Origin of the sequence: Salegentibacter sp. UBA1130 (assembly GCF_002311535.1) — a bacterium.
GTDB lineage: Bacteria > Bacteroidota > Bacteroidia > Flavobacteriales > Flavobacteriaceae > Salegentibacter > Salegentibacter agarivorans.
This window is the reverse complement of sequence record NZ_DCAP01000007.1, coordinates 1-57,671: the sequence shown is the minus strand read 5'-3', so window position 1 is coordinate 57,671 and position 57,671 is coordinate 1. Positions and strand designations below refer to the sequence as shown.

Here is a 57,671-nt window from a genome sequence, read left to right as displayed (position 1 = left end):
ATCTATAAACCTTAGGAAAAATATTGCCAAATTAAAACCCGCAATGGCCATTACCGAAGGGGTTTTTAACGATTTGGGGACCATAAATATTAAAGTAGACGATAAAAGCGGCGATAACGGCCAGTATCTAACCGATGTTATTATCCATAAAAAAACTGCCCGCAGCGGAAACTTTACCGTAATGAAGGCCAAAGAAGGCGAATTAATGGGCAGTACAGATTCCGAGGTACTTTCTCTCATTTTAAAAGACGGTAATTATTACGATGAAATTCAACCTTCAGATTATTCTAAAAGAAGGAATAAACCTTTTGCAAAGAGTTATTTTGAAGAATATACCATAAACCTGGATCTTTCAGATTTTAATAATGTAGACCTGGAAGATGAGAGTTACAGTAACACCCAGGGAATGCTTAATATTTCTGAACTTAAGCAAAGTATAGATTCATTTTCTACCGCTCATAACGAAAAGAAAAGAAATCTTAGCGAAAATATGTACCGGCGAACAGATTTTGATAAAATTGAAGTAAATCTTAATCCTTCAGATTCTATAAAAGAAATAGAAAATACCATTCTGGAAGAGTACGATACCTACCAGGCTATTCAAATTGTTAATCTTTCCCTTGGGTCTATCAATGGCGCACTTTCTCATTTAAATATTAAAAAATCTGAGTTAAAAAATTCTACTAAACAAATCAACAAATTTGAAATAGCCCTACACGAAAAATACGTGCTGGCCGCTGCCTGTATTATCTTATTTTTTGTGGGTGCACCTTTAGGCGCTATAATTAGAAAAGGCGGGATGGGATTACCTATGGTGGTTGCTGTTCTACTTTTTCTTACCTACCACTTTATTGGCATATTTGCTAAAAACAGCGCCGAAGATGGTAGTGTTAGTCCGTTTTTGGCCACCTGGCTTTCTACTTTAATTATGTTACCATTAGGAATTTATCTCACCTACAGGGCGACTACAGATCAGGGCCTTTTTGCTTTTGATAATATTACCGAACCTATACGTAAAGCTCTTAAAAAAGCTGGTATTATTAAGCCGAAAAGAAAAATAGATTAAATATCTTTGCAGCCCAAAATAACACATAACATGGCTCAGGAAACCACTACCCAAACTCCGCTTAAACTTCACAGCATTCAGGAAGCAATAGACGATATTCGTGAAGGCAAGGTTGTTATTGTGGTAGATGATGAAGACAGGGAAAATGAAGGAGATTTTGTTGCCGCCGCAGAAAAAGTGACTCCGGAAATGATCAATTTTATGGCTACTCACGGCCGCGGACTCATTTGTGCACCAATTACCGAAGAACGTTGTAAAAACCTGAAACTGGAAATGATGGTAAGCAACAATACCGATCCTATGGAAACCGGTTTTACCATCTCGGTAGATTTACGCGGTAAGGGTGTTACCACAGGAATTTCAGCTTCAGACAGGGCTAAAACCATTCAGTCTTTAATAGATCCTGAAACCAAACCTATAGACCTTAACCGTCCCGGGCATATTTTTCCGCTTAAAGCTAAAGAAGGTGGCGTATTACGAAGAACCGGACATACCGAAGCTGCTATAGATTTTGCCAGGCTAGCCGGTTTTGAACCTGCAGGAGTTATTGTAGAAATAATGAATGAAGATGGTTCTATGGCCAGGCTCCCTCAATTAATGGAAGTTGCCCAGAAATTCGATCTTAAAATTGTTTCTATTGAAGCCCTTGTTGCTTACAGAATGCAACACGATTCTTTAATTGAAAAGAAAGAAGATTTTGATCTCGATACCCGTTTTGGGAAATTTAGATTACGGGCTTATCGCCAAACTACAAATAATCAGGTTCATTTAGCACTTACCAAAGGTAGCTGGAAAAACGATGAAGAAATTCTGGTTAGGGTAAACTCTACGCTAATTAATAACGATATTCTTGGAACATTAACCAATGATGCCGACAAGAAATTGGATAATATGTTTAGGGCAATAAACGAGGAAGGCCGCGGTGCAATTGTTTTTATAAATCCTGCCCTACAATCTTTAAATTTATTACCACGACTTGCAGAGCTAAAAGAACGCCAGAAAAAAGGCGAAGTTAAAGCTCCGCCTATTAATATGGATAATAAAGATTTTGGAATTGGTGCACAGATTCTACACGATCTGGAAATTCATAAAATCAAGTTGCTTTCTAACTCTCAACAAACCAAACGTGTTGGGATGATTGGCTACGGACTTGAAATTACCCGGTACGTAAATTATTAATTTACTTCAATAATCACATCATCTAAAGGTCTTCGCACCTTTTTAAATTCAGAAAACATATCGTCTTCTGCACGGTAACCTACCGGTAAAACCAGAACCGATCTTAAATTGCGTTCGCCTAAATTTAAGAGCTCATCATATTTATCGGGTTCAAAACCTTCCATTGGGCAAGCATCAATTTCTTCGGTAGCACAAACGGTTAACAGTGTCCCCAAAGTTAAGTAAGCCTGATTTAGTGCCCAGGCGTGCACTTCTTCTTCGGCTTTAGACTCAAAACTATTTACCAAAGATTTTTTAAAAGGATCTAAAATATCATCTGGAGTTTCGCGTATGTGTTTTACCCTTTTAAAGTATTTTTCAATAAAATTCTTATCAACTTTCTTTTCAATACAAATCACTAAAACGTGAGACGCAGTGTTTAACTGTTGTTGCTCCCAGGAAGCAGTTTTTAATTGCTCCTGCAATTCTTTATTGCGCACCACAACCATTTTTAAAGGTTGTAAGCCATAAGAGGTAGCAGTTAAATTAAAGGCTTCTTTAAGAATGTTTATTTTCTCTATAGAGAGAATTTTTTGCGGATCGAACTTTTTAGTGGCATAACGCCATTGTAAAGCTTTTATATTGCTCATGTTTCAAGTATTCTTTTAAGACTTTCAAAGGTAATCAATCACTTTTTTATGCATAAAGTTTCCTCAATAAATTAAACAAATAAGTAAACTATAATTCTTTATCTTCGTTTTATAATTGGCGCCGCCTTATGAAGCTGTTTAGAAAACTAATTCTCGCTTTTGCACTGTTTGTTATTATAAGCATCCTTATAATATTTGGATTAGAAGCTTATGTACAAAAAGAAACTTCTGGCCTAATCTATTCTGAAATCACCCAGATTCCTTCAGCAAAAACAGGAATAATTCTTGGCGCTAGTGTACATGCTGATGGAAAATTATCTCCAATTCTTGAAGATCGGGTAGAAACTGCTTACCAACTTTATAAGTTAAATAAGATTGAAAATTTTCTGGTGAGTGGCGATCATAGAACCGATGATTATGATGAAGTAAATGCCATTAAAAATTATTTATTGAAAAAAGGAGTTTCTTCTGAAGATATTATCTTAGATCATTCTGGCTTTGATACTTACGATAGTATGTTCAGGGCAAAATCTGTTTTTGAAATCGAAGACGCCATAGTAATCACGCAAAAATTTCACTTACCCAGAAGTCTTTATATTGCTAAAAACCTGGATGCCGACTATAAAGGTTTTGAAGCCGCTCCCGTTGCATATACCTCTTCTGAAACTATTAAACGCCGCGAACAACTAGCTAATTTTAAAGCTATTTGGGAGATTCTTACCAATCAACAACCTACTACTTTAGAAAAACACCCTAAATAAACTACCGCGCAGCTCCTGATATTTAGCAGGGAAATATCTATTATCGAGTAAAATTGCTTTAAAGTTTTTGGCTAATTTTTTCTATCTTTAAATAACCTAACCAAAAAATATAGAAAGCCATGCTTCAATGGATAGTGCATATTGTTATAGACGCCCTGGTTTTACTCGCCGCGGCTAATATAATGCCCAAAGTAAAATTAGACGGCTTTAAAACAGCTATTATTGTAGCTTTAATTATTGGTGTGCTGAGTTTTTTATTAAGTTGGGTCCTTACTTTATTGCTAAACGTAGCCACTTTCGGGATTTTTTATTTCCTGGGATTAGGATTTATCACCCGTGTTATTGCTTACGCGATTATTATAGAAATTGCCGACCAGTTTAGTAGCGATTTTAAGACCGAAGGTTTTCTCCCTTCACTATGGCTCGCTGTTTTTATAGCAATTGTAGGCGGAATTGTTGATTGGATACTTTTTTAAGCTTTTGGCTTACTTTTTTTATTCCTTCGGCCAAACCAAATCATAAATCCGCTAACGGGAAGAGCGGCTACAAATAAGCTTAGAAAAAATGCGATTATTTTTCCGGGTAGATCAAAATACTGGCCCGTGTGTAAACCAAAAGTCATTTCCTGCAATTTCATCCCGGTACTTTTAGCCGAATATTCATGGTTTTTCACTAATTCACCGGTTTCCGGATGAAAATAAAAGTTAGATTGATGATCATAATCCAGGGCTTCAGGATAAGATCCTGTAGTTATTGGTGCGCTTCCTCCCTGTTCCCACACAAAAAACATTTCATCCTCAGGCCGTTGTTTTAAGGTTTCAACTATTGCAATATCCAGGGCGTTTTCAGAATATTCAGCATCTTCAATTTGAATATTTAACCGGTCTTCCGGTTTTTCCTGCCATAGATTTGCCAGGTCGTATAGGCCGTGATTCATCCAATCATAAGAAAAACTAAGTCCCATAATGGCTATAAACAAAGCCAGAAGCGAAATATATAATCCGGTTATACTATGCCAGTCGTAATTTACACGGCGCCATTTGGCATCCCATCTTATTTGAAGACGTTTCTTGAAGTTTTTTCGCTTTTTCGGCCACCAAAGCACAATTCCAGAGATAAGCATGAAAACGAAAATTAATGTAGAAATTCCTACTACCTGTTTTCCTATTTTCTCCGGAAGCCAGAGATGCATATGTAAATCTTCTACAATTAGAAAAAAATCGTCTTCCAGGTTTTCTTTTTGAAGAAATTCGGCAGAATAAGGATTGAAATAAATATGATGCGGCACCTCATCTATAACAGAATAAACAAAAGCCGAGCGATCCCTGCCCTGGTAAACAACCATTCCCGGTTGGGCTTCAGGAAAAAGCGATTTTGTTTTATTCTGAAGTTTTGAAGGCGCTACAAATGTTGAAGTTTGAGAAGTGACCTTGCGATAATCGCGGGTTAGATCCTTAATCTCGTCGTGAAAAACAAAAATGCATCCGGTAACTGCTACTATAAAAACAATAAGACCGGAACCCAGTCCCAGCCACAAATGAAGTTTAGCAATCCACTTCTTTAAACCTTTATTTTTTGTTTTTTTCTGCATATAAATAGGCCACCACCAAAACTCAAAACAATTTTGATGGTGACCATATTAATTTATTTAATTAGAAATTATAAGTTAAACTCGCCGCAAAGTTTCTTGGTCTTTGTGGGTTTATTGTAGACCAACCGGTATAATATTCTTCGTTGGTAAGATTATTCAACTTCAAATTAATTCCAAATTTATCTACATTATAGAATAATGAAGCATTTAAAATCGTGTAAGAAGGAAGGGTAAAAACACCTGCAGTTTGACGGTTAAAGATCATATTTTCACTGGCATAATTTCCACCAAAACCAAGTCCAAAACCTTTAAGATTTCCCTGTACAAAACGATAGCTTGCCCAGAAGTTAGCTAAAGTTTCCGGCCCCGCAGATTCTGGTCTTCTTCCAAGAAAATCAGTTTGATCAGATTTGGTTAATTCGCTATCGTTATGGCTAAATCCTGCAATTAAATTTAAACCTTCAAAAGGGCTGGCGGTAAGACTGGCTTCAAATCCGCGGCTATATTGCTCTCCATCCTGAACAAGATTAAAAGGGTTTTCAGCATCTTGCATTACCATATTTGAAACCTGGATATCATAATAACTTAAGGTAGCAGAAAGGTGATTTTTAAGCAGGTTTAATTTGGTCCCAACTTCAAATTGTTTTGCTCTTTCAGGATCAAAAACTATAGTTCTTGTTTCTCCGGTTTCCAGGTTATCTACCTGTCTTGGACCCACGTTGCTAAAACCATCCATATAATTTGCGAAAAGCGCTACTTTATCTAAAACCGGTTGATAAACCACTCCAAATTTTGGAGATAGTGCGGTCTGGCTATTGGTTTCAGTTTCAAACTGGTCTAGTCTTAAACTGGTCATTACAGCCAGTTGCGGAGTGAAATTGAGAACGTTAGAAATATAGGCGCTATAAATATCTTCTTCAGCGATATTATTATTCCTATTAACGTTTTCTAATAACCCGGCTACACCTTCTTTACTTAGAATTCCGCTATCGTAATTGGTGATATAATTTTCAGGCTCGTAGATATCGTAAACACTTTCGTTTACATTCTGAAGGCTGGCATTACCAATATAAACCTCGCCATTTCCTATATATCCGCTATTGTTATCAATTACTTTTCTATTGAAATAATCTAAACCAACTACGGTGCGGTTACGCATTCCTGCAATTTCGAAATCTCCGATAAAATTCTGCTGAATATCATTACTTATGGTCGTAGAATTTTGATTACTAATGTAGCGGGAAAACACAAGTCCTTCATCTAAATTAGTTGCTTCACCAGGCACCTCTTCTCTACCCTGATTAAACTGAGTAGTTTCATATAAATATGAATAATTCCCCAATGCTTTAGCCGATCCTGTTGAAACCGCGGTTTGTGAAGTCCAGCTATCTGAAAGTTCATAATTCATTTGCGCCTGCAGGCTAAAAGTGGGGTTCTCTACAGTAAGATCGTTACTGGTGTAAGAAAGTTCGTTGTTATAACCTAATTCTTCTATATTGGTAGCTCTAAGCGGTGCACCTCTATCTACGAACAACATTAAAGGATTTGTACTTTCAGAATCGTAAAATTCAGTATTTATAAAAAATGAAAGTTTATCATTTACTTTATAGCTTAACGAAGGCGCAACAAATAAAGATTTATTAAACCCGGCATCCTGAAAGCTGTTTTCGGTATGGTAGGCAGTGTTTACTCTTAAAGCAACATCACCGGTTTCATCAAGCGGAGTATTAACATCGGCAGTTACACGGTTAAGTCCGAAGCTTCCTAAAGTATAAGAAACATTTCCGCCAAAATAATTATAAGGTTTCTTTGTCGTGATATTAATCAATCCGCCGTAAGAGACAAGGCTACTTCCGTAAAGCGTTCCAGACGGGCCTTTTATTACTTCAATATTTTCCATATTGGCAGGATCTGGGCTCCCGTTAGTTAGTGCCGGCAAACCGTTTACTAAAGTTGGTTGCACAGGAAAACCTCTAAGCGAAAAATACCCTGCTCCGTCGTTTCCGCGACCGGTAGATTCCCAAAGTTTTGTAAGACCTGAAGCATTTTTAATCGCATCGTCAAAATTTGTAATTACCTGTTCCTGTAAAAGCTCAGCGGTAATATTATTATAAACCTGCGGATTTTCGATCTTTTTAAGTGGCATCTTTGCTACACTCACGCTGGTATTTCGGGTAAACTTATTGCCGTTTCCATTTCCCCTTAAAACCACGGTTCCCAACTGCTCTTCCTTTCCTAACAAAACAATAGAAGGAATATTGGTAGTTGCGCCAGGCTGTACGCTAACTTTTAAATTCTGGGTTTCATACCCTACATAAGAAATTTGTAATGTATAGTTTCCTTCCGGAATATTTCTCAACGTAAATTCTCCCCTATTATTGGTTTCATCACCAATTTGAAGGCCTTTAACTTCAACATTAACATTAGACAGAGAGTTTGCTGCATTATTTACTACATTTCCTTTAATTGCACCGTTATTTTGTGCAAAGCTAATTTGAATAGCTAAAAAAAAGAACATAACCAGGCTATTTGAAAGCTTCATTAGTCAGTGTTTTTATTTAGATTGGATTTAAATACGCGGCAAATGTAAAAACGAAATCCCTTTTTCAAAAGCTTATTTATAATTATTTTAAATAAAAATAACAAATAACACTTCAGCCTTTTGGGAATCAAAGACATACATCAAGAAATTCTATTTAGATAGTAGGACATTTGATGTTTTCTTAACTTATACCCAATTCTAATCTTTTATATTTGCAGCTTAATTTTGCGCTATGATAAAACTGATTGTGACCGATATGGATGGGACTTTGTTGAACGACGAGCACGAGATACATCCAGATTTTTGGGAGATAGAAGAATTACTTAATAATAAAGGAATAATGTTCGCTGTGGCAAGTGGCCGGCAGTTTTACAATCTGGAGAGCAAATTTGAAAGAATTAAAGACCGAATGATGTTTTTTGCCGAAAATGGTACTCACGTAGTGCATAAAGGAAGAGATCTGTATGTAAACCCTTTAGACAAAACAGCCGCGATGGATTTTGTAAAAAAAGGCAGGGAACTTTCTAATACACACTTAGTACTTTGCGGGAAAAATTCGGCGTATATAGAAAGTAAAGACGATAGCTTTTTTAACGAAATCAATAAATTTTATAAAAAGATTAAAAAAGTTGACGATCTCACTCAGGTAGACGATACATTTTTAAAAGTAACTTTTTGTAATTTTAATGGGGTTGAAGAAAATACCTACCCGCATTTAGAAGAATATGCAAATTATTATAAAGTAGCAATTGCCGCCCATGTATTTATAGATATCACTTCTATTACTGCAAATAAAGGAAATGCAATTAGCGGTATTCAGGAAGAATTAAATATTTCTTCTGAAGAAACCCTGGTTTTTGGAGATTACCTCAATGACCTGGAAATGATGCAAAACGCGAAATACAGCTACGCAATGAAAAACGCGCATCCCGAAATTATTAAAGCAAGTAAGTATTTAACCAATTTTGATAACAACGAAAACGGTGTTCTAAAAACTATTGAAGAACTTGGCTTGCTTAAAAAGGAATATGCGGTAAAAAGTTAAACCTTACTGTCGTTCACCTCTATCCAGTACCCATCGGGATCCTGAAAATAAATTTGTTTAACCCCGTCAGGACGGTTGGTAATTGTATTTTTTTCACCTTTCCCGTTTTCAAAAGGAATATTCTTATCCTTAAGAAATTTCATAAATTCCGATAGGTTTTCGGTATTAAAAGCAGAGTGAAAACCTTTATTTTTCTCTATTTCCGTATCGCTTTCCACCAAATGCAGCTGTACATTATTACCCAGCTTAAACCATTTAATATGGTCTCCAAGGCCGCCATTATCTATTTGTTCTAACCCAAAAATATCTTTGTAAAATTTTACGGAAGTCTTTAGATCTTTTACCCTAATTGTATCGTGATCTTTTCTAAAGTTAAACTCTTTTGAAGCTGTAGTAGCTGCAAATAATATAATTGAAGTTAGATTCTTATTTTTCATACTTAGATTTTTTTTCTTTAAAATAATGATATACCCCACTTTTTGCAAAAAATAGGTTATCTAAACCAGTTCAGCGAAAATTACGTAAATTTAGTTTATTTAATTTACTGATTATCAAACCACATAACCAACCAAAACTTCTAATTATGAAATATTTTGTTTACTTAATGGCTTTTCTTAGCCTTCCCGTATTTGCGCAACAAAACCATGAACCCGAAGATTATACCATTGAACAGTTTTATGAAAATACCAGAATAGGCGGAGGTTATTTTTCTCCTGACGAAGATAAACTACTGGTAAGTTCTGACAAAAGTGGAATTTTTAATTTGTTTGAAATTGATATTTCTTCCGAAGAAATGCAACAAATAACTTCTTCAGAAGAAGATTCCTATTTTGCTATAGATTATGTTCCAAATTCTGAGAGTATCCTTTACTCGGCAGATAAAGGAGGAAATGAAATTAACCATATTTACCTGCTTGAGCCAAATGAAAACCCTACAGATCTAACTCCCGGAGAAAATGAAAAAGCACAATTTGCCGGATGGAACAATGAGAAAACCGGTTTCTATTATCTTTCAAATAAAAGGAATCCGCAGTTTTTTGATTTATATGAAATGGAGATGCAGAGCAGGGAAAGTGAGTTAATTTATAAAAATGAAGAAAATCTCTCTTTTGAAGATATTTCTCACAACGGGAAATTAATTGCCCTTACCAAATCTATTACCACCAGTGAAAATAAGCTGTATCTATACAATTTAGAAACCGAAGAAATGACAGAACTTTCGGAAGAATCAGCTCAATATTCAGCTTCCGGTTTTGATAAAAATGATGAACATTTCTATTACATTACCAATGCCGGTAGGGAATTTAAAAGTTTAATAGCATATAATCTTGAAACTAACCAAAGCAGCAATTTGTTTGAGACCAACTGGGACGTAATGTATAGTTATCTTAGTGAAAATGATAAATACAGGGTGACAGGTATTAATGAAGACGGGAAAAACAGCTTAATTATTGAAAACACCAAAACCGGTGAGGAAGTTGATCTTCCCGATATGGAAAATGAAGATATTGTAGCAGTAAATATTTCTGATAGTGAAGAACTAATGCGGCTTACCATTGGCACAGCAAAAGCTCCTAATAATCTATATGTTTATAATTTTTCATCGGGAGAATTAAAGAAATTAACCAATACTTTAAACCCTGAAATAAACCCCGAAGATCTGGTTTCAGCGGAAGTTGTACGGTACGAATCTTTTGACGGACTGGAAATTCCCGCTATTTATTACAAACCTCATCAAGCTACAAAAGATAATAAAGTTCCCGCCCTGGTATGGGTTCACGGCGGACCCGGAGGGCAATCCCGGATAGGTTATTCAGCTTTAATCCAGTATTTGGTGAATCAGGGTTATGCAATTTTAGCTGTAAATAATCGCGGTAGTAGCGGTTATGGAAAGACTTTCTTTAAAATGGACGATAAAAAACACGGAGAGGAAGATCTAAAAGACTGTATTTGGGGTAAAAAATGGCTGCAGGAACAGGAATACATAGATTCAGAAAAAATAGGAATTCTTGGAGGCAGCTATGGTGGTTATATGACGATGGCGGCCATGACCTTTACTCCAGATGAGTTTGAAGCAGGTGTAAATATATTTGGGGTAACTAACTGGTTGCGTACCTTAAAATCTATCCCGCCTTACTGGGAAGCATTCCGCGAAGCGCTTTACGAAGAAATGGGAGATCCTGTAAAAGATTCGGTAGCGCTTTATAATAAATCACCGCTTTTTCACGCTGAACAGGTTAAAAATCCCGTTATGGTTTTACAGGGCGCTAACGACCCTCGAGTGCTTCAGGTTGAATCAGATGAAATTGTTGCAGCTCTAAAAGAAAATAATGTACCAGTAGAATATGTGGTTTTTGAAGATGAAGGTCATGGATTTATAAAAAAGGAAAATGAAATTGAAGGTTACAGGCAAATAAGACAATTTTTAGATAAATATTTAAAAGAGGAAGAGTAAGCTTATATTATTCTTAGGGGAGAACTCAAAAACTCAGGTTAAACTTTTAGTGCCGATTTCAAAAAGCCTTATCTTGGCGCTTGCAATCGCAATAGAAAACTATGCTGTATATTTTACATCATCCTGATGATAGGGAAACTGTGGAAAATGATATTTTTCCGTTATTAGAAAATACCGAAAAACAAACCATAGATTACCCTGAAACCGAATTTGAAGCAGGAAAAGACGATATAATAGTTACTTATTTAAGCGATGAATTTCTAAGGGAATTTTTACCAAAAGCCGCGAAGCAAAATCAAAAAGTTGGAATTCTCCCTCACCCAGAAAATACATATACCACCAAAGGTTTAGGCATTGCCAACGACCCTAAGGAAGTTATAAAAGAAATTCTGGAAAATGAAGAAGCGCATAACCTGGATATGCTCTACTGTAACGATATTCCCATCTTCCAGTCGGTGAATATTGGAAATGTTTTTATTTTCACTGAAGATCATCAAAACAACAATTTTGTAAGGGAAGTTTATACATTTTTCAAAAACATAAGACATCTATCTTCCCTTTCGCATAACTCGTATGTAATAAGTTCAGAAGATGAAAAAATAATTCATACTTCGGCGCTGGGAATAATTGTAGTAGAACATGCTTTAAGCTCGGTGGTAGCCAGAAGACTGGTTTCCGAAAGTTCTTTAAACGATGGAATGTTTACTACACTTATTATTTCGCCAACTAATTTACTGCAATTAATCTGGTTTTTATTGCGCAGTTTACTTCCTGGCGGTAAGCAACTAGACAGAACGCCTTCTTTTATTGGAAGAATAAAAATTGCCAAACTGCACATTAAAAATTCTTCTGAAATAGAATTTACTATAGATGGAGAAAAAGAAAAAGCCAAAGAAATATTACTTAGGGTAGAACCCGAATCTTTGTGCCTGGCACAAGCCAGTAAATATTGTACAGAAAAAGATGAAGCAAACCTCAAAAAGAGCAATAAGACCGATACGCTGCCTACGGGTGAAAAAAGGGAAGAGTTAACCAAACGTACCCTACCAATTTTTCCTCGCGCCACCACCGAGGAATTCCAGGAATTGTTTAAAGTATTGCGGGAAAACTCCAAAACCACCTCTATTTATGTGGTAATGATGATCCTTTCTACACTCATCGCCACTTTTGGGCTTTTCGCTAATTCTTCTCCCGTTATTATTGGAGCAATGATTTTGGCCCCTATTATTTCACCTATCGTTTCTTTTGCGATGGGGATGGTTCGTTATGATACCAACATGCTGAAGAGAGGAATTATCACCATTCTCATTGGAACAGGGGTTTCGCTTTTATTCTCTTCGGGTGTTACACTCATAATTCCAATAAAATTAATTACTTCTGAAATTGATGCGCGTCTATCACCTACGCTTTTAGATATGGGAATTGCAGTAGCTTCTGGGGTTGCGGCAGCATATGCACATGCCAAAGAAGGAATTGCAAAAAGTCTCGCGGGAGTAGCTATTGCAGTTGCACTGGTCCCGCCATTGGCCGTGTCGGGAATTGGAATTGGCTGGTGGGATTGGCAGGTATTTTCAGGTGCCTTTTTATTATATCTAACTAACCTTGCGGGTATTATTATGTTTGCCGGAATCACTTTTCTTATACTTGGTTTTGCACCTTTTAAACGAGCAAAACTCGGTTTGGTTTATACCCTAATTTTAATTGGAATGGTAATGGTTCCTCTTTCCCTATCTTTTAACCGAATTAAAAAAGAAGCGAGTATTACACGGGAACTAGAAGGCTCTACCGTAAACGAATTAGTAATTAGAGACGTGAAAGTTAGGTTTGGAGATCCCTTGCGGGTTTCTCTTACCCTGGTAGGACCAGAAAACCTAAGTGGAAATGAAATGAGAGACATCAAAAAACAATTGGAAGAAGATATTGGAGAACCTATTCATCTGGAAGTAATTTCTGCCCGGAGATTTTAGAGCAGAAATTTAACAAGGCTCTCAATTTGAGTTAAGTTTCTCTAAAAAACCGAAATTAATTATCAATATCTTTTGTGTAGCAATATGATCTTTTTAGATTGTGCCTCATTAAAAACTTTAAACAACGATTATGATTAAATCAAAAAAGATTGCAGGTTTATTATTTGCTTTTGCATTATTAGGATCAGCAAGTGTATTTGCCCAAACTCAACTACCACAGCAACAACAGCAAACTGTAGAAGTAGATGTTAGTGACGAGGAGCTTTCTAAATTTGCTGATGCTTACCAGAAAATTAGAATGGTAAACCAACAGGCGCAACAGGAGATGGCGAAGAAAGTAGAAGATAGCGGATTTGACATTCAGCGTTTTAATGAAATTCACCAGGCTTCTTTAGACCCAAATACCGAGGTTGATGCTACTGAAGATGAACTGACAAAGCACAAAGAAGTTGTTTCAGAAATTGAAGGAATGCAAGGCGAGTTTCAAAAAGAAATGGAAAATGCTATTTCAGAAGAAGGACTTGATGTTGCACGTTACGAGAAAATCGCAATGGCACTTCAAACCGATACCGAACTACAACAGAGATTACAACAGCTAATGCAGGGATAATTTCTAAATTAGTTTTAGAAATCGATATAAAATTAGGTCATCTGTATAGATGGCCTTTTTTTATGTTTATTTTATAAGAACTTTCTTGGCGAAACCAGCAGGTTTACTATATTTTTAGCTCTATACAGAAACAGTCCAAATTGAATTCTATACTTAAAACATATTTTTTATTAATCACAGCAATTCTATTTTGCCAATGGAATTGGAGTGCGATTTATGCCCAGGAACAAATGAAACAAAAAGATACTTTAAAGTTTGAAAATAAAATTGTACCCGATGAAATTTGGAGGGAAACTTATGTAGCACTTTCTCACTACCCCGAGCTAAGAGATACCCCAATTGAATTCAAATTTAAAAAGAAGATTCAGAAATCTTTTATGCAAGCGCAGCCCAAAGTTTCGGGATTATTAAAGAATAAAAAGAATCGATCTTACTTTGTAATGATAAGCGAACACATTAAAATTGAAGATGAAGTCTTTGATGTAAAAAATGTTCCGTCAGAAGTTCTTATTGGCTGGATTGGCCACGAGCTGGGGCACATTATGGATTATCGTGAACGTAGTGCAGCGAATATGGTATGGTTTGGAATTAAATACCTTACTTCAAAAAGATATATTCAGGAAGCTGAAAGAGCCGCAGATACCTATGCAGTAAACCACGGACTTGGAAAATATATTATAGCCACTAAAGATTTTATTTTAAACCACACCCACCTTGCTGATGCCTATAAGGCAAGAATCAAAAAACTTTACCTCTCACAGGAAGAAATTATGGCTTTAATTGATGAAATTGACGAAGACGACGATTAGGCTTTTTGTTCTTTTACAAACTTTTCCCACTTTGCAAATTTCTCTTCGTCCATAACTTTTTCCATTTTCACCTGCCCGCCTTTTTTCTTATTAGCGGCATTCCATTCAGGGAACATATCGGGATGTACTTTAGTTACTTTCACGCCTTTTAAAGCTTTAGAACGCGCAACTTTATAATTCTTATTAGCATTTTTCAGCGATTCATCTAAAGCCTCTTTAAGTTTTTCTTCTGGAGTATCGCCTTCGGTTCCCAAATACCAGTGGTGATGAAACTCACCATCAATTCTTACCGCAGCCAGGGTGAACTCAGGAATTTTAATATCAAATTTATCTTCGAGTTCCTGTACGGCATCATTCATTTTATTTACTGAAAGTTGAGAACCAACCACATTTAAAAAGAATTTTGTTCTCCCGGTGATGCGAATTTCTTTACGTTTAACATCGGTAAATTTAATAGTATCCCCAATTAAATATCTCCAGGCACCAGAAACGGTACTGATAAGCAGTACGTAATCTTTTTCTTCTTCAACTTCATCTAAAGAAATTACCGGGGCATCTCCAACAATAGAACCATCCTGGTTAATATATTCAGCCTTAAAAGGAACAAATTCAAAATAAATTCCGTTATCCAGAATAAGTTTCATAGCATTGGTATCAGGTCTTGCCTGTACTGCCAAAAATCCTTCGGAAGCCAAATATGTATCAATAACCGTAATTGGGTGGCCCAATAAAGCATTAAAACTCTTTTCGTAAGGCTCAAATGCAACTCCGCCAGAAGCGTAAACTCTTAGGTTTGGCCAGATATCATGAATGTTATCAAGATTATTATATTCAATAACCTTTTTCATCATAAGTTCTAACCAGGAGGGAATTCCACTTAGGGCTCCAATATCCCAGTTCTTAGCGTTTTCGGCAATACGTTGAACTCGCTCATCCCATTCTTCGATTTTTGAAATTTCTTCCCCGGGTTTATAATAACCGCGAAACCAAAAAGGAATATTACTTGCGCTAATTCCGCTAATTTCACCTTCTTTATGGTCTCCTTCTTTCTCCAAATCGGTAGAGCTTCCCAGCATCATAATCTCCTTTTCAAAGAAATCTGGCGGAAGATCAAAATTACTTAGCGCACTAACCTGTTTGATTCCTGCTTTTCTAATAGACTCCAGCATTTCATCGGTAACCGGGATTCGCTTACTGCTTGTTCCGGTAGTACCCGAACTCACTGCAAAATATGGAGGTCTTCCCGGCCAGGTTACGTCTTTTTCACCATCGTGTAATTTATGCCACCATTCCTTCTCCAATTTGTTATAATCAAAATAAGGCACCTTTTCAGCAAAGGTTTTTTGAATATCATCAGATTTTAAAATTGATTCAAAATCGTAATGTTTTCCAAACTGGGTGTCTTTAGCTTTTTTAAGCAGTTTTGTAAGTACCTCTTTTTGGGCTTCTTCTGCTTCCGGTTCAGAAACAATAGTATCACGAAGATCTATAAGACTTTTTATTAAGGAACCTACTATGGGCATAATCTTGATTTTTAATGGTGGTTGTTTTCAAAAAATGAAGATAAAAAAAACCAAAATCAACACTATTAATGTCTTGACAATTATCAATAATTTAACCTTTCAAAATACTAAGAATTCTGTAAACTCTCCACGCATTTTTCGGCACATCTCTCCCCGTCTATTGCTGCAGAAATTATTCCGCCGGCGTAACCGGCGCCTTCCCCGCAGGGGTAAAGCCCCCTTATTTGTACATGCTCAAAACTATAAGGATCTCTCGGGATTCTTACCGGGGAGGAAGTCCTGGATTCTGGCGCGTGAACTACGGCTTCATTGGTTAAAAAACCTCGCATACTTTTGTTGAATTCTTTAAAACCTTCCTGTAAAGTTTTATGAATAAAATCTGGGAAAACTTCACTTAAATCGGTTGAAGTAATGCCGGGTTTATAAGAAGTCACCGGCAAATTTGTAGAAATTTTCCCTTGAGTAAAATCTACTAAGCGTTGAGCCGGCACTTTTTGGGTGCTTCCGCCTTCTAACCAGGCTTTTTGTTCTATTTGCTTCTGGAATTCCATTGCTGCCAGGGGATTCTTTTCGGCATTTTTAAAATCTGATAATCTCAATTCTATAACAATACCTGAATTTGCGGTTGGTTGATCGCGTTTACTGGGAGACCAACCGTTGGTAACTACTTCACCGGGTGCGGTAGCGCAGGGAGCTATAATTCCGCCGGGGCACATACAAAAGGAGTACATTCCTCTACCTCCTATTTGTTTTACGATGCTATATGGTGAAGGTGGAAGAAATTCTCCCCTGGAATCACATTTATACTGAATTTTATCTATTAATTCCTGTGGGTGTTCTACCCTAACGCCAAGCGCAAAGGCTTTGGCTTCAATTTTTATATTTTTTCTATGTAAAAGTTCAAAAATATCCCTGGCCGAATGTCCTGTGGCAAGGATAACTTTTTTAGAATTAATTGTTTCACCTTTTAAGGTTTTAATTCCGGTAACTTTATTATTCGCTACCAGAATATCGGTCACCCGGGTTTCAAAAAGAACTTCTCCGCCACAATTAATAATTAGTTCCCTAATATCTGCTATTATCGCCGGAAGTTTATTCGTGCCAATATGCGGGTGTGCCTCTACCATAATCTCTGGGGTAGCGCCAAAACCTACAAGTAATTTCAAAATTCTATCTACATCACCCCGTTTTTTAGATCGGGTGTATAATTTGCCATCGCTATAAGTACCGGCACCACCTTCACCAAAACAGTAATTAGAATCTTCATTTACAATATGCTCAATATTTAAAGCTTTTAGATCGCGCCTACGGGTTCTAACATCCTTTCCACGTTCAATAATAATAGGTTTAAATCCTAATTCAATACATCGCAAGGCCGCAAACAGGCCTGCGGGACCAGCACCAACAATTATAATTTCCTCTTTGTTTGCTACATTCTGGTAATCTGGGAGATAAATTTTATCTTCTGTAAATGCTTCCTTTACATAAACATCAACTTTTAAATTGATCTTTATGGCCTTTTGCCGGGCATCTATAGATCGCTTTAAGATATTTACAAAAGTAATGTCTTTTAGAGCTATGCCTCCGTGGCGGGAAACCGCTTGCGTAAGTTTATGCTGATTTGCAGCCTCTTCTGGGCTTACTCTTATTTGGTACTGGTACTTCATTTTTTAAAATCTATCACAAAAATATACTTTTCAAATTTGTTGATTTAAAATTATAAAACCAGCCTGTTGTTAAAAGCCCATTACCACTAAATTAATTTAGGACGTTTTAAAATATTGACTTATTTTGGACAACCTTAAAAAACCCTAATCTATTATAAACAATTACCAGAATGAATTCTACAGCACGCTACCCTATGGTTTCCTATGATGAAGCCTCTCCTGAAGTTCAGGAAATTTATGATGATACCAAGAAAACTCTTCAACTTCCCTTTGTTTTAAACTGGTTTAAATGCCAGGGCACCAATGCTACTTTATTAAAAGGTAACTGGAGTAAATTAAAGAATACTTTAATGGAAGGAGAAGTTCCAAATGTGCTTAAACAACTTATTATCTACAATGTATCTAAAGAACGGGGTTGCAATTATTGCTCGCATGCTCACGGGATTTTCGCTGATAGTATGAGCGCTATGATCTCTGAAGATGAAGGTTTTAAAGCTACAGAAAATATAGATTCTCCTTCTATGCCGGCCAGTTTTAAAACTGCCGTTAAAATTGTAACTAATGCGGCGCTAAATCATAGCGAAGTTTCAGATGAAGATTTTGAGGAACTGGAAAAAGCAGGTTTTTCTCAAAAGGAAATCCAGGAATTAATGGCCCAGGCCGATTTAGTAAATATGTTGAATACTATTGCTGATGTATCAGGGATTAAAATAGACAACGAATTGCTGGAAACTCCGGAATAAGTCCGAAGATTATGGAATCCCTACAAGACAGAACTTCCCGGGTTTATAGAATTACCTATGAAACTTTTTCTAAATTCAGCAACAATTTAAATCGTTGTAAGAGTTTGGAGGAAGTTTCGCAGGTTTCAGTGCGTTTTTTAAAATATCTGCTTAATTTTCATCTTTTTAGAATTAGTATAAACCAGGCGAGGTCTTACCTGGTCTATTGCCAGTGTAATTCGCAAGGTGAATTTGAACTTATTTCAAAAGAAAATTTACTTTCGCACGAATTGCAGATTCTAGAAAATAATATTCCGGTTAAAACTGAAGAAATTCCGTCTCAATTGAGTGAAAAAATTGATTCTACTGCTTTAGAGTCTCCATCTTTATGGTGTTGGAGCTTTAAAAAAATGGATGTAGATTTTACTGTTTCATTAATATCAGATAAGAATAAAGCTTTTGATGTTGGCGATATTGAAATGCTGAAATTAATAAGTGATAGTTTCCAGGCTAAGTTTCAGGAAATTTATTTGAAAGAAGAGCTTTATCATAAAAATCAGTCTCTATTACAGGCATTAGACGTCATTAAAAATCAGAATAAAAAGATCAATCAAATTGTAGAAAATCAAAAACAAACTATTGCCGAACGAACTAAAGAAGTGGTTGAAAAAAATGAGAAATTATTGCATATTTCAGCTTTAAATGCTCATAATGTGAGAGAACCTTTATCGAGAATTCAGGGTATAGTACAACTTTTTGAAGTTTTTGATGATAAAACCTGCAGGGAAGAACTCGTACCAAAACTTAAACAATCATCAGAAGAAATGGATAAGGTTTTAAGAGAAGTTATTGAAATGGCATCTTCGGAATTAACCCAGCTAAAAGCAAAAAAGTTATGAGCACCATTATCCTGGTAGACGACCAGCCCATAGCCAATTTTATTACCCGAAAACTCCTGGAAATAGAAGGTTACGATAAAGATGTTGTAGATTTCACCAATCCCGAAGAAGCCCTGGTTTACCTGGAAGAACGGCAAAACACGCTTATATTTTTAGACCTAAATATGCCCGAAATGAATGGTTGGGAGTTTCTTGATTTATTAAAATCTAAAGGCCATGAACATAGAATAATTATTCTTACCTCCAGCACCAGTGCTGTAGACCGTAATAAAGCGAAAGAATACCCTGCGGTTATAGAATTTATAGAAAAGCCTTTAAACAAAAATAAGTTTGCCCGTCTCCAACCGATTTTGAAACAATCGTGAACTGAAGAGGCATTCATTTCCTAAACCATCCCGATTATTGAGTAAATGAGTTTAAAACCAAACCACAAAGCACTTTTAGAACTTGCACACGCTAAAATGCATTTTGGAAAATACAAAGGCTATTATTTAAGCGACATTCCCGAATATTATTTGGTTTGGTATCGCCAAAAAGGTTTCCCAGAAGGCAAACTTGGCCAGCAAATGAGTGAGGTGTTTGAACTTAAACTCAATGGGATGGAACAATTACTTAGAGATATAAGAAGAAAGTTTCCAAAACCCTGAGTATTCTTCAGTCTAAAACAGAGTTTTAACTTTAAAAATATTAGGTTTAAAATTAACGGCTTTTCTATTCTTCTTTGTAATTTAGCGCCCTGAATCAAACAACGCAACAAACACTTCTTAAGATGGCCGAAACCAAGTATATTTTTGTCACCGGCGGCGTTTCTTCTTCCCTGGGAAAAGGAATTATAGCAGCTTCTCTGGCAAAATTACTGCAAGCGCGTGGATTTAGAACCACTATTCAGAAACTCGACCCCTACATTAACGTAGATCCCGGAACCTTAAATCCTTACGAACATGGCGAATGCTATGTAACTGAAGATGGTGCCGAAACCGATCTTGACCTTGGCCATTACGAACGCTTTTTAAACGTTAATACTTCCCAGGCAAATAATGTAACTACCGGCCGTATTTACCAAAGTGTAATTGAAAAAGAACGCCGTGGGGAATTTTTAGGAAAAACCGTACAGGTGGTTCCACATATTACCAACGAAATTAAAGATCGCATCCAGATACTTGGTCAAAATGGCGATTACGATATTGTAATTACTGAAATTGGAGGAACTGTAGGCGATATTGAATCTTTACCTTATATTGAAGCAGTTCGCCAGTTAAAATGGGAATTAGGCGATGAAAACGCTTTAATTATTCATCTTACCCTTGTTCCCTATCTTGCCGCTGCAGGAGAGCTAAAAACCAAACCAACCCAGCACAGTGTAAAAACTTTGATGGAAAGCGGACTTAAAGCCGATATTTTGGTTTGTAGAACCGAGCACGAACTTTCAGACGATATTCGCCGTAAACTGGCTATTTTCTGTAACGTGAGGCAGGAAGCGGTAATCCAGAGTATTGATGCAGCTACTATTTACGATGTTCCAAATTTAATGCTGAAAGAAGGCCTGGACACCGTAACCTTAAAGAAATTACACTTACCCGATGAAACAACGCCAAATTTAGATCGCTGGAACCAGTTTTTAGATCGACATAAAAATCCTAAAGCCGAAATTACTATTGGCCTAATTGGGAAATATGTTGAGCTTCAGGATTCTTATAAATCTATTTTAGAAGCTTTTATTCACGCAGGAGCAGAAAATGAGGTGAAGGTGAATGTAGAAAGCATTCATTCAGAATTTATAAATGAAAATACTATAGACCATAAATTCGCCAATTTAGACGGAATTTTGGTAGCGCCGGGATTTGGCGAACGTGGTGTAGAGGGTAAAATAGACGCAGTAAAATATGCCCGGGAACGAAATTTACCGTTTTTAGGTATTTGTTTAGGAATGCAAATGGCAGTTATTGAATTTGCCAGAAACGTATTAAAGTTAAAAACTGCCAATTCTACCGAAATGGATCCTAAAACCAAACACCCGGTTATAGATCTTATGGAAGAGCAAAAAGAGGTTACTCATAAAGGCGGAACTATGCGACTTGGTGCCTGGGATTGTAAACTCACCGAAGGTTCTAAAATACAAAAAGCTTACGGCAAAACCGAGATTAAAGAAAGACATCGCCACCGTTACGAATACAATAACAAATACAAGGAAGAACTGGAAAAAGCAGGAATGCTAAGTACGGGGATAAATCCTGAAACCGGCCTGGTAGAAGTTATAGAATTAAAAGAGCATCCCTGGTTTGTGGGAGTTCAATATCACCCGGAATATAAAAGTACCGTTGCGACTCCGCATCCGGTTTTTATCGCCTTTATTAAGGCTGCCTACGATTTTTCGAAAAAAAGAAAAAATGCCAGTCTGGCACAAAAATAAAAGTGGCCGACTTATTGACCAAAAGCAAGTTATAGTTTAGAAAAGCATGGAAGAAAAGAAATTTGATGTTCAGTCCTTAATTGGATTTATACTTATTGGTGGAATTTTACTTTGGATGTTGTATACCAACAGCCCCTCTGAAGCAGAAGTAGAACCACAGCAAGAAACCGAACAGGTTGAAGTACCCGGCAATACCGATGCTAACCAACCTCCACCACAACAAAATCAAACTCCTGGAGCCGATTCTACTGCGCTTGCCCAGGCTCGCGAACGTTTGGGCGCTTTTGGCTATTCGGCAAGTCTTCCATCGGCTACAGAAAATACGACCACCATTTCCAATGATGTTTTAGAACTTAAAATTGACAATAAAGGTGGATATATTTCAGAAGCAAGATTAACCAATTATAAAACCTTCGATTCTATTCCGGTTTATTTAATTAAAGACGGAAATGCTTCTTTCAACATTAATTTTACCACCACAGACGGCAGAACTTTAGACACTGAAAATCTTTATTTTGAACCCGAAGTAACCCAAAATGGAGATAACCAGATTATCTCAATGAAGTTGAAAGTTTCAGAAAACGAATTCCTTGAATATCGTTATGTACTGAAACCAGGTGAATATATGCTGGATTTTAGTATTAGATCTCAGGGCCTAAATAATGTATTTAACAGCTCCAGAGATATTAATATGAACTGGCAGCTAAAAGGTTACCGCCACGCGAAAAGTATTTCTTATGAAAATAGGTACACCGACCTTATTTATGAATACGATGAGGGTGATGATGATTACTTAGGAAGCGGTGATTTTGAAGAACAGGAAGACGAGAATATTACTTATGTTGCTTATAAACAGCATTTCTTTACCTCTATATTATTGACCGACACTCCTTTTAGCCGAGGTAAATTCACTTCTCGAAACCTTGTTGAAGACGAAGAAATAGATACGGTTTATACTAAAGATTTTGCTGCACAGTTGCCTTTAGAATTAAATGGTGGCGAGCTTAATTATAATATGAACTGGTACTACGGACCAACAGACTATAAGATTTTAAACGATTACGACCGTAACCTTGATGAAGTTGTACCATTAGGTTGGGGTATTTTTGGGTGGATCAATAAATATGTATTTATCCCGTTCTTCGCATTTTTAAGCGGAGTACTACCAAGCTACGGTATCGCGATTATTGTAATGACCATTGTAGTGAGAATTGTTCTTTCTCCGGTTACTTACAAATCTTATCTATCCCAAGCTAAAATGAAGGTTTTAAGACCTGAAATTAACGAGCTTAATGAGAAGTATAAGGATAATGCAATGAAAAAGCAGCAGGAAACTATGAAGCTGTATAGCAAAGCAGGAGCCAGCCCAATGAGTGGTTGTTTACCCGCTTTAATGCAAATTCCGGTTTTCTATGCCCTATTCCAGTTCTTCCCAAGTGCTTTCCAGTTAAGACAGAAAGGATTTTTATGGGCAGACGATTTATCAAGTTATGATACTATAGCCGAGTTACCTTTCAACATTCCATTTTATGGAGATCACGTGAGTTTATTCCCAATTTTAGCATCTATCGCAATCTTTATTTATATGATGATGACGACGGGACAAAGTATGCAGCAAGCCCAGCAACCGGGAATGCCTAATATGAAATTTATTATGTACCTGTCTCCGCTAATGATGTTGTTCTTCTTTAACAACTATGCGAGTGGACTTTCATTATACTACTTCACTTCTAACCTAATTACCATTGGTATTATGTTGGTGATTAAATATGTGATTATTGATGAAGATAAAATTCACGCGAAGATCCAGGAGAACAAGAAAAAGCCTAAAAAGCAGAATAAGTTCACCAGGAAAATGCAGGAAATGATGGAGCAGGCAGAACAGCAAAAAAATCAACAGAAGAAAAAATAACCGAATAAAAGCTTATACATAAAAAAGCCGGTTTAAAATATCTTAAACCGGCTTTTTTCTTACGTCATCCTGAACTTGTTTCAGTATCTATTAGGTTGGAAAAAATTAAATCATTTTAGATCCTGAAATGAATTCAGGATGACGATAAATTGAAAAGCTTTTTAAAAACTGCTATTAATTCTTATCCCCTAGTAGAGGCACGAACCTGAATTGTCCAAATTCGGTTTTATCGAATTCTGTTGGAGATTTTCTTATAAAAAGGGTCATAGTTTGCACATCGTCGCCCACGGGAATTACCATCCTGCCTCCAACTTTTAACTGTCCCAAAAGATCTTTAGGAACAAAAGGAGCACCGGCAGTTACAATTATTTTATCAAAAGGTGCATAATCTGGCATTCCTTTGTATCCATCTCCAAAACTAAGATGCTTAGGCCGATAACCTATTTTATTCAAAAACATTTTTGTTTTTCTATAAAGCTCCCGCTGGCGTTCTATGCTGTAAACTTTTGCCCCAAGTTCACATAAAACCGCAGTTTGATAACCGCTACCGGTACCAATTTCTAAAACTTTATCTCCTTTTTCAATCTCCAGTTTTTCGGTTTGAAAAGCTACGGTATAAGGTTGGGAAATAGTTTGATCTGCAGCAATAGGAAAAGCTTTGTCCTGGTAGGCGTGATCTTCAAAACTACTATCCATAAAGAGGTGCCTGGGAATTTTCCCAATTGCACCTAAAACGGCTTTATCGGTAATTCCCTTTTTCTTTACGGTTTTTACCAACTGCTGTCTTTTTCCCTTATGTCTATAGTTATCTTCAATCACTTTTTTACCCTTTAAACTGCAAAAATACTCATTAGAAGTCAAAGATGCCAAGCGAAAACGGGGGAGATTCTCCTCTTTATTGCTAAACTATTTGCAATCAAAATACTATTTTTGTGAAAAATGCTAAATAATATGCTGAAAGTAGGCGTGCTTGGTGCAGGACACTTAGGAAAGATACATTTAAAATTACTCAACCAATCTGAAAAATATGAGCTTGTAGGTTTCTACGATGCCAACTCAGAAAATGCGGAAAAGATTTCTGCGGAATTCGGTTATAAAAAATTCGATACTATAGAAGAACTCATCGGGGCAGTAGACGTGGTAGATGTAGTAACTCCTACCCTTTCGCATTTTGAAGTAGCAAAAAAAACAATTACGGCAGGCAAACATCTTTTTATAGAAAAACCCATTACCAACACATTTGCTGAAGCCGAAGAACTTATCGCTTTAGCAAAAAAACACGGCGTAAAAGGCCAGGTAGGCCACGTAGAGCGCTTTAATCCCGCATTTAGAGCTGTGGCTTCCAGGATTGAGAATCCTATGTTTATAGAAGCGCATCGCCTTGCAGAGTTCAATCCGCGCGGAACAGATGTTCCCGTGGTTCTGGATTTAATGATTCACGATATTGATGCTGTTCTAAGCGTAGTAAAGTCGAAAGTGAAAAACATTAATGCCAGTGGAGTTTCAGTAATTAGTGATACTCCAGATATTGCCAACGCCAGGATTGAATTTGAAAACGGATGCGTAGCCAACTTAACAGCCAGCCGAATTTCAATGAAAAATATGCGTAAATCCAGGTTTTTTCAGCGAGACGCTTATATCTCTGTAGATTTTCTGGAGAAAAAATGCGAGGTGGTAAAAATGAAAGATGCCCCCGAAAAAGAAGATGATTACGCAATGATCTTGCAAAATGCAGAAGGAGTAAAAAAACAAATCTATTTTGATAATCCTAATGTTTCTCCAAACAACGCCATTTTAGACGAGTTAGAAACTTTTGCCGACGCGATAAATAATAATACCACACCAATAGTAACGCTAGAACAGGGCGCTGAAGCCTTGCGTGTTGCCAACGGAGTTATTGAAAGTTTTAGTAAGTAATATAAATACTATTTCAGTCGATTTTAAAGCTGAAATTCATTTAAAAACCACACAAAATGAAAAATATAGCAGTTATAGGAGCAGGAACTATGGGTAACGGAATCGCCCACACTTTTGCTCAATTTGGATACAAAGTAAATCTTATAGACATTTCTGAGGAAAGTCTGGATAAGGGGATGAAAACTATTTCGGGGAATTTAGACCGAATGGTTTCTAAAGAAAAAATAAGTGCGGCAGATAAAGAAGCAACGCTTAACAACATCACCACGTATACCGATATTCCTAAAGGTGTTAAAGAAATTGACCTTGTAGTTGAAGCTGCTACAGAAAATGAGGATTTAAAACTGAATATCTTTAAGCAACTGGACGAAAATTGTTCAGCCGAAACCATTTTGGCGAGTAATACTTCTTCAATTTCTATTACAAAAATCGCTTCAGTAGTTTCCAATCCAGAGCGTGTTATTGGAATGCATTTTATGAACCCGGTGCCAATTATGAAACTGGTAGAAATTATTCGTGGTTACAGCACCAGCAACGAAGTTACCTCGTCTATTATGGAACTTTCAGAAAAACTAAATAAAGTTCCGGTTGAAGCGAATGACTATCCCGGTTTTGTGGCTAACCGAATTTTAATGCCAATGATTAACGAGGCGATTGAAACCTATTATAATGGCGTTGCGGGAGTAAAAGAGATAGATACAGTAATGAAACTCGGAATGGCGCATCCAATGGGTCCGCTTCAATTAGCCGACTTTATTGGTTTAGATGTTTGTCACTCTATCCTTGAGGTGATGTACGACGGTTTTAAAAATCCGAAATACGCACCCTGCCCTCTATTGACTAATATGGTGATGGCCGGGAAACTGGGAATAAAATCTGGAGAAGGTTTTTACGACTATTCTGAAAGTAAAAAAGCCGAAAAGGTTTCAGCACAATTCAGCTAAATAAATGTATAATTAGATTTGACAAAAATACTTCCATTTAGAGCTGTAAGGCCGCAACGGGCCAAAGCCGGACTTGTAGCTACAAAATCTTTTGAAGATTATACTGAAGCTGAAATAAGAGCGATTTTGCAGTATAACCCGTATTCATTTTTACATATTCTGAATCCGGGTTATAAATTTCAGCACGAGATAACTGGTGGGCAGCGCTTCCAGATGGTAAAAAATCGCTACCTGGAATTCAGGGAAGAAAATTCATTTATAAAAGATGAAAAACCGGCCTATTATCTTTATAAAATAGTAAGCAGGGAAACTACTTGTTGTGGTATTATTGCTGCTGCCAGTGCCGAAGATTATGAGAATAACCTCATTAAAAAACATGAAGATACAATTGCAAGCCGTGAAACTTTGTTTAAGGATTATCTTAAAGTAGTGGGCTTTAATACCGAGCCGGTTCTGCTCACCTATCCCGATAATTCTAAGATAAATGAGGTTATTGACCAGGTTATGCAAACTCGCGCCGAATATGAATTTGCCACTGTAAACCGGGAAATTCATTATCTCTGGAAAATAGATCAGGTTGATTTATTAAAGCAAATTCAGGAAGAATTTGAGCAAATGCCTCATTTGTATATCGCAGACGGTCACCATCGAAGTGCTTCCTCCTATTTGTTGGCGCAGGAATCCAGGAAGGCTAACCCAAATCATACCGGGAAAGAACCTTATAACTTTTTTATGAGTTACCTTATTTCAGAAAGTAACCTTAATATTCACGAATACAGCAGACTCATTACCGATTTAAACGGGAATACCAAAGAAGAATTTCTTATCCATCTGGATGAATATTTCAGAATTGAAAACCACGGGATGGAAGTTTATAAACCCCAGCAAAAGCATCATTTTAATATGTATTTAGACGGGGAATTTTATTCGCTTTATTTACGAAAAACAAACTATGAATTTGGAGATTCTTTGACTAAATTAGACCCATATATTCTGTATAAGAAAGTGCTACAGCCAATTTTGGGCATTAAAGACCTTAGAAATGATAAGCGTATTTCTTATATTCACGGTAAAAATGATTTAATTGAGCTTAAAACCCGTATAGATAAAGGTGAATTTGCAGTCGGTTTTGGAATGCTCCCCTTAAGTATTGAAGAAATAAAAGAAACTGCCGACGAAGGTTTAACCATGCCTCCCAAAAGCACCTATATTGAACCCAAACTTTTAAACGGCCTTACCATCTACGAGTTTGAAACCAACTAAAAATTGATTGCATGAGTATTTCTGGAAATATAAAAAAATATAAAACTGAACTGCCTGAAGATGTCACTTTAGTGGCTATTTCTAAAACCAAACCTACAGAAGATCTTTTAGAAGCCTACGAGGCCGGCCAAAGACACTTTGGAGAGAATAAAATTCAGGAAATGACTGATAAATGGGAAGAACTTCCAAAAGATATTAAATGGCATATGGTGGGCCACGTACAGCGAAACAAGGTAAAATATATGGCGCCTTATGTTTTCCTTATTCACGCGGTAGATAGTTTAAAATTATTGAAAGAAATTAATAAAGAAGCCGACAAAAATGACCGGTCTATAGATTGTCTTTTGCAAATTAAAATTGCCGAAGAGGATAGTAAGTATGGTATTTCAGCAGAAGAAGCTAAAGAAATATTAGATTCAGAAAAGTTTAAAAGTTTTGATCGGGTAAAAGTAAAAGGACTTATGGGAATGGCCACTTTTACTGATGATGAAACTCAGGTTAAAAAAGAATTTGAACATCTTAAATCGGTTTTTAACGATTTTAAAGCGACATATTCAAATATGAATATCCTTTCTATGGGAATGAGCGGAGATTATAAAATCGCTTTAGATTGCGGTAGTAATATGGTACGCATAGGAAGTGATATTTTTGGTGAAAGGAATTATTAAGAGATAGAAAATATTTTTTGTACGCAGTAGTAGACATAGAAACCACCGGTGGTAAATATAACGAAGAAGGAATTACAGAAATAGCAATTTATAAATTTGATGGTTTAAAAGTAGTAGACCAGTTTATAAGCCTTGTAAATCCCGAAAAGCCAATTCAACCCTTTGTGGTAAACCTCACGGGAATTAATAACGATATGCTTCGTAATGCTCCCAAATTTTACGAGGTAGCCAGGCGCATTGTAGAAATTACAGAAGATTGTGTACTGGTAGCCCACAATGCTAAATTTGATTATAGAATTCTTAGAACCGAATTTAAAAGACTTGGTTTTGATTTTGAAAGAAGATCGCTATGTACCGTAGAACTTTCTAAAAAACTTATTCCCGGCCAGGCCTCTTATAGTTTAGGAAAACTGGTTAGAGCTCTGGGAATTCCTTTAAGTGACAGGCATCGTGCCAGTGGAGATGCCCAGGCAACTGTAAAGCTTTTTAAAATGCTACTCGCAAAAGATATTGAAAAGAATATTCTAAAAGATGCGGTAAAATTAGAGCCAAAACGCCAAATAGATACACGTCTTGTTTATATCCTTGAAGATTTACCGGGAATTACGGGCGTTTATTACTTTCATAATGAAGAAGGTGAGATTATTTACATTGGAAAAAGCAGGAATATTAAAAAACGGGTTACCCAGCATTTTACCAACGAGCAGCGTAAAGCTCGTGAAATGCAAAAAGAAGTTAGCTCGGTTAGTTTTGAAGCCACAGGAAACGAACTGGCAGCACTTTTAAAAGAAAATCAGGAGATAAAACATAATAAGCCTAAATTCAATAAGGTTTTAAAAAAGAATATATTTAGCCACGCCCTCTATCACTCTACCGATGAAGATGGTTATATTAATTTAAAAATTGGTCGTGCCGGTAAGAAAAATAGTATCACTACTTTTTCTTCTTTAAAGCGAGCTCGCAACGTTTTAGAGATGTGGATAACAAAATATGAACTCTGCCCCAGGCTCTGTAATCTTGAAAAAGGCAATGGAAACTGCTTTAATTATACCATAGAAAAATGCAACGGAGCCTGTATAAAAGAAGAATCGGCTGAAGCTTACAATGAGAAAGTGAGAGCATTAATCAATCAGCATTCTTATAAAACCCAGCATATGCTGGTTATAGATCGTGGTCGTGATATAGACGAAAAAAGTGCATTGCTGGTGGAAGATGGTGAATTTAAGGGGATTGGATATTTCAATTTAAACCACCAGATTAATAATATAGATATTATTAGGTCTATAATTACCCCTATGAAAAACGATCGCGATGCCCAACATATTATTCAAAGCTATTTACGCCGAAATTCGCGGTTAAAAATTATACCATTAGCGCCAGCTACTTAAATAAATTTTAATTTACTTAGATGCTTCAGCAATTTACTTAAATTTGAATAATTCCTAAAAATTCTATTTTTGAGCAGAACGCAACCCAAACCAGGCTGGAAATCTAAAATCCACGAAATAATTTACGAAGCCGATACCCCGGCGGGTAAATTTTTTGACGTTGCTCTACTTGTTGTTATCGCCATAAGTATTATCCTGGTAATGCTGGAAAGCGTAAGCAGCCTTAACTTAAAATATTACTGGCATTTTTATATTGCTGAATGGATCATTACCATAATTTTCACGATAGAATATATTTTAAGGATTATTGCTATTAAAAAACCTAAAAATTATATTTTTAGTTTCTATGGTATTGTAGATTTACTCTCCACCCTTCCCACCTATCTGGCTTTTCTATTTGGTGGTCATAATTTACTTTTTGCTGTAAGAGCCTTAAGATTGCTTAGAGTATTTAGAATTTTAAAGATTACACGTTATATAGGCGAATCTAACCGACTTTTATTAGCCTTACGTAACAGCCGTCCAAAAATTATTGTTTTCCTCTTTGCCGTGCTTATTATTTGTGTAATTATGGGAACGGTAATGCATTTGGTTGAAGGAGAAGAAGGAGGTTTTGATAATATTCCGCTTAGTATTTATTGGGCTATTGTTACCCTTACTACCGTGGGATTTGGAGATATTCACCCCATCACTCCGCTTGGTAGGTTTATCGCATCATTTATTATGATTGTAGGTTACGGAATTATTGCCGTACCAACCGGTATTGTGACTTCTGAAATTACCCGGGCTCAAAAAAATAAGATTCCTACCAATACCCAGGTTTGCCCGCATTGCAACGAAACCAAACATATGGATGATGCTGAATTTTGCCATAACTGCGGAAAACCACTTCATGAACACTAATTACCTTATTAACATCCTGGGGCCTACCGCCATTGGCAAGACTTCATTAGCCATTAATCTCGCTAAAAAGTTTAATACTGAAATAATTTCAGCAGATTCCCGGCAATTTTATAAAGAAATGCGAATTGGCACCGCCGTCCCTTCAACCGAAGAACTGGAGGCTGCTAAACATCATTTTATTCAACATATTTCTATTGAAGATGCTTATAATGTGGGCGATTTTGAAGCTGAGGCGATTCAGAAATTAGAAGAAATTTTCCAGGATCACGATGTTGTGATAATGGTAGGCGGCAGTGGTTTATACACCAAAAGCGTTCTGCAAGGCCTGGATTATTTTCCCGAAGTTCCTGCAGAAATTAGGAAAAATTTAAACTTAAAGTTTGAGGAAAATGGATTGGTTCCTTTACAAAAGAAACTCCAAAAATACGACCCTGAATATTATAACATAGCCGATGTTGAAAATCCGCAGCGAGTTATAAGAGCGCTTGAAGTTTGCATAACTTCAGGCAAACCATATTCCTCTTTTTTAAATCAGCCTAAAACACAGCGGGATTTTATCCCGATAAGCATAGGTCTTACTGCCGATCGTGAAATAATTTATGAACGTATAAACCGGCGTGTAGATTTAATGATAAATGAAGGATTACTGGAAGAAGCAGAAAAACTTTTTGCTCACAAACATTTAAATGCTTTAAACACCGTAGGCTATAAAGAACTTTTCAGTTACTTGGAAGGAAAAATTTCCCTTGAAACGGCAGTTTCAGAAATTAAGAAAAACACCCGAAGATTCGCAAAAAGACAGCTTACCTGGTTTAGAAAAGACCACGATATACAATGGTTCGATTTTAAAACCCCTCCGGAAGAAATTCAGGAATTTATTGAGGGAAAAATCACTGAATTTGCAAAGTGATAGATAAAAAAACCTCCCCTCCTTTTCAAGGAGGGGAATGAATTCAGCGCAACTGAAGAAAGGGGTGGTTAAGCCCCAATCTTAAATCTCAATTTTTGCCCCGAGTAATTTTACAAATTCTCTAATAAATGCGGCGTGACCCGGCCAGGCTGGTGATGTTACCAGGTTGCCATCTACCACTGCTTCAGTAGGCTTAACTTCTTTATAATTCCCTCCTACCAGTTCTATTTCTGGACCAATTGTGGGGTATGCGGTGAGTGTTCTGCCTTTTAAAACTTTTGCTACGGTAAGAATTTGGATAGCGTGGCAAATAGAAGCCACCGGTTTATCTTTTTCAAAGAAATGCTTAGTGATTTCAATTACTTTTTTATTCAGCCTAAGATATTCTGGTGCCCGGCCGCCGGCCATTACAAATCCGTTATAATCGTCTGCAAATACCTCATCAAAAGAATAATTGAGTTCAAACAAATGACCTGGTTTTTCAGTGTAGGTTTGGTCTCCTTCAAAATCGTGAATTGCAGTTTTTATCTTGTCGCCTTTCTTTTTTCCCGGGCATACCGTATGCACGGTGTAGCCCAACATTTCTAACATCTGGAAAGGAACCATAGTTTCATAATCTTCAGCGAAATCACCGGTTAAAAAAAGTATTTTTTTCATAATTAATCAGGTTTTGATTTGACTTTTAAGTTAAGAAAATTCATACTTAGCACTGGTAATCAGTTTTTAAAAAATAGTTAAATATAATTTTTGACTGCAAATTTTAAAAAAGCTTGAGTAACTTTTGGGTTCAGGCAAAAAACATAATTATGCAAGATCGCAGGACATTTATTAAAAAATCAGGGCTATTTGTGGCCGCTACTACACTTCCAATTCCCAATTTTCTACTTCATAAAAATAAAGAAAAATTAGGCGTAGCTCTGTTAGGCCTTGGAAACTACAGTACCGGGCAACTTGCACCGGCGCTTCAGGAAACCGATTATTGCGAGTTACGAGGTATTGTAACCGGAAGTCCTGAGAAAATACCGGTATGGCAAAAGAAATACGGGATTAAAGATCAAAATGTGTATAATTATGATAATATGGATGAAATTGCCAATAACGATGATATAGATGTGATCTATGTTGTTGTACCCACGGGGCTTCACGCAAAGTATGCAATTAAGGCCGCTAATGCAGGGAAACACGTTTGGTGTGAAAAGCCTATGGCAAAAACCTCGGAAGAATGCCGACAAATAATTGAGGCCTGTAACAAAAATGGGGTAAAACTTTCCATTGGTTATAGAATGCAGCACGAAAAAAATACGCAAACCTTAATGAAATGGGCTGAAACCAAACCTTTTGGTAGTATGAAAAACCTAAAAGCCGAAGCCGGTTATTATGGAGACCCTATGAATCCCTGGAAACTGGAAAAAGAAATGGGTGGCGGTGCTATGTATGATATGGGCGTTTACCCGTTAAATGCAGCGCGCTATACCACTGGCTTAGAACCAATCTCGGTTAGTGCAAAACATATAATTAACAGACCAGAAATTTTTGACGAAGTTGATGAAACTACGGTTTTTGATCTTGAATTTCCTAACGGAATTACTGCCAATTGCAGAACCAGTTTTGGAGAAAGTATGAATAATCTTGAAGTAGATTGCAAAGATGGCTGGTATTATTTAAGACCTTTCCAATCATACTCCGGAGTGAAAGGAAAAGCCAGCGATGGGACTGTTTTAGCTCCATTCGGGAAAAATCAGCAAGCTGTACAAATGGATGATGATGCCCTGGCAATTATCAATGATAAAAAAGTAATGGTTCCCGGGGAAGATGGATTAAAGGATATTATAATCCTGGAAAAAATATATGAATCTGCCAGTAAAAACGGGGAACGTTTAAGCTTATAATCAGGTTTTGGAAAAGGGAATTTTTATTATGGTTTCTACTCCAGCCTCTTTATTGCGTATTTTAAAACTGGCCCCTTTTCCGTAAAGCGTAAGTAAACGATCCCTGATATTAGAAATCCCCACTCCTTTTTCTAATAAAGTTTCTTGTTCTTCGGTAAGTGGTTTTCCATTATTGTATACACTAAGCACCAGGAACCCTCTGGATTTAAAAATATTGATCACAATTTTTAAATGTATATTATGGTAAGAATAACCGTGTTTAACCGAATTTTCTATAATGGGTTGTAATAGCAGTGATGGCACTAAATGATCTAACAGGCTTTCGTCTATATTCTTCTCGATTATCAAATGATCTGAAAACCTAAGAGTGAGAATATTTAAATAATAGTCCAGCATTCGTAATTCCTTTCTCAGGGTAACTTTATAGTTCTCGCTGCTGTATAAAATTTCACGAAGCAGGTCGCTTAGATCTGCAATGGTATCCTGGGCTTTTTTAGCATCTATTTCAACTAAAACCGAAATAGAGTTTAAGGTATTGAATAAAAAATGCGGCTGTAGCTGAGAAGATAACATCTTCATACGCGTATTGGTAAGTTGAGATTCCAGTAGCGTCTTTTGCTTCTCGGTCTCTTTTACCTGTTTTAAATAATAATAGGTGTAGATGATAAAAATCATCGCAAAGTAGATCAAAAAATTAAGATCTATTACGAATATCATTCGGTCTATACTGGCTTTTAAACTATAGTCGGCAAAAGTCATGAGCCCGAGTAAAATTCCGTAGAGATCAAAGAAAAAACGAATTACAAACCCTATTAATATTGAAAATAAGGTATGCAGTAAAAAAATTTTTATCCACGAATAGTTTTTATCTAAAAGGCGCTTAGTACTTATCGCAATCAGGCTCATATAAACCACTACAATAATCCAGTCTATAAGCAAGTTATGGATAATAATGTCGTGCCAGGATTCTACGGTTTCCCGGGAAATGAATGCGCGCATATAAGCCAGTTTGCCTAAATATACCAGGTTGAATAACGTGTAGAAGGCCGCCAAAAGCAAAATAAGCTTTACGTCTATATATTTATTTTTTAAGGCTGAAAAGCTCATCTTGAGGTTCTTTAAATTCCGAGTTTATCAAATAATTCCTTTTTATTGGATTTGCTGATGCGTAATAATTTATTATCTCTCATTTTTACATCTACTTCAGAGAAATCTGAATGCACAATTTCTTTAATGTGATTAAGATTAATAATGGCCGATCTATGAATTCTGAAAAAGGCATGGTTTTTAAAAAACTCTTCAAGGTTATTTAAAGATTCCCGCAGTAAATATTTACTATTTTCAGTATAAATTTCAGCATAATAGCCAGAAGCACAGATATAACTAATCTCGTTGGGTGTTAGTAAAACGGTTTTATTACCCTGCCTAACCGGAAGTTTTAAAGGAATTTTGGAGGTTTTCCTGTCTTTGCTATAAACCTCAAACAAAGTTTGCAGGCGCTTTTCAAAATTTTCCTGAACTTCATTATTTGAGATATTAAGTACTTTTTTTATAGTTTTAAAAAACCGCTCGTCGCGAAAGGGTTTCAGCAGAAAATCGAAGGCATCTACATCAAAAGCTTTCGTGGCATAATTATCATAAGCAGTTACAAATACAACTACTGGTTTTGGGTTCACATGAAGCTTCTGCAGCACTTCAAATCCACTCATATCTTTCATACTAATATCAAGAAAAACAAGTCCCGGCTTAAGCTTATTAATTTGAGTAATCGCCGATTTCCCATTGGAACATTCACCCAAAACTTCAATTTCCTTTACTTCAGCAAGCAGGTTAAGCACTCTTCTTCTTGCCAGTTCTTCATCATCTACAACAAGTGCTTTCATAATTTTACATTTGAGATATACCCATGTAATTTAAAACTATTTTTTCTTGTTAAATATTTTTTTGAATCTAAGTAATTGATATAAAATAATTTAGTGAATGAATAAACCTAATTCTGCTACCAGGGATATATTTTATGATGTGAATAGTCTCCTATTTGATATAAAGCATAAAAAAGCCTGTAAAGTTTTTTAAAAGCTTCATTTAGACTGAAGTTTATACTTTACAGGCATTAGTTAAAGGTTCTGAAGAGATTACATACCGGCCACACGCTCTTCATTTATATTTTTAGGATCAATTTTAATAATTTTTGATTTATCATTTTTTACAACTTTAATTCGATAAAGTTCTTTATCCAGAAGCTTCCCCTGCCCCCTGGCTTTATAATTATTCTTTACCATACTCCAGCCTTCGGTTTGTCTCCATAATTCATTTCTTACTGCAAGAGGCAAAGCAATATCTTTAAATAGTTGCCTGGTTCGGTTTAATACTCCTTCTTTTGAATAATTTGCTTCAAGAAATCCTTTACTGGATTGAAAACGTACTAAATAACTATCATAATCTTTATATTTCACTTCTTCAATAAATTTAGAAATATCAAAATAAGACTCCATAAATGCCATCGGATTTTTAGTGAATTCAGCAGCAAAACTATCGCTCACATTATAGCGGTATTCATCGGGATTATCGGTTTCCTCCAGAACAAAGGGAGAATAAGCAATTCTAGTTTCTTCCAGTTGAGTAATTCTCTGGGCGTAGCTACTAAAGCTAAAGCTCACAAGCATCAAAATAACGACTGATTTTTTCATAACAATTAATTTTTAAGATTTATAAACGGTTTAGGTACAAGCTTGTATTTAATTATATCCTAAAGTTAATTAGCAAAACAGGTGAAATAATAAGGAATGATCCAGACTATATTTTTTTGGTAATGAACAGGTAGAAAATTGATATAAAGCGCGTAAACTGAATTGGACCTATTTTAGAAATCGAAAATTTTTACTAATTTTATAAACTTTTTATACTCAAAAAATTATTCTTATTAAGACTTCCACTACGCATAAAAATTATAAAGCAGACGTTGCAAATATTAATAAAATTCCCATCGTTACTCAGTTATTGGATATTATTTGTCTTACAACCGGGATGGGTTTTACCGCAATTGCGCGGGTCACAGAAGATAAATGGATTACCTGCGCTGTTAACGATAAAATTAAATTCGGATTAAAACCCGGAGATGAATTAAAAGTAGAAACAACTATTTGTAACGAGGTACGTCAGCACGAACAGGCTGTTTTTATAGATAATGTAGCCACAAGCGAAACTTATGCCAAGCATCCTACTCCCGCGATGTATGGTTTTTCAAGTTATATTTCGGTTCCATTATATAAAAAAGATGGAAGTTTTTTTGGTACTATTTGCGCTATAGATAAAAAGATAGCTAAAATTGATACCGAAGAAATTAGAGGGATGTTTCAACTCTATGCTGAATTAATTAGCTTTCACCTGGAAGCAATTGAAGAAAAGGAGAATGCCGTTGCCGAATTAAACGAAGAACACCAAATAGCTGAATTGCGGGAACAATTTATTGCAATTTTAGGTCACGATCTAAAAAACCCCATCGCCACTACGCGGATGAGTGCTGAAATCTTAATGAAATTTAGTAAGGAAGATATTGTAAAGCGCAATGCTTCCCTTATTAAATCTACCAGCATCAGGATGGAAGGTTTAATAGATAATCTTCTAGATTTTGCCCGCGGCCGCCTGGGAGAAGGTATAAAGCTTAATAAAACTACCGATTCCAAAAAACTGGAAGATGTATTGAAACAGGTGATTAACGAATTAAAGATTATTTCTCCCCAACAGAAAATTTCTTCTAAAATTCAATTAGAAAATCCGGTAAATTGTGATCCAGACCGTATTGCACAATTATGTTCTAACCTTTTAGGAAATGCAGTAACTCATGGTACTTCAGATGAATCTATAGAACTTGAAGTGGTATGTTTAAATGGAGAGTTTAAATTAGAAATTACCAACAATGGGACGAAAATCCCTAAAGAAGTAAGGGAAAAATTATTTGAACCATTTTATCGTCTTGAAGGAGAAGAGCCCAAAAAAGGTTTAGGCCTGGGGCTTTATATTGCATCTGAAATTGCAGCAGCACACAATGGAGAGATAAAAGTAAGCTCTTCAGACAAAGAAACTGTTTTCAGTTTTGTGATGCCGGCGCAAAGCTAACCCGGGACAGCCTAAAAGCTATCTTAGTTACTTTATAAAATAGCAGCCTAAAATATTAGGTTAAGAGTTCCTAATACTGCAAAAATAGCCGCAACCACTATCCAGGCCAGAATTAATAAAATAAATAGTTTAGCCAGAAAATGAAACCCTGATGTGGCTGTTTTGTAATTCTCCAAAAAAATATAAAAAGGATTCATAGCACAAATATTAAGGTTAGACATAGAACCTATATAGAAATTCGCTATAAAAAAGTAGTGGTAAAAACTTATTTTACTGAAAAGATATTATTGAAGCTTTTAGCCCTCAAAATAATTTGTCCAGAATTTTTAAAGGTAATTTTCCACCATATTCTAAAGTTATTATCCAAAAAAGTTCACCTTTAATTTAAAACTATTAATACATTTTTGAAACGGGGGAAATCCTGTATTAATCAACTTTGTAATAAAATAGAGATTTATTTTTAGGAAAATTCTGTATAATTTTCCAGAAGAAAACAAATTCGAATAATATAGAAATTTAGGATTTTAGGGGCTTTGAATGGGAAGTAAACATAAAAATGGGGAAGCGTTTAATTAATAAACTACTTCCCCAAAACTCAAACGAACTAAATTTAGCTCTCTTTTTTAAATGATATCTTCGCGTTCACTGCGTACGAAGCAATTTTATTATTAATCACATTCGCGTGCATCTCTTTCACGTAAACCGATTCTATATTTTTTACACTTTTAGAAGCCTCTGCAAGGGCATTTCTGGTTGCATCATCAAAACTCTCTGTTGAACTTGCAATTACTTCAATAACTTTTACGATACTCATAATTTTTTGTTTTTATGGTTATATCTTAAAGTTAATGAACAAGTTAGCCTATAAAAAAGGTTTAACAATTTATAACATGGACTTAAATCTTTATTCCTAAAAAAATTAAAAGAATATTTTTTTAAAAAAATTCCTCTACAGATTCAAAGTGTGTTTAGAATTACGATAAGAATCGCACAATGCAACTTTTTGAATTAAAACAAAGCGATCTTGCACTTAACTTTTAATTTAAGAGCTAAATCGCATTATTATCTCAGAAAATGAGAAATCTATCCTAGCGGGACCGCTAATAAAGGAATTTGAAGTTCGTCTATAAGATCTTTTTTCTTGTTTGAGGTAAACAGGCCATACACCAGGTTTTTTTTCTTGTGGCCGGCAACTACCAAATCAATATTACACTCATCTACCAACTTTTTAATAGACTTTATTACAGAACCTTCAATTATACGGCCCTCTACTTCTACATTATGATCTTTTGCAACATCTTCGGCCCACTTTTCTATGGTAGCTTTTTCTTTTTTTCGGTCCTCAGCTCTCTTTTCATAAACATATTGAGGTCCGGCCTCCCGGGCAAGAAAATCATCAGGATCAGCTACAGTTACGTGAATTATCCAGATTTTGGCGTTTGTTAATTTAGCAATATTAACCGCGTGTGAAATAAGTAAATCAGCATCATTTTTACGGTCTACGGCTACTAAAATGTTCTTCATGTTATGGCAGGTTTAAGAAACTAAAAATAGGAAAAAATTATGCGCTTCTAAAATATTTGAGAAGCAACCTTAATCTTTTCCAATTTAAATGTGTGTTTTTCAATTTTTCTAACTAAGGATTATACATTATATTTACAGCTAATTTTTCAAATTTCATAAAAAATAAAACCAGGCTAAAAACCATTTTATTTTTCTTCTCGGCGGTCACGGGAACTTATGCTTTTCTTATTTATAATTTTATCTACCTGATGAAAATAAGGTGACCTAAGAGTTTCTTCTAATTTGAATGATTTTCCCTTTTTTTATCACTTCGTTTTCATCCAAAGATTAAATTAAAATACATAAAAGCAAACCCAATGATTTCTTTAGGAAGAAACGCTGCTTTTTAGCGGTGTGGAGTTTCAAATTTAGAAATTAAACTATGAAAAAATATTTTCTTTTAATCCTTTTACTTCCGCTTTCAATGTTAAATGCCCAGCAACTTAAGATAGATGCTAAAGCTGGAAATATTTCTAATTTAATTAATGACGGATTTATTGATTTGGAGGTTTCAGGTGGGCAACCTCCCTATACCTATAAATGGTCTGATAAAAATACTGGGCTTGAATCAAAATCGGCTTACGGTCTTACCGAAGGAATTCCTTATAAAGTCAAAATCACAGATAGTAAAGGTGCCACTCTTACCCGGGAGTTTAAAATAAAACCTAAAGCAATTACCGAACATTTTAATGGTGCTGCTGTTCCGCTGGTAGAAAGCCTGGGGAATTTCTTATTCTGGGACCCGTTTACCACATTTGGAATTTATGATCCTGTAGTGTATGCTGAAGTTGCTAAAGTGCCCATCCCGGGTTGGAGTCCTTCGGTAAATGATCGCTATTTACTTAAGGAATGGAAAATTAATGAAGGGAAGAATGTGAATGAAGGAGATCTTATTGCCATAGTAAATTCCGAAAATAAAGGTGATTTAAATATTTATGCCACTACAAGCGGAAATCTAAAACACTTAACCAAAGCCGGAGATGTAATTTACGATTCCAATAACAGCGATCATCTTATTAAAACAGGCGCTCATAATTTAGCCGAAATTAAATACCCTACTCCCCTGCCAGTTACTCACCCAAATGGAGACCCCAAAACCCATAATATTCCTCTTATAGTTATTTGGTTAATATTTGGTGCTGCATTTTTTACCGTTAAAATGGGTTTTATCAATTTTAAAGGGGTAAAACATTCTATAGACCTCGCACGCGGAAAATATGATGACCCTACCGCCCCGGGTAAGATCACTCATTTTCAAACCATGGCAACCGCAGTTTCTGCTACCGTAGGACTGGGAAATATCGCCGGTGTGGCTATCGCTATATCTTTGGGAGGAGCCGGAGCAACTTTTTGGATGATTATCGCCGGACTTTTAGGTATGGCTTCAAAATTTGTGGAATGTACCCTTGGAATTAAATATAGGGTTATTAATAAAGAAGGAAAGATTTTTGGTGGCCCTATGAATTATTTACAACACGGGCTGGAGCGAAGAAATATGAAAGGTTTTGGTAAAGTTCTGGCTGTTTTCTTTGCAGTGCTTTGTATTGGAGCAACCCTGGGTGGAGGGAATATGTTTCAGGCCAATCAATCTTTCGAGATTCTTGCCAGTCAGTTTGAATTTATGGAAGGAAATGGTTTTTATTTTGGCCTCGCCCTTTCAGGCCTTGTAGGCTTGGTAATTCTTGGTGGTATTGAGAGTATAGGCAAAGTAACCGGAAAGATTGTTCCCTTAATGGCTCTTATATATGTTGTTTCTGCGCTTGTGGTTATTGGTGTAAATTTTGAAAATATAGGTTCAGCATTTTCTGCGATTTATAATGGTGCTTTTAATGCAACAGCCTTAAAAGGCGGAGTAATAGGCGTACTTATTGTAGGATTTCAAAGGGCTGCATTCTCCAGCGAATCTGGAGTTGGTTCGGCGGCAATAGCTCACAGCGCCGGAAAAACCAGGCATCCAGCTTCTGAAGGCTATGTAGCGTTAATTGAACCTTTTATAGACACAGTAATCATCTGTACTTTAACTGCACTTGTTCTTATTTTTACCGGCATGCACGAGGTAGAGGGCGTTGGCGGGGTTCAACTTACCTCTGGAGCCTTTGCTACCGTGATGCCATGGTTTCCTTATGTGTTGAGTATTGTGGTTTTTCTCTTTGCATTTTCTACTATGATCTCCTGGTCTTATTACGGACTACGCGCGTGGACTTATATATTCGGAAAAACCAACAGGAGCGAATTGGTTTTCAAATCTATGTTCCTGGTTTTTGTAGTGATTGGTGCTTCAGTAGGGCTGGGAGCTGTGCTTGATTTCTCTGATATGATGATTTTAACTATGTCTTTCCCTAATATTATTGGCCTATATATAATGTCCGGTGAAGTTAGAAATGACCTAAAGGAATACAACCGAAGACTGAAAGCAGGCGAATTATTTACAAAAACTGTAGAAAAAACTGTTTAAGCGCATTTTTATCCCGTTATAGAGTAAACATTTTAGAAAGTTAAAAACCTTCCGGCGAATACCGGAAGGTTTTTTTATTTGAAAAAAATAGATCTTGCCCTTAAACCAGCCCCGAAATATTTCCTTCCAAATCTACTGTTATATTTTCTGAAGCGGGATGTACTGGTAATCCCGGCATTCGCATCATATCACCGGTTATAGGAATAAGAAAGCCTGCACCGGCAGCAATTTCAATCTCCCTAACAGTGAGTGTAAATCCTGTTGGTCTTCCTAATAGCGCCGGATTATCTGATAATGATTTTTGAGTTTTTGCAATACAAACTGGCAATTCTTCCAGTCCCAGATCTAAAATAGTCTTCAGGTTTTTCTTTGCTTTAGGTGAAAATTCTACCCTATTAGCCCCATATATTTTTTTCGCAATAGTTTCAATTTTAGTCACCACATCCTGCTCCCATTTGTACAGGGGTTTAAAATCAGAACTATTTTCTTCTATAGCTTCTATTACTTTGGCCGCCAGGTCTAACGCTCCTGCTCCACCTTTTGCCCAACCATCAGAAAGAGCAACCTTAATATTTAATTTTTGGGCCAAATCAAAAATAACCTGTATTTCTTCATCGCTATCACTATAAAACCTGTTAATGGCAATAACGGGGGTTATATTATACAATTTTGCATTCTCCAGGTGTTTCTCAAGGTTGGGAAGCCCATTAATTAAAGCCTCAACATTAGGAATTGTAAGTGTTTTTAAATCCGCTCCACCGTGATACTTAAGAGCCCTAATAGTAGTGGTCATTACCACCACTTTAGGCGCCAAACCAGCGCTTTGGCATTTAATATCAAGAAATTTTTCTGCACCAAGATCAAAGCCAAAACCAGCCTCGGTCACCGTATAATCTGAAAGGCTCATCCCCATTCGCGTGGCAATAACTGAGTTGGTTCCCTGGGCAATATTTGCAAAAGGACCTAAATGAATAATTGCGGGATTACCTTCAATAGTTTGTACCAGGTTTGGTTTAAGCGCGTCTTTGAGTAAGGTCGCCATTGCACCTTCAGCATTAAGATCTCGTGCAAAAATTGGCTTTTTTCCATAAGTATAACCAATAAAAATATTTCCTAAACGTCCTTTTAAATCGTCCAGGTTTTCGGCAAGGCACATTATGGCCATAATTTCTGAAGCCGCAGTAATGTCAAATCCACTCTCCCGCGGAATTCCAGATCCTGTTCCTCCAAGTCCAATTACAATATTTCTAAGCGCACGATCGTTGACATCCATCACTCTTTTAAGCGAAATAGTACGAGGGTCGAGTCCCAGATTATTTATTTTTGACTGAATATTATTATCTACCAGGGCAGCAAGAAGATTATGAGCTTTTTCTATCGCTGAAAAATCTCCCGTAAAATGAAGGTTTATATCTTCCATAGGAAGAACCTGGGAGAAACCTCCTCCTGTGGCACCACCTTTAATACCAAAAACAGGACCTAAAGAAGGTTCACGCAAAACTACTGTAGTTTTTTTGCCAAGTTGGTTTAAAGCTTCAGACAGTCCTATAGAAACCGTTGTTTTCCCTTCACCAGCAGGAGTTGGCGAAATTGCAGAAACCAGGATAAGGTTGTTATTTTTTATCTTTTCTTTATTAATTCTATTTAGCGGAAGTTTGGCTTTGTACTTTCCGTACATTTCAATTTCTTCAGCATCAAGGGCTAATTTTTTGGCAATTTCAGTAATAGGTTTTAACTCAATCTTTTGAGCAATTTCAAGATCGGTAAGTGGTGTTGTGGTCATCATCTTTACTGCTTTTATAACCACAAAATTATATGCAAAGGAAGTGTTGAAAAATGACGGGCATCAGTATAAAGGAAAATATTCAAACGTTTTCGGAGATTTAATATTCAGAAATTCTTTTTAGAATATTTCTGCTAAGAATTTAAAGACATTTATTTTAGAAAGAAACAGCATCAGCCAATTTTAACTGAAGTCATTGTTAAAGAACCCGCTACGGCTTTATCATTAAAAAAGGAAAGTTTTTCATTTTTAGCTTTGAGCCCAAGGGTGTAAAGCAAGGGAATATAATGTTCTGGAGTAGGAATGGCCAGTTTCGCCTCAGCTCCAAGGTTTTTATAATTAATAAGCCTACTAAAATCACCTTCAGAAATATACTTTTTGAATTTATCATTCATCTCCAAAGCCCAATCGTAACCATAACCCGGTTCTTCTATTTTATCCCAGGCCAACATTCTTAGATTATGAACCATATTACCGCTACCAATAATTAAAACTCCTTTATTTCTAAGTTCCATTAGTTCTTTAGCAAGCTCAAAATGATAGTTTTCGTCTTTACTATGGTCTATACTAAGTTGCAAAATAGGAATATTTGCTTCGGGATACATATGCCTAACTACGGTCCAGGCGCCATGATCTAAACCCCAATCATGATCTTCTACAATCGCTGTAGATTTTACCAGGTTTTTAGTTTCCCGAGCTATTGCAGGACTTCCCGGCGCAGGATACTGAACCTGAAATAATTCCTGAGGAAAACCTCCAAAATCATGAATGGTTTTAGGAAATTCCATACTGGTAATTCTGGTTCCGTTCGTGAGCCAATGGGCCGAAACTACCAAAACAGCTTTTGGAGTAGGCATGTCTTTAGCCATTTTCTTCCAACCGGAACTAAATTCGTTATCCTGAATGCCATTCATAGGTGAACCATGACCAATAAACAAAACGGGCATTGGTTGCTCCTGCCTGGGCAGGTTGACTGTGAATTTATTAAAATCTGAAAGGGTCGACATTTTATTTACTTTAAAAAGAGGAGGCTGCTAAATTTTTTAAATATAACTTATAGCCTCCTCCAGATATTTATTGTTTAATGAATTCTCCGTCTACTTCAATATTTACCTCGTCACTAAGCATTGGCTCAGGGAAATCGGCTCCTAAATTAAAGTCAGATCGTTTTATGGTTCCTGTTATTGCAAAACCGGAAGTTAAATTTTTACTCTGCGGATTTTCTACTGTACCACGATGCCAAACCTCTAAAGTAACAGGTTTTGTAACGCCGTGAAAAGTAAGATCTCCGGTTACTTTATATTTATTATCACCAATTTTTTCTGAAGAATTACTTTTAAAACTCATCTTAGGATGGTTTTCTACATCAAAGAAATCAGCACTTTTAAGGTGACCGTCCCTTCTGTCCACACCCGTGTTAATAGAGGCTACATCTATTTCCATTTCGTATTCAGCATTACTAAAATCGTCTTCAGATGCTGTAATACTGCCTTCAAATTCTCCAAATTGACCTTCTATTTCGGCAATTCCAAGGTGTACAATGTCAAAAGAAACCTGGGTATGAGCCGGATCGGCTTTCCAGGTTGTTTGTGCGAAAATGCTTGTGCTTAAAAAAGCGACAAACAAAAAAGAAAATACTTGTTTCATAATATTTAGTTTAGATTAATTAATAAAGTTTCATTGTTTAATATGCGGCTGTAAAGCGTTGTTTTATATGTGCTCCATTCTCGGCTTCATCTACCAGGACCACGGCAGTATCCTGCACAGATAACTCGCTTTTCCCGTCTTCATCAAATACGGGTTTTTCAAAGCCTTTTCTATAAGTATTTCTACGTTTTTGAGGTTTCCCGGGAGCCATACCAATTGCAGGGCTAAAGAAAGTCCAATCCAGTTCTTTTTCTCTTTTAAGAATTTCAAGATATTCGCTGGCCGCCGTTGCTCCGGGTTTAATTTCTTCCGGAAAATTTGGAGAATCAATCACCCTTGTTCTTTCATTTAAAAACAGGCTACCGGCACCGCCAACAACTATTAATCGCTTTACACCAGCTTCTTTTACGGCCTGTTGTATAGCTTTGGCTCCTTCCAAATAATCATTATAAATATTAGGATTAGACCAACCCGGATTAAATGCACTTATCACAACTTCACTATCCTTAACTGCGTTAGCCAGTTTTTCTATATTTTTCACATCTACTTCTACTTTTTTAAGCAAATGGGCTTCAGCAATATTTTTTGTATTACGCGCAATGGCGGTTACTTCATGGCCTCTATCTAATGCCTCTTTTAAAACTTCAGATCCCACAAAACCTGTGGCGCCTATTAGTGCTATTTTCATAATTCTATTTTTTAATCACAATTTCCATCAGTTGAACACGAATCTCCTTTAGAAATTTCCAACTGATTTTTTTTCGGTTTAAATTCTTCCCAGGCTTTCTTCAGGGTTTGTAAAAAAGCATCGGATGGCTGAGCTCCTGAGATAGCATATTTATCATCTATTACAAAAAACGGAACACCTCTTACCCCAATATTACGGGCTTCCATTTCGTCCTGTTTCACATCATAAGCAAAAGCATCAGATTGTAAGGTGCTTTTTACTTCTTCCGCTTTTAGCCCTATAGAAGTACCTATTTCCTGTAAAACTTCAGCATCATCTATATTTTTTGCTTTTTCAAAATGAGCTTTAAACAGAGCTTCTTCAATTTCGTTTCCCAGGCCTTTAGATTTAGCTAATTGAATAAGCCTGTGCGCCATAAACGAGTTGGCGGTAACCGAAGTTTCCAGGTTGAACTTAAGACCTACTTCAGCAGCCATATTGGTTGCGCCGCTAAACATTTCTCTTGCCTGTGCTTCGCTTACACCTTTTGTTTTAACAAAATACTCCAGGGTGCTAAGATTAGGATCTGTTTGTAGATTAGGGTCTAATTGATAACTTTTCCATTCAACCTCCACTTTATTCTCCTGCGGAAATTTTGCCAGCGCAGCTTCAAATTTCTTTTTTCCGATGTAGCAAAAAGGACATCTTACATCTGACCATATTTTAACTTTCATATTTATTTTTTATAATATTGAATAAAAACCTTACCCGATAATCGAGATAAAAATCCTAAAAACTTACCAAGCCTATTTTGCTATGAGGCATTAGTAAAATTCTACTTCTTAAGTTACTTAAAAAATAGATATACAAAGATGGCTAAGAAACTTATTAAATTAATTCACCTATGTTAATAAACCGGGAGTTTAATAGAGATTCTTACGAATCCTGCTTAAAGATTGGGGTTTAATTCCCAGGTAAGATGCGATAAGATATTGGGGAATGCGTTTAATAAAATGCGGATAGCGTTTTGAAAAACTTTTATATCTATGATCTGCATCTTCACTAATGGTTTTGGCAATTCTTGTATGTAAGGAAGCTAAGGAATTTTGGAGTAAAATTCTAAAAAACCTATCGAATAACGGGTGCATACGGCAGAGTTTTTCGAAGTTTTCTTTATTAATAAGCAATGCCCTGGTGGGTTCCAACGCCTCAATAGTTGAAACAGCTTCGGTACCTCTAAAATAACTGGAAGCATCTGTTATCCAGTATTCTTCAATAGCCAGTTGTATAACATTTTTATCGCCTCTTTCACTAAGATAATAAGAAAAACAAGCTCCTTTAAGAATAAAAAACTGGTAATTACAGGTGCTACCGGCCTCAACTAAATATTCCTTTTTCTCGTAGGTTTTTTCAAAAGATAGTTTATTTAAATCGGTAAGCATTTCTGGAGAAATTTCTTCACCCAGGGTCCTTTCTATAGTTTTCTTAATAAGACTCTCCATAAATACTGCTATTTCTCACTCCCGATTAATAATTTAAAAATACCAATTCTAAAGGTACAAAAAGAAGATTTTTAAACTTAAAACTCCACCTCTGGGATTTAAAGATTCCCCCCTGCCCCATTCCAAATCTTCTTTCTTGCCTTTATTTTTTTCTTTTTGGTTTATATGAAAGAAGGTTGTAAATTGCGGGTTAATATTTTAATTTTTAGTGATTTAGCTATGAACAAGGCTTTTTCTAAACTTAAGATCATCTTTCCGACTTATTAAGCACTCGCGAGTGTGCTTACGTAATCTGTATCCTTTATTTCAATTATAACTTACTCGATAATCGAGATTTAAAAGTTTTTGAGGCTTGCCTCAAGGTATTTATTATTTCCCTTAACGGGAAACCCAACTCGCTATATAAAGGTTTTACTACAGGCATGTGTTTAATTAAAATTTTTGTTCACATTAAAATTATAATAAAATGGCAAAGCGAGGTACAAAATTAAAACCTTCAAAAGTCGATTTAAAAGCACGAAAACAAGAAAAAGCTGCACGTAAACTTGAAGAAAAGAAAATGAAAGGCAGAAGGAAAGTCGGGGGTTAATTTAAACTAAGGCTAAACAAGATTTAGCCAGCCACAATTACCCGTGCATTTTTATAATGAGAATTCGGTTTGTCAGAATTCTGGCACTCCGAATTCTCTAATTTGTTTTATTCAATAATCGTAACATCATGATCTCTACTCATAAAATTCAGGAAGATACTATGCGCAATAGTTCTATCCAGAATAATTTTTTAAAGCAGTATTTTGAAAATTCTATTGTTCCTCAACTTTTTATTGATGCTGAATTATATTTAAAAGATTTTACCCCGGTCGCTGGAAAACTTTTTGAGCTGAAAAAAGAACATTTAGAAAGGAATATTTGCGGGATTAAAGAAAAAATGAAACACAGCTCTTTTATTGAAAATATTAGAGGTGTTTTAATTACTGAAACCGTGCTCAAAAAAGAAATTAAAATAAATGATGAACGCAGATTCTTAAAGTGCATTCAACCTTGTTTTTCTGAAAATGAAGAAGTAATTAACGGACTTATAGTAACTTTTATTGAACTGGAAGTGCAGTCTTCCTTACTAGAAGAAAACAGTAGATTAGAATTGGAAAACCAGGAGCTGAAAGAATTTCTTTACCGGGAGCTTACAAGGGCAGGTAAATAATAAAGAGATTTGGAAAATAGATTGTTTCAAAAATTAATGTAACACCAGAATGGGAAGTGAATTTGATACTTTAGAATAAATACCGCGCTTGGTATGAAGAAAACTATCGCATAAGCCCAGGTTTTTCCCCATCATAACGATCATATCAAAACGATCCTGGATTTTTTGTAGGTTATCATCAGAAAAAATGTTTTTATCTTTAAATGGTATCACTTTCACTATCCTGTTCTTAATTTGAGAGAAAATTTCTCTTCCGGCTTCCACGTCTACTCCCTTCGCGGGATCTCCTACTTCTACCACGGTTAAAGCTGTACCTTCAGCTATTTGTGGTTTATTAAAGATGGCAAAAACATCTTTGTTTAGGGAAGTGGAATAAGCTATTGGGAATATCATTTTCTCTATAGGTTTATACTGGCAATGCTCAGCTACCGCTAAAATATTATATCTTATTTTTTTTATGACTTCATAAGTGTGGTTACCAATAATTGTGAAGGGAGAACGGCCTTTATGAGCCGCTCCCATAACAATAAGGTCTACATTTTTCTCATCGGCATATTTACGAGTGGCTGTTAGGAGATCACTTTCTGAATATAAAGCGAAAAAATTGTGATCTTTATTCTGGCTTATTTCCTGAAGTTCGTCCATTCTTTGGTGCAACTTTCTTAGGGCAAGTTCCTTCTTTTCCTCTTCCAGGCTGGCTTCAGGATTAAATTCCCTTATATTAAGCATATAAAAATTCACCGGAATATCGCCCAGAAACTGTACTGCATAACTTCCGGCGTTTCTTGCTACCTCAGAGAGATCTGTCAAAATAAGTACATTCATACCACTGTAAATTAGTTCAGTAAGTATGCAAACCTATAGCAAGAATAATTTTATAAAAATGATGAAAATCACATTATCCTAATTTTTTGCCGGGAAGGAAAAAGCTAATACATTCATTTTCAGCCTTGAAATTAGTGATAAACCTACGCCCGGTATTCCCAAACAGCTAAATAAATAAAAAAATTACTGTTTAAAACGTGTATCTGAAACCCAGGAGATAAGCATCATCTCCACTGGAAAAAGTGACTTCCATTTGTTGATCTTCATAGGGAGTGGTGAAAAAGAAGGTGCTACCTATTCCTATTGCTGCACCTGCCAGCACATCCCATCCATCGTGCCGTTTCGCATTTAATCTACTATATCCCGTAAAACCGGCAAGAATATAGGCAGGAATACTATATTTAAAACCATATCTACGATGAAAAAATGAAGCTCCCTGGAAAGCAACCGAGGTATGTCCCGAAGGGAAAGCATAACCTCCACCCTGCAGCGGCCGTTCTTTATTTATTAAATACTTTCCTGCGCCGGTTACTGCCAAATTGAGTAAAAACCCTTTTGTAAATTGCCAGGACCCGGTTTTATCTTTTAAAATTAAAGAAGTAGCAAAGGCCGAAACCGGAAGCAAGATAACCGAAGCATCTCCAGATTTTTCAATAAATGAATCTTCTTTTTCAAAAAACTGGCCGTAGGTATTATTGGTGGTTAATAAAAAAATACAACAGAAAATGACAAAAAACATTTTCTTTATTACATAACTTGGCCCATTTTGCTGAAGGTTAGAGTTTTGAAAAATCATTAGTTAGTTTTAAAAAATTATTTTAATAGCGTGAATTCGTAAAAATAAGTGCCGGTTCTAACTATAGAAAATAAGGTTTTTTAAATTTTTCATAAACATTGCTCAAAAAGGTTAAACTATTATTAAGTAGATACCCCTTTAGAGGTAAAGTGATAAAAATTATGATTTATTAAAAAATAGTAGCATAAAATAGAAGCTGAAAAATATTTTTCTTTTAAGAAGAATAGTTAAAATTTTTTATTACATTGCTTCAAAGTTGATTTAAAGCGCTAATTTTCAGTAGTTTTTGATATTTATATTTGAATGAAACTCTTTCTAAATTAAGTGTAATTTCAAGTTTTTTTATTAGAATCAAAGAAAATAAACCCTAATCCCAACACAGGTTTATTTTAAGATTATACCCTCAACATATCCCCTACAATCTTTTATAATCCCGGGTTATTTATATCCCGATTTTAGCTCTATTCACCCTAGACGGTCATTTTTTATGATCAATTAGAAGGTGATAGATAAACTATTATACCCGGCTTAGCGTATTTCAAATTGCACCCGCAAGATGAAATATCTATAGGCTCCAGGGATATACCGTATTAAAAATTTTATTAATAATTAAAAACCAGTTTATCATGTCAGATTCAAATCACCATGGAATGCACAGTTTTGAGGGTAAAAACGTGCTTTGTTCGCATCATTCTTTTGAAAAAGAAAGTTTTGGCCGTTTTGGCAGAATGTTTAGAGAATTGCCTCCACTTTATAATCCGCCATCGCAGTTAGCTGGGTTGGGGAAAATAGATGGACCAATGAATGGAGGTAATTCTCCTAAATTTACTGATTCAGTTCCGTTAGGAATGGTATTTTTTGGTCAGTTTATAGACCATGATATTACTTTTGATACCTCTACAAGTTTTAGTAGTATTAATAATCCAAATGAAATTGAAAACTCACGTTCTGCTAATTTAGATCTGGATAGTGTTTTTGGAGGTGGCCCCGAGGATGATCCTTTTTTATACCGACCAAGAGAGGAAGGTTTTTATCTGTTAACCGCATTGAGTAACAATAATATGGATCAAAATAAAGCTACGGAAAAGCATGATCTGCAACGGAATGGAAAGGGAACTGCTGTAATTGGAGATCCCAGAAATGATGAAAACAGGGTGATTTCTCAAATGCAGCTAGCTTTAATTAGATTTTATAATGCCAATTATAAAATGCTTAAAGACGCTAATTCAGATTATAGTCCTGAGCATTTATACGAAGAAGCAAGAAAAATAACCACATGGCATTATCAATGGGTTGTTGTTAATGAATTTCTACCAATAATGTGCGGGAAATATTTAGTGGCTGATATTTTAGGTAATGGCCGTAAATTTTATAAACCTATCTATAGTGCTTTTATTCCGGTAGAATTTTCTGTAGCAGCATTTAGATTCGGTCATACTATGATTGCGCAGAATTTAAAACTACAACAAGACGGCGATATGAAAAGTATCTTTTCTAGTGAATTTGGAAAAGGTTTTTCAAGAATTACCAGTAGCGACCAGGCTATTGAGTGGGACGCTTTTTTCGATTTTGGTACAGATTTCCAAAAGGCCGAAAAACTGGATACCACCCTGGCCCCTATTTTACTGGAATTACCTTTTGTGCCCTCTGATGATCCCAATGATAAATCTTTAGCAACAAGGAATTTTAGAAGAGGCCAAAGCTTTCTTCTACCTTCTGGAGAAAATGTTGCGAGACATATGCAACGGGAAGAAAGCGAAATTGAGCAAGTGGTAGACTTTGTGAACAACAAGGTGAAAATGGAGGATGTTGATTTGTCTGCAGGCATACCGCTTTGGTATTATATTTTGGCAGAAGCAGAAGTAATAGGTAGACAGGATGATGACACACAGTTCTCATCAGGAGAAGGCTTGGGTCCGGTGGGCGGCAGAATAGTTGCAGAAGTGCTTATAGGTCTTTTAGAACTTGATAGAGAGTCGTTTTTAGGCAACAATCGAGATTGGGTACCAACGCATGGTGAAGATGGAGTTTTTACAATGAAAGATCTCATGGAAGAAGCCGAGAAAGCTTACAATCTTTAATAAAACTATGCTTGAAGTAATTGGAGATTACAAAAAGAAAAAGCCCCAAATATACTGTTTGGGGCTTTTTCAAATTTTAAAGGAGAACTCACCCTATCAATTAAGGTTAATGTCTAATCCCTCTAAATTCCCGTATGATTAAAAAGAGAAAAACCTATAATCGTACTCATTTAAGAAATCTCCGCTTCGGAAGGGAGGGCTTCAAATTTATTGAAGTTATCACCTGGTTTTTTCCCTTCTATTCTTTGGAGTGTTAACACCACCCTTGTACCTTCAGGTTTACAATTTTCATCTTTTTTATCGATAATTTCATAGGTAATCTTTCCTGAGTAGCTTTTGTTATACAGGCTTATACGCTCCTGAATAATTTGCATTCCCATACTTTTATGTTTTTTACCAGAGGTTGTTTTTCTCCCGGCATTTTTTCGGCCTACCCCATTATCGTCTATAATTATAGTGATTTCCTTTTCATTGGGAATAATATTTATAAAGAGTTGTTTTTTATCGCGTTTGCTTGGCAACAAGCCGTGCCAAATCGCATTTTCAATAAACGGCTGCAGTAAAAGCGGGGGAATACTAATGCCTTTTACTGCCGATTCTTCTACCTTAATCTTGTAAGTGAAATCTTTTTCAAAACGATTTTCTTCCAGGGTTAGGTAGTAACGGGTGAGTTTTATTTCTTCACTAAGCGGAATAATATGTTTTTGAGAGGTTTCCAAAACCATTCGGGTATAACGACTAAAAACTACCAGGTATTTCATAGCCTTTTCGTTTTCCTTGGTTTGGATGAGGTATGTAATTGCATTAAGACTATTAAATAAAAAATGCGGATTTATTTGCAGGCGGGTTACCAAAATTTCAGCACGGGCAAGGTTACGCTCGTAAATCGCTTTCATTTTTTCCTTCTCTTCCTTTAAAATACGTGCGTTGGTTTTCTTTTTTGTTTGGGCATTGCGGTATTGCAAAAAGAAAATTATTAAAATGAGCAATAATCCAATTCCCATCAATAGCATTAAAATTCGGCGTTCTTCCAGCAATTGTTCCTGGGTATCCAGCCGGGCTTCCTGTAGTGCCCGGTCTTTTTGAAGCAATTCAATTCGACTTTCCTTCTTTTCCAGGTCGTATTTTCGTACCAGGGCTGCTATTTCTACATTCTGTTCACTTAGTTTTATGCTGTCTTCATAAGCTTTTCCCTGCTTGAAATAAGATAAAGCTTCAACGGGTTCACCGGTCTCTTCCTTTAGATGCGCCATTCGCAGGTAGTTTTGCATCAGCAAACCGTGTAAGTTTAAGCCTGAAGCTAGGTCAAGTGAATTCTGGTAATATTCTTCTGCACTTATAGGCCGGCCTTGTTTTTGCTCAATATCGCCCAGACTGGATAAAATTTCAGCTTGTTTTTGCCTATCTCCAATTTGTTGAAAACCTTCAAGAGAAATAGTAAAGAATTCTTTAGCCCGGTTCAAATTTCGGCCTTCTACCAAATAAGATTTTCCTAAAAATTCGTTGGTAATCGCCAAACCATATTGGTCTTCTCTCTCGCGGTTAATTTCCAGAAGCTCGTTTAAATACTCCCTGGCTTTGGTAAAATTACTTTTATCGATATAATAATCTCCAATAGAAAGGTAATTCATTGCCACACCAAGACTGTTATTACGTTCTTTTTCGGCTTCCAGGGATCGTTCAAAATAGTCTAAAGCCTGGTCGGCACGGCCTGGAATGGAAGTTAAAGCGTTGCCAATACCATTGCTGGCAATAGCAATATTTTTAAGATCATTTTCCCTTTCAGCAATTTTAAGCGCTTCCATATAATAGGAAACCGCCGTATCATAATTATGATTATAACGCCCCGCTACTCCAGCATTGTTGGCAAATATCATCTTGTTAAGCGGATTGATGTCTTTGTCTTTTACCAGGTTGTAGGCTTTTGTATGCAGCGGTAAAGATTCGTCGTAATTTTGGTGGTAACGAAATAATAGTCCTAAATTATCTAAAGCAAGGGCGTACAGCAAGGTATCGTTTAACTGCAGCGCTTTTTGCACCGCTCCTTGTGCATACTGTAATTCTTTCTCCTCATTATGTGCCTCACGATGAATTTGCCTGCTTAATTGAATTTGTGTGACTACTTTAAGCGAATCACTTTCGGCCTGCTGAAATTGAGTGCTTAGACTGTCTATTTTAGACTGGGCTGATAAACCGGCAGAGAGGAAAAAAATTGCAGGAAAAATCACCAAAATTAATATTCTGAAATTTCTAAACTGAAGCAGTGCCATAGATTTTATCAGGTTTAGGAAGTTTTAGTGATGGCATCAAAAAGACTGGTGATTAAATCTTTTTTGGTTTTGCTCACAGGAATGGTTTTCCCATCCTGCATGACCAAATAGCCACCATCATTTTTGTAATATTTTTTCATATAGTTTGGATTGATGAGGTAAGACTTGTGAATGCGAATAAAGAAATACTTGTCCAGTAGCTTTTCAAATTCTTTCAGAGTTTTACTAAGCACCAGTTTTCGCTTATCAGAGAGAAAAAGCTGCGTGTAGTTATTCTGACTTTGTGCATAGAGAATTTCATTAGTTTCAATAAACTCATACCCATCGGCCACCGGGAGCGCAATTTTATTTTTTAAAATACCTTCCCGCCGCATATAAGTAAGCAAGTCGCTTATTTTTTCAGAAGAAAGATTGTTTTTCTTCTTGCGCTCCTCCTGCCAGTCTAAAATTGCCTCCCTAAATTCGGTTTCATCTATGGGTTTCAGCAAATAGTTTACAGCCTTAGCTTTAAAAGCTTGGGCGGCATATTGACTGTAGGCTGTAGTAAAAATAACATCAAAATTAGTTTCCGGTAATTGATCTAACAGTTCAAAGCCATTCATTCCCGGCATTTCCACATCAAGAAAGATTAAATCTACTTTTGTGTTTGGCAAGACTTCTAGAGCAGATTCCGGCCGGGTACCCTTATAGATGATTTCAGCATCAGGAAAATTTTTACGCAGATGGAGCACCAGGCCTTCTACGCAGTGTACTTCATCGTCTATTATAGCTACTTTCATCTTTTCGAAAATTTATTCTTCTAAAGGGTGGAATTAAATGTTAAGGAGCGGCTTTTAAATTTATTGCTTACCTAATTTAATTGTTATTAGTCAATTAATAAAAAATTAAGGATAAAATACGCTTTTATATTAGGGAAACAGGGTTTTGACTTAGAGAAACTGATTTTTTAGCTGAAACAACCCAATTATTACAATTCTTCATTTAACTAATTCATAAGGTGCTTATACTCATTAAGTCTTGAAAACCGAAGATAATGCTTGCATCTTCACACTCAGAAATCAAAACGAAAACCGACTAATTAAACCTTCATTATGAAAACTAAATTACTAGCAGCTATTTTTTTCTTTTTTACAGGAATTTATGTGAGTTCAGCTCAACAAGACACTCGAATTGGCGTAATGCTAAATTATGGAACCGAAGTAGAAGCTATTGGTGCTGGAGCTAATGCTGAATTTCCCATTCTTGAAAACCTGAGCATTTCACCGGCCTTTATTTATTATTTCCCGGGTGATCAATATGGTGGAAGTCTAAACTGGTGGGAGATTAATGGAAATGCAAACTATTATTTTGTGAATAATGAAAACCTGGGTTTTTATGGACTTGGCGGACTTAATTATACCCATGTAAGTTTTGACTGGGGAGATGAAAGTTTTGGAGGTGTTGAATCCAGCGATGGCCGGTTTGGACTAAACCTGGGAGCAGGTGCCAATTTTAATATAGATAGTAATATCACTCCTTTTGCTGAAGTGAAATATGTGATTATAGACGGCGGCCAATTAGTATTAGGTGCAGGTGTAAAATTTAGTCTATAAAAACACGTCTTATAAATTCAACTATGGAAAACCAAGAAAGTTTAGCCGGAAATATTGAGAAAACCGAAGACAAATCTATAGGAATTATAGCTTATCTAACCCTAATAGGCCTGGTAGCAGCTTTTATAATGAATAAAGATAAAAACAACGAGTTTGCTACTTATCATATAAAACAATCTCTGGGATTGTGCCTTGTTGGCTTTGCCATTTTTATAGTAGGACTTATTCCAGTCTTAGGATGGGTTGCAAGCTTTGCAGGTTCGCTTTGCCTGCTTGTTTTATGGATTATGGGCCTCCTAAATGCTGTAAACGGAAAACAGGAACCTGTGCCGGTACTGGGGAGTAAATTTGAAACCTGGTTTAAGAATATGTAATAAGTAATTTATTAACCAATAAATCAATATTATGAATCAAAGAATAAAATTTTTATCACTGTTAACATTCTTTTCACTTGTATTTCTCACTGCATGTTCCGAAGATGATGACAGTATTGAGGAGACGGACGATATAAGTGCAGGCTGTACCGATTTTGAAAACTCTTATGAAGATGTGATGACCGTAGCCAATACTTACATTAATAATCCAACAGAAGAAAATTGTGAAGATTATAGACAGGCCGTTATCAACTTTTATGAAAGTTACAAGGATTGTAGTTTATGGACAGAGGAATATGAAGAAGATGATTGGGACGATATGGAGAACTGGAGTTGTTCTGATACAGAAGGAGCTAATTAATTAAAAACAAACGTGTTGGGGACACTTTATGGGCAAGAGGGGCCATCCTTTAAATTTTGAAAGATGGTTGTCCTAAAGTGACTGAAAAAGCCGAATTTATTTCGGCTTTTTTGTTTTTAAATATCCTGAAGAATAAAAGAAATATATTCTTGTAACCTGGCAAACCTATATGGAGAAAAATACTCAACCTTTATCCTTATATATTAAAATGCATTCTGGTTATTCCCTTTTTTAAAGCCATACATCTTAATCAAAAAATTACATGGCTTCGCCGCCGTCAATTACATTGATACACTTGCTTTTAGCGATGAATCTGCTATTTTTAATTTCCTAATTAAATATAATCAGGGCTTACTTTAAGTTTAAAAACTCGAAAAGTATATAGAAGTCGCATCTATTTATGATAACCGACTTCATTTTATCTATGCGAGTAAACTTTGAATTATAATTAGTGTAGGGAATCCAAATCTATAAATTATCCACACAAGTATAAAGCGTTTTTCTTATAGTTATTAACAAAATATTAAGAATAAAATCATGAATTACGTATTTTCTGGAGGTAAAAGATCGATCAAATATTCCACTCAGCACATTCCCATTTCGTGCTTCCAGGAAAAAGAGTTTCATTAAACAACCAGCGGACACCAATCCCTTCTACTTTTAAAGTGTAACAGAATATGAACATCAGAAATGAAGGTGTAACCGAATAGTTTGATGTTCTATAGTACTTTTGAAATACTCAAAATAGAGTAGGAAGATAGGGATTA

The 57,671-nt window shown here is 36.1% G+C and carries 54 protein-coding genes (1 of these 54 running past the window's edge); 31 read left to right on the top strand and 23 right to left on the bottom strand.

Features of this window, described 5'->3' with window-relative positions:
- Together B4F31_RS02305 and ribB are read left to right on the top strand one after the other, a co-directional pair.
- Positions 1-1,066, top strand: the 3' portion of a protein-coding gene (locus B4F31_RS02305; RefSeq protein ID WP_232228843.1) for an LptF/LptG family permease. The gene continues 314 nt to the left of window position 1, outside the view; the window shows 1,066 of its 1,380 coding nt (coding positions 315-1,380); its start codon lies beyond the left edge, outside the window; the stop codon is at positions 1,064-1,066.
- Between the two features lie 30 nt (positions 1,067-1,096).
- Complete coding sequence (gene ribB / locus B4F31_RS02300; protein WP_093304929.1) at positions 1,097-2,245, top strand: 3,4-dihydroxy-2-butanone-4-phosphate synthase; 1,149 nt, start codon at positions 1,097-1,099, stop codon at positions 2,243-2,245.
- Here ribB and B4F31_RS02295 read toward each other — a convergent pair.
- Positions 2,242-2,874 carry an NAD(P)H-dependent oxidoreductase gene (locus tag B4F31_RS02295; protein WP_075327305.1) on the bottom strand — a complete coding sequence of 211 codons (633 nt, stop codon included), beginning with the start codon at positions 2,872-2,874 and terminating at the stop codon, positions 2,242-2,244. The genes ribB and B4F31_RS02295 overlap by 4 nt on opposite strands.
- A 128-nt stretch (positions 2,875-3,002) precedes the next feature.
- Between B4F31_RS02295 and B4F31_RS02290 the strand changes: the two genes are divergently transcribed.
- Both B4F31_RS02290 and B4F31_RS02285 read left to right on the top strand, forming a co-directional pair.
- A complete protein-coding gene (locus B4F31_RS02290) occupies positions 3,003-3,635 on the top strand; it encodes a SanA/YdcF family protein (RefSeq protein WP_093304931.1) in 633 nt (210 codons plus the stop codon).
- Between the two features lie 119 nt (positions 3,636-3,754).
- The gene (locus tag B4F31_RS02285; protein ID WP_075327307.1) at positions 3,755-4,111 is read left to right on the top strand and encodes a phage holin family protein; all 357 of its coding nucleotides are present in this window, start codon (positions 3,755-3,757) and stop codon (positions 4,109-4,111) included.
- On the opposite strand, the gene B4F31_RS02280 is transcribed toward B4F31_RS02285, so the two are convergent.
- Together B4F31_RS02280 and B4F31_RS02275 are read right to left on the bottom strand one after the other, a co-directional pair.
- A complete protein-coding gene (locus B4F31_RS02280) occupies positions 4,108-5,226 on the bottom strand; it encodes a PepSY-associated TM helix domain-containing protein (protein WP_286760518.1) in 1,119 nt (372 codons plus the stop codon). The genes B4F31_RS02285 and B4F31_RS02280 overlap by 4 nt on opposite strands.
- A gap of 61 nt (positions 5,227-5,287) precedes the next feature.
- On the bottom strand, positions 5,288-7,768 hold the full coding sequence (locus B4F31_RS02275) for a TonB-dependent receptor (protein WP_286760517.1): 2,481 nt from the start codon (positions 7,766-7,768) through the stop codon (positions 5,288-5,290).
- A gap of 232 nt (positions 7,769-8,000) precedes the next feature.
- Between B4F31_RS02275 and B4F31_RS02270 the strand changes: the two genes are divergently transcribed.
- Positions 8,001-8,813, top strand: a complete 813-nt coding sequence (locus B4F31_RS02270) for an HAD family hydrolase (protein ID WP_286760516.1) — start codon at positions 8,001-8,003, stop codon at positions 8,811-8,813.
- Here the strand turns inward: B4F31_RS02270 and B4F31_RS02265 are convergent.
- Positions 8,810-9,250, bottom strand: a complete 441-nt coding sequence (locus B4F31_RS02265) for a VOC family protein (protein WP_093304937.1) — start codon at positions 9,248-9,250, stop codon at positions 8,810-8,812. The two genes, B4F31_RS02270 and B4F31_RS02265, sit on opposite strands and share 4 nt — an antisense overlap.
- Before the next feature lie 146 nt (positions 9,251-9,396).
- On the opposite strand from B4F31_RS02265, the gene B4F31_RS02260 reads away from it, so the two are divergent.
- From B4F31_RS02260 to B4F31_RS02245, 4 genes are all read left to right on the top strand, one after another.
- Positions 9,397-11,268 (top strand): S9 family peptidase, encoded by a 1,872-nt coding sequence (locus B4F31_RS02260; RefSeq protein ID WP_286760515.1) that lies wholly within the window; start codon positions 9,397-9,399, stop codon positions 11,266-11,268.
- A 101-nt stretch (positions 11,269-11,369) separates the two neighbouring features.
- Positions 11,370-13,235 (top strand): DUF389 domain-containing protein, encoded by a 1,866-nt coding sequence (locus tag B4F31_RS02255; protein ID WP_286760514.1) that lies wholly within the window; start codon positions 11,370-11,372, stop codon positions 13,233-13,235.
- Between the two features lie 130 nt (positions 13,236-13,365).
- A complete protein-coding gene (locus B4F31_RS02250) occupies positions 13,366-13,845 on the top strand; it encodes a DUF4168 domain-containing protein (RefSeq protein WP_093304945.1) in 480 nt (159 codons plus the stop codon).
- A gap of 140 nt (positions 13,846-13,985) precedes the next feature.
- A complete protein-coding gene (locus tag B4F31_RS02245; protein WP_394333653.1) occupies positions 13,986-14,654 on the top strand; it encodes a hypothetical protein in 669 nt (222 codons plus the stop codon).
- Here the strand turns inward: B4F31_RS02245 and B4F31_RS02240 are convergent.
- Together B4F31_RS02240 and B4F31_RS02235 are read right to left on the bottom strand one after the other, a co-directional pair.
- Positions 14,651-16,177, bottom strand: coding sequence for a GH3 family domain-containing protein (locus B4F31_RS02240; protein WP_286760513.1), 1,527 nt, complete (start codon positions 16,175-16,177; stop codon positions 14,651-14,653). The two genes, B4F31_RS02245 and B4F31_RS02240, sit on opposite strands and share 4 nt — an antisense overlap.
- 107 nt (positions 16,178-16,284) lie before the next feature.
- Positions 16,285-17,844: an NAD(P)/FAD-dependent oxidoreductase gene (locus B4F31_RS02235; RefSeq protein ID WP_093305866.1), complete on the bottom strand. Its 1,560-nt coding sequence runs from the start codon at positions 17,842-17,844 to the stop codon at positions 16,285-16,287.
- A 170-nt stretch (positions 17,845-18,014) separates the two neighbouring features.
- Between B4F31_RS02235 and B4F31_RS02230 the strand changes: the two genes are divergently transcribed.
- The 6 genes from B4F31_RS02230 to yidC all read left to right on the top strand — a co-directional run bounded on the left by B4F31_RS02230 (position 18,015) and on the right by yidC (position 23,787).
- Positions 18,015-18,587: a carboxymuconolactone decarboxylase family protein gene (locus B4F31_RS02230; protein WP_093305868.1), complete on the top strand. Its 573-nt coding sequence runs from the start codon at positions 18,015-18,017 to the stop codon at positions 18,585-18,587.
- Between the two features lie 11 nt (positions 18,588-18,598).
- On the top strand, positions 18,599-19,465 hold the full coding sequence (locus B4F31_RS02225) for a histidine kinase (protein WP_286760512.1): 867 nt from the start codon (positions 18,599-18,601) through the stop codon (positions 19,463-19,465).
- Positions 19,462-19,830: a response regulator gene (locus B4F31_RS02220; protein ID WP_093305872.1), complete on the top strand. Its 369-nt coding sequence runs from the start codon at positions 19,462-19,464 to the stop codon at positions 19,828-19,830. The genes B4F31_RS02225 and B4F31_RS02220 overlap by 4 nt, the downstream gene beginning before the upstream one ends.
- Before the next feature lie 45 nt (positions 19,831-19,875).
- Positions 19,876-20,112 (top strand): DUF3820 family protein, encoded by a 237-nt coding sequence (locus B4F31_RS02215; RefSeq protein ID WP_093305874.1) that lies wholly within the window; start codon positions 19,876-19,878, stop codon positions 20,110-20,112.
- A gap of 122 nt (positions 20,113-20,234) precedes the next feature.
- The gene (locus B4F31_RS02210) at positions 20,235-21,875 is read left to right on the top strand and encodes a CTP synthase (protein ID WP_093305876.1); all 1,641 of its coding nucleotides are present in this window, start codon (positions 20,235-20,237) and stop codon (positions 21,873-21,875) included.
- A gap of 46 nt (positions 21,876-21,921) precedes the next feature.
- Complete coding sequence (yidC, locus tag B4F31_RS02205; RefSeq protein WP_093305878.1) at positions 21,922-23,787, top strand: membrane protein insertase YidC; 1,866 nt, start codon at positions 21,922-21,924, stop codon at positions 23,785-23,787.
- Positions 23,788-23,961: 174 nt separating this feature from the next.
- Here the strand turns inward: yidC and B4F31_RS02200 are convergent, their stop codons facing one another.
- Positions 23,962-24,603: a protein-L-isoaspartate(D-aspartate) O-methyltransferase gene (locus B4F31_RS02200; RefSeq protein WP_075327996.1), complete on the bottom strand. Its 642-nt coding sequence runs from the start codon at positions 24,601-24,603 to the stop codon at positions 23,962-23,964.
- A gap of 135 nt (positions 24,604-24,738) precedes the next feature.
- On the opposite strand from B4F31_RS02200, the gene B4F31_RS02195 reads away from it, so the two are divergent.
- The 7 genes from B4F31_RS02195 (at position 24,739) to miaA (ending at position 31,780) form a co-directional block, all read left to right on the top strand.
- Complete coding sequence (locus B4F31_RS02195) at positions 24,739-25,704, top strand: Gfo/Idh/MocA family protein (protein ID WP_093305952.1); 966 nt, start codon at positions 24,739-24,741, stop codon at positions 25,702-25,704.
- Between the two features lie 56 nt (positions 25,705-25,760).
- A complete protein-coding gene (locus tag B4F31_RS02190) occupies positions 25,761-26,648 on the top strand; it encodes a 3-hydroxyacyl-CoA dehydrogenase family protein (RefSeq protein WP_093305881.1) in 888 nt (295 codons plus the stop codon).
- Positions 26,649-26,666: 18 nt separating this feature from the next.
- Positions 26,667-27,911: a DUF1015 domain-containing protein gene (locus B4F31_RS02185; protein ID WP_093305883.1), complete on the top strand. Its 1,245-nt coding sequence runs from the start codon at positions 26,667-26,669 to the stop codon at positions 27,909-27,911.
- Between the two features lie 11 nt (positions 27,912-27,922).
- Complete coding sequence (locus B4F31_RS02180) at positions 27,923-28,579, top strand: YggS family pyridoxal phosphate-dependent enzyme (protein ID WP_286760511.1); 657 nt, start codon at positions 27,923-27,925, stop codon at positions 28,577-28,579.
- A gap of 17 nt (positions 28,580-28,596) precedes the next feature.
- Entirely contained in the window at positions 28,597-29,967 is a 1,371-nt protein-coding gene (locus B4F31_RS02175; protein ID WP_286760510.1) for an exonuclease domain-containing protein, read from the top strand.
- 69 nt (positions 29,968-30,036) lie between these two features.
- Positions 30,037-30,870, top strand: coding sequence for an ion transporter (locus tag B4F31_RS02170; RefSeq protein ID WP_093305891.1), 834 nt, complete (start codon positions 30,037-30,039; stop codon positions 30,868-30,870).
- The gene (gene miaA, locus B4F31_RS02165; protein WP_093305893.1) at positions 30,860-31,780 is read left to right on the top strand and encodes a tRNA (adenosine(37)-N6)-dimethylallyltransferase MiaA; all 921 of its coding nucleotides are present in this window, start codon (positions 30,860-30,862) and stop codon (positions 31,778-31,780) included. Before B4F31_RS02170 ends, miaA begins: the two co-directional genes overlap by 11 nt.
- A gap of 81 nt (positions 31,781-31,861) precedes the next feature.
- Here the strand turns inward: miaA and B4F31_RS02160 are convergent, their stop codons facing one another.
- Positions 31,862-32,437: a DJ-1/PfpI family protein gene (locus B4F31_RS02160; RefSeq protein ID WP_093305895.1), complete on the bottom strand. Its 576-nt coding sequence runs from the start codon at positions 32,435-32,437 to the stop codon at positions 31,862-31,864.
- Positions 32,438-32,586: 149 nt separating this feature from the next.
- Here B4F31_RS02160 and B4F31_RS02155 point away from each other — a divergent pair, with 149 nt between their 5' ends.
- Positions 32,587-33,669 (top strand): Gfo/Idh/MocA family protein, encoded by a 1,083-nt coding sequence (locus B4F31_RS02155; protein ID WP_286760509.1) that lies wholly within the window; start codon positions 32,587-32,589, stop codon positions 33,667-33,669.
- Here the strand turns inward: B4F31_RS02155 and B4F31_RS02150 are convergent, their stop codons facing one another.
- From B4F31_RS02150 to B4F31_RS02140, 3 genes are all read right to left on the bottom strand, one after another.
- Positions 33,670-34,776: a sensor histidine kinase gene (locus B4F31_RS02150; protein ID WP_093305899.1), complete on the bottom strand. Its 1,107-nt coding sequence runs from the start codon at positions 34,774-34,776 to the stop codon at positions 33,670-33,672.
- 11 nt (positions 34,777-34,787) lie between these two features.
- Positions 34,788-35,552, bottom strand: a complete 765-nt coding sequence (locus tag B4F31_RS02145) for a LytR/AlgR family response regulator transcription factor (RefSeq protein ID WP_093305902.1) — start codon at positions 35,550-35,552, stop codon at positions 34,788-34,790.
- Positions 35,553-35,804: 252 nt separating this feature from the next.
- Positions 35,805-36,359 carry a hypothetical protein gene (locus B4F31_RS02140; RefSeq protein WP_093305904.1) on the bottom strand — a complete coding sequence of 185 codons (555 nt, stop codon included), beginning with the start codon at positions 36,357-36,359 and terminating at the stop codon, positions 35,805-35,807.
- A 310-nt stretch (positions 36,360-36,669) separates the two neighbouring features.
- Here B4F31_RS02140 and B4F31_RS02135 point away from each other — a divergent pair, with 310 nt between their 5' ends.
- The gene (locus tag B4F31_RS02135; RefSeq protein ID WP_349675913.1) at positions 36,670-37,788 is read left to right on the top strand and encodes a GAF domain-containing sensor histidine kinase; all 1,119 of its coding nucleotides are present in this window, start codon (positions 36,670-36,672) and stop codon (positions 37,786-37,788) included.
- Positions 37,789-38,398: 610 nt separating this feature from the next.
- Here B4F31_RS02135 and B4F31_RS02130 read toward each other — a convergent pair.
- A complete protein-coding gene (locus B4F31_RS02130; RefSeq protein ID WP_075327335.1) occupies positions 38,399-38,602 on the bottom strand; it encodes a dodecin family protein in 204 nt (67 codons plus the stop codon).
- 269 nt (positions 38,603-38,871) lie between these two features.
- Positions 38,872-39,312, bottom strand: coding sequence for a universal stress protein (locus tag B4F31_RS02125; protein WP_075327336.1), 441 nt, complete (start codon positions 39,310-39,312; stop codon positions 38,872-38,874).
- 421 nt (positions 39,313-39,733) lie between these two features.
- On the opposite strand from B4F31_RS02125, the gene B4F31_RS02120 reads away from it, so the two are divergent.
- The gene (locus B4F31_RS02120) at positions 39,734-41,806 is read left to right on the top strand and encodes an amino acid carrier protein (RefSeq protein WP_093305909.1); all 2,073 of its coding nucleotides are present in this window, start codon (positions 39,734-39,736) and stop codon (positions 41,804-41,806) included.
- A 100-nt stretch (positions 41,807-41,906) separates the two neighbouring features.
- On the opposite strand, the gene B4F31_RS02115 is transcribed toward B4F31_RS02120, so the two are convergent.
- From B4F31_RS02115 to B4F31_RS02090, 6 genes are all read right to left on the bottom strand, one after another.
- A complete protein-coding gene (locus tag B4F31_RS02115; protein WP_286760507.1) occupies positions 41,907-43,592 on the bottom strand; it encodes a formate--tetrahydrofolate ligase in 1,686 nt (561 codons plus the stop codon).
- A 170-nt stretch (positions 43,593-43,762) separates the two neighbouring features.
- Positions 43,763-44,596: a 4,5-DOPA dioxygenase extradiol gene (ygiD, locus tag B4F31_RS02110; RefSeq protein ID WP_286760506.1), complete on the bottom strand. Its 834-nt coding sequence runs from the start codon at positions 44,594-44,596 to the stop codon at positions 43,763-43,765.
- Positions 44,597-44,663: 67 nt separating this feature from the next.
- Complete coding sequence (locus B4F31_RS02105; RefSeq protein ID WP_075327340.1) at positions 44,664-45,236, bottom strand: YceI family protein; 573 nt, start codon at positions 45,234-45,236, stop codon at positions 44,664-44,666.
- Between the two features lie 37 nt (positions 45,237-45,273).
- Complete coding sequence (locus B4F31_RS02100) at positions 45,274-45,924, bottom strand: NAD(P)-dependent oxidoreductase (RefSeq protein ID WP_286760505.1); 651 nt, start codon at positions 45,922-45,924, stop codon at positions 45,274-45,276.
- A gap of 11 nt (positions 45,925-45,935) precedes the next feature.
- On the bottom strand, positions 45,936-46,637 hold the full coding sequence (locus B4F31_RS02095) for a DsbA family oxidoreductase (protein WP_075327342.1): 702 nt from the start codon (positions 46,635-46,637) through the stop codon (positions 45,936-45,938).
- A gap of 189 nt (positions 46,638-46,826) precedes the next feature.
- Complete coding sequence (locus tag B4F31_RS02090; RefSeq protein ID WP_286760504.1) at positions 46,827-47,405, bottom strand: Crp/Fnr family transcriptional regulator; 579 nt, start codon at positions 47,403-47,405, stop codon at positions 46,827-46,829.
- Between the two features lie 466 nt (positions 47,406-47,871).
- Here B4F31_RS02090 and B4F31_RS02085 point away from each other — a divergent pair, with 466 nt between their 5' ends.
- Together B4F31_RS02085 and B4F31_RS02080 are read left to right on the top strand one after the other, a co-directional pair.
- Positions 47,872-47,994, top strand: a complete 123-nt coding sequence (locus B4F31_RS02085) for a hypothetical protein (protein ID WP_262506683.1) — start codon at positions 47,872-47,874, stop codon at positions 47,992-47,994.
- Positions 47,995-48,122: 128 nt separating this feature from the next.
- Entirely contained in the window at positions 48,123-48,605 is a 483-nt protein-coding gene (locus tag B4F31_RS02080; protein ID WP_286760503.1) for a PAS domain-containing protein, read from the top strand.
- A 33-nt stretch (positions 48,606-48,638) separates the two neighbouring features.
- Here B4F31_RS02080 and B4F31_RS02075 read toward each other — a convergent pair whose 3' ends face one another.
- Positions 48,639-49,430 (bottom strand): universal stress protein, encoded by a 792-nt coding sequence (locus B4F31_RS02075; RefSeq protein ID WP_286760502.1) that lies wholly within the window; start codon positions 49,428-49,430, stop codon positions 48,639-48,641.
- 190 nt (positions 49,431-49,620) lie between these two features.
- Positions 49,621-50,226 (bottom strand): phosphatase PAP2 family protein, encoded by a 606-nt coding sequence (locus B4F31_RS02070; RefSeq protein WP_245764393.1) that lies wholly within the window; start codon positions 50,224-50,226, stop codon positions 49,621-49,623.
- Positions 50,227-50,852: 626 nt separating this feature from the next.
- Here B4F31_RS02070 and B4F31_RS02065 point away from each other — a divergent pair.
- Positions 50,853-52,307, top strand: a complete 1,455-nt coding sequence (locus B4F31_RS02065) for a peroxidase family protein (RefSeq protein WP_083634196.1) — start codon at positions 50,853-50,855, stop codon at positions 52,305-52,307.
- 170 nt (positions 52,308-52,477) lie between these two features.
- Here the strand turns inward: B4F31_RS02065 and B4F31_RS02060 are convergent, their stop codons facing one another.
- Complete coding sequence (locus B4F31_RS02060) at positions 52,478-54,577, bottom strand: tetratricopeptide repeat protein (protein WP_093305917.1); 2,100 nt, start codon at positions 54,575-54,577, stop codon at positions 52,478-52,480.
- Positions 54,578-54,591: 14 nt separating this feature from the next.
- On the bottom strand, positions 54,592-55,356 hold the full coding sequence (locus B4F31_RS02055; RefSeq protein WP_075327347.1) for a LytR/AlgR family response regulator transcription factor: 765 nt from the start codon (positions 55,354-55,356) through the stop codon (positions 54,592-54,594).
- A gap of 312 nt (positions 55,357-55,668) precedes the next feature.
- Here B4F31_RS02055 and B4F31_RS02050 point away from each other — a divergent pair, with 312 nt between their 5' ends.
- From B4F31_RS02050 to B4F31_RS02040, 3 genes are read left to right on the top strand one after another with little or no spacing between them, the layout of a single operon-like run.
- Entirely contained in the window at positions 55,669-56,169 is a 501-nt protein-coding gene (locus B4F31_RS02050; RefSeq protein WP_093305922.1) for an outer membrane protein, read from the top strand.
- Between the two features lie 23 nt (positions 56,170-56,192).
- On the top strand, positions 56,193-56,543 hold the full coding sequence (locus B4F31_RS02045; RefSeq protein ID WP_075327349.1) for a DUF4870 domain-containing protein: 351 nt from the start codon (positions 56,193-56,195) through the stop codon (positions 56,541-56,543).
- A 31-nt stretch (positions 56,544-56,574) separates the two neighbouring features.
- Positions 56,575-56,904 carry a hypothetical protein gene (locus B4F31_RS02040; RefSeq protein ID WP_075327350.1) on the top strand — a complete coding sequence of 110 codons (330 nt, stop codon included), beginning with the start codon at positions 56,575-56,577 and terminating at the stop codon, positions 56,902-56,904.
- Positions 56,905-57,671 lie beyond the last annotated feature (767 nt).

Excerpts from the sequence above, each read along its gene's own strand:
- ribB (WP_093304929.1), top strand. The coding sequence starts at position 1,097 with ATGGCTCAGGAAACCACTACCCAAACTCCGCTTAAACTTCACAGCATT.
- B4F31_RS02295 (WP_075327305.1), bottom strand. The coding sequence starts at position 2,874 with ATGAGCAATATAAAAGCTTTACAATGGCGTTATGCCACTAAAAAGTTC.
- B4F31_RS02290 (WP_093304931.1), top strand. The coding sequence starts at position 3,003 with ATGAAGCTGTTTAGAAAACTAATTCTCGCTTTTGCACTGTTTGTTATT.
- B4F31_RS02285 (WP_075327307.1), top strand. The coding sequence starts at position 3,755 with ATGCTTCAATGGATAGTGCATATTGTTATAGACGCCCTGGTTTTACTC.
- B4F31_RS02280 (WP_286760518.1), bottom strand. The coding sequence starts at position 5,226 with ATGCAGAAAAAAACAAAAAATAAAGGTTTAAAGAAGTGGATTGCTAAA.
- B4F31_RS02275 (WP_286760517.1), bottom strand. The coding sequence starts at position 7,768 with ATGAAGCTTTCAAATAGCCTGGTTATGTTCTTTTTTTTAGCTATTCAA.
- B4F31_RS02270 (WP_286760516.1), top strand. The coding sequence starts at position 8,001 with ATGATAAAACTGATTGTGACCGATATGGATGGGACTTTGTTGAACGAC.
- B4F31_RS02265 (WP_093304937.1), bottom strand. The coding sequence starts at position 9,250 with ATGAAAAATAAGAATCTAACTTCAATTATATTATTTGCAGCTACTACA.
- B4F31_RS02260 (WP_286760515.1), top strand. The coding sequence starts at position 9,397 with ATGAAATATTTTGTTTACTTAATGGCTTTTCTTAGCCTTCCCGTATTT.
- B4F31_RS02255 (WP_286760514.1), top strand. The coding sequence starts at position 11,370 with ATGCTGTATATTTTACATCATCCTGATGATAGGGAAACTGTGGAAAAT.
- B4F31_RS02250 (WP_093304945.1), top strand. The coding sequence starts at position 13,366 with ATGATTAAATCAAAAAAGATTGCAGGTTTATTATTTGCTTTTGCATTA.
- B4F31_RS02240 (WP_286760513.1), bottom strand. The coding sequence starts at position 16,177 with ATGCCCATAGTAGGTTCCTTAATAAAAAGTCTTATAGATCTTCGTGAT.
- B4F31_RS02235 (WP_093305866.1), bottom strand. The coding sequence starts at position 17,844 with ATGAAGTACCAGTACCAAATAAGAGTAAGCCCAGAAGAGGCTGCAAAT.
- B4F31_RS02230 (WP_093305868.1), top strand. The coding sequence starts at position 18,015 with ATGAATTCTACAGCACGCTACCCTATGGTTTCCTATGATGAAGCCTCT.
- B4F31_RS02225 (WP_286760512.1), top strand. The coding sequence starts at position 18,599 with ATGGAATCCCTACAAGACAGAACTTCCCGGGTTTATAGAATTACCTAT.
- B4F31_RS02220 (WP_093305872.1), top strand. The coding sequence starts at position 19,462 with ATGAGCACCATTATCCTGGTAGACGACCAGCCCATAGCCAATTTTATT.
- B4F31_RS02215 (WP_093305874.1), top strand. The coding sequence starts at position 19,876 with ATGAGTTTAAAACCAAACCACAAAGCACTTTTAGAACTTGCACACGCT.
- B4F31_RS02210 (WP_093305876.1), top strand. The coding sequence starts at position 20,235 with ATGGCCGAAACCAAGTATATTTTTGTCACCGGCGGCGTTTCTTCTTCC.
- yidC (WP_093305878.1), top strand. The coding sequence starts at position 21,922 with ATGGAAGAAAAGAAATTTGATGTTCAGTCCTTAATTGGATTTATACTT.
- B4F31_RS02195 (WP_093305952.1), top strand. The coding sequence starts at position 24,739 with ATGCTGAAAGTAGGCGTGCTTGGTGCAGGACACTTAGGAAAGATACAT.
- B4F31_RS02190 (WP_093305881.1), top strand. The coding sequence starts at position 25,761 with ATGAAAAATATAGCAGTTATAGGAGCAGGAACTATGGGTAACGGAATC.
- B4F31_RS02180 (WP_286760511.1), top strand. The coding sequence starts at position 27,923 with ATGAGTATTTCTGGAAATATAAAAAAATATAAAACTGAACTGCCTGAA.
- miaA (WP_093305893.1), top strand. The coding sequence starts at position 30,860 with ATGAACACTAATTACCTTATTAACATCCTGGGGCCTACCGCCATTGGC.
- B4F31_RS02160 (WP_093305895.1), bottom strand. The coding sequence starts at position 32,437 with ATGAAAAAAATACTTTTTTTAACCGGTGATTTCGCTGAAGATTATGAA.
- B4F31_RS02155 (WP_286760509.1), top strand. The coding sequence starts at position 32,587 with ATGCAAGATCGCAGGACATTTATTAAAAAATCAGGGCTATTTGTGGCC.
- B4F31_RS02150 (WP_093305899.1), bottom strand. The coding sequence starts at position 34,776 with ATGAGCTTTTCAGCCTTAAAAAATAAATATATAGACGTAAAGCTTATT.
- B4F31_RS02145 (WP_093305902.1), bottom strand. The coding sequence starts at position 35,552 with ATGAAAGCACTTGTTGTAGATGATGAAGAACTGGCAAGAAGAAGAGTG.
- B4F31_RS02140 (WP_093305904.1), bottom strand. The coding sequence starts at position 36,359 with ATGAAAAAATCAGTCGTTATTTTGATGCTTGTGAGCTTTAGCTTTAGT.
- B4F31_RS02130 (WP_075327335.1), bottom strand. The coding sequence starts at position 38,602 with ATGAGTATCGTAAAAGTTATTGAAGTAATTGCAAGTTCAACAGAGAGT.
- B4F31_RS02125 (WP_075327336.1), bottom strand. The coding sequence starts at position 39,312 with ATGAAGAACATTTTAGTAGCCGTAGACCGTAAAAATGATGCTGATTTA.
- B4F31_RS02120 (WP_093305909.1), top strand. The coding sequence starts at position 39,734 with ATGAAAAAATATTTTCTTTTAATCCTTTTACTTCCGCTTTCAATGTTA.
- B4F31_RS02115 (WP_286760507.1), bottom strand. The coding sequence starts at position 43,592 with ATGATGACCACAACACCACTTACCGATCTTGAAATTGCTCAAAAGATT.
- ygiD (WP_286760506.1), bottom strand. The coding sequence starts at position 44,596 with ATGTCGACCCTTTCAGATTTTAATAAATTCACAGTCAACCTGCCCAGG.
- B4F31_RS02105 (WP_075327340.1), bottom strand. The coding sequence starts at position 45,236 with ATGAAACAAGTATTTTCTTTTTTGTTTGTCGCTTTTTTAAGCACAAGC.
- B4F31_RS02100 (WP_286760505.1), bottom strand. The coding sequence starts at position 45,924 with ATGAAAATAGCACTAATAGGCGCCACAGGTTTTGTGGGATCTGAAGTT.
- B4F31_RS02095 (WP_075327342.1), bottom strand. The coding sequence starts at position 46,637 with ATGAAAGTTAAAATATGGTCAGATGTAAGATGTCCTTTTTGCTACATC.
- B4F31_RS02090 (WP_286760504.1), bottom strand. The coding sequence starts at position 47,405 with ATGGAGAGTCTTATTAAGAAAACTATAGAAAGGACCCTGGGTGAAGAA.
- B4F31_RS02085 (WP_262506683.1), top strand. The coding sequence starts at position 47,872 with ATGGCAAAGCGAGGTACAAAATTAAAACCTTCAAAAGTCGATTTAAAA.
- B4F31_RS02080 (WP_286760503.1), top strand. The coding sequence starts at position 48,123 with ATGATCTCTACTCATAAAATTCAGGAAGATACTATGCGCAATAGTTCT.
- B4F31_RS02075 (WP_286760502.1), bottom strand. The coding sequence starts at position 49,430 with ATGAATGTACTTATTTTGACAGATCTCTCTGAGGTAGCAAGAAACGCC.
- B4F31_RS02070 (WP_245764393.1), bottom strand. The coding sequence starts at position 50,226 with ATGATTTTTCAAAACTCTAACCTTCAGCAAAATGGGCCAAGTTATGTA.
- B4F31_RS02065 (WP_083634196.1), top strand. The coding sequence starts at position 50,853 with ATGTCAGATTCAAATCACCATGGAATGCACAGTTTTGAGGGTAAAAAC.
- B4F31_RS02060 (WP_093305917.1), bottom strand. The coding sequence starts at position 54,577 with ATGGCACTGCTTCAGTTTAGAAATTTCAGAATATTAATTTTGGTGATT.
- B4F31_RS02055 (WP_075327347.1), bottom strand. The coding sequence starts at position 55,356 with ATGAAAGTAGCTATAATAGACGATGAAGTACACTGCGTAGAAGGCCTG.
- B4F31_RS02050 (WP_093305922.1), top strand. The coding sequence starts at position 55,669 with ATGAAAACTAAATTACTAGCAGCTATTTTTTTCTTTTTTACAGGAATT.
- B4F31_RS02045 (WP_075327349.1), top strand. The coding sequence starts at position 56,193 with ATGGAAAACCAAGAAAGTTTAGCCGGAAATATTGAGAAAACCGAAGAC.
- B4F31_RS02040 (WP_075327350.1), top strand. The coding sequence starts at position 56,575 with ATGAATCAAAGAATAAAATTTTTATCACTGTTAACATTCTTTTCACTT.